General features: G+C 72.9%; 45 protein-coding genes and 1 pseudogene. 19 read left to right on the forward strand and 27 right to left on the reverse strand.

The features are described from left to right. Positions 1-450 precede the first annotated feature (450 nt). Both AB0C59_RS30810 and ptsP read left to right on the forward strand, forming a co-directional pair. The gene (locus tag AB0C59_RS30810) at positions 451-900 is read left to right on the forward strand and encodes a PTS glucose transporter subunit IIA (RefSeq protein WP_363010416.1); all 450 of its coding nucleotides are present in this window, start codon (positions 451-453) and stop codon (positions 898-900) included. A gap of 54 nt (positions 901-954) precedes the next feature. Beyond that, the gene (gene ptsP, locus AB0C59_RS30815; protein ID WP_363010417.1) at positions 955-2625 is read left to right on the forward strand and encodes a phosphoenolpyruvate--protein phosphotransferase; all 1671 of its coding nucleotides are present in this window, start codon (positions 955-957) and stop codon (positions 2623-2625) included. 100 nt (positions 2626-2725) lie between these two features. Here ptsP and AB0C59_RS30820 read toward each other — a convergent pair whose 3' ends face one another. Both AB0C59_RS30820 and AB0C59_RS30825 read right to left on the reverse strand, forming a co-directional pair. Beyond that, complete coding sequence (locus tag AB0C59_RS30820) at positions 2726-3619, reverse strand: hypothetical protein (protein ID WP_363010419.1); 894 nt, start codon at positions 3617-3619, stop codon at positions 2726-2728. Positions 3620-3739: 120 nt separating this feature from the next. Beyond that, complete coding sequence (locus AB0C59_RS30825; protein WP_363010421.1) at positions 3740-5707, reverse strand: acetoacetate--CoA ligase; 1968 nt, start codon at positions 5705-5707, stop codon at positions 3740-3742. A gap of 213 nt (positions 5708-5920) precedes the next feature. Here AB0C59_RS30825 and AB0C59_RS30830 point away from each other — a divergent pair, with 213 nt between their 5' ends. Beyond that, positions 5921-8287 carry a TIM-barrel domain-containing protein gene (locus AB0C59_RS30830; RefSeq protein WP_363010423.1) on the forward strand — a complete coding sequence of 789 codons (2367 nt, stop codon included), beginning with the start codon at positions 5921-5923 and terminating at the stop codon, positions 8285-8287. A 56-nt stretch (positions 8288-8343) separates the two neighbouring features. Here the strand turns inward: AB0C59_RS30830 and AB0C59_RS30835 are convergent, their stop codons facing one another. After that, positions 8344-8880 carry an NUDIX domain-containing protein gene (locus AB0C59_RS30835; RefSeq protein WP_363010425.1) on the reverse strand — a complete coding sequence of 179 codons (537 nt, stop codon included), beginning with the start codon at positions 8878-8880 and terminating at the stop codon, positions 8344-8346. Between the two features lie 125 nt (positions 8881-9005). On the opposite strand from AB0C59_RS30835, the gene AB0C59_RS30840 reads away from it, so the two are divergent. Further along, a complete protein-coding gene (locus AB0C59_RS30840) occupies positions 9006-9452 on the forward strand; it encodes a zinc ribbon domain-containing protein (RefSeq protein ID WP_363010427.1) in 447 nt (148 codons plus the stop codon). Next, entirely contained in the window at positions 9449-10639 is a 1191-nt protein-coding gene (locus AB0C59_RS30845) for a lipid-transfer protein (RefSeq protein WP_363010429.1), read from the forward strand. Before AB0C59_RS30840 ends, AB0C59_RS30845 begins: the two co-directional genes overlap by 4 nt. Before the next feature lie 203 nt (positions 10640-10842). On the opposite strand, the gene AB0C59_RS30850 is transcribed toward AB0C59_RS30845, so the two are convergent. From AB0C59_RS30850 to AB0C59_RS30870, 5 genes are all read right to left on the reverse strand, one after another. Beyond that, positions 10843-11448 (reverse strand): ATP/GTP-binding protein, encoded by a 606-nt coding sequence (locus tag AB0C59_RS30850; RefSeq protein ID WP_363010431.1) that lies wholly within the window; start codon positions 11446-11448, stop codon positions 10843-10845. Continuing rightward, on the reverse strand, positions 11429-15091 hold the full coding sequence (locus AB0C59_RS30855; RefSeq protein WP_363010433.1) for a hydantoinase B/oxoprolinase family protein: 3663 nt from the start codon (positions 15089-15091) through the stop codon (positions 11429-11431). Before AB0C59_RS30855 ends, AB0C59_RS30850 begins: the two co-directional genes overlap by 20 nt. 198 nt (positions 15092-15289) lie before the next feature. Further along, entirely contained in the window at positions 15290-15685 is a 396-nt protein-coding gene (locus AB0C59_RS30860; protein ID WP_363010435.1) for a DUF742 domain-containing protein, read from the reverse strand. Between the two features lie 9 nt (positions 15686-15694). After that, positions 15695-16135 (reverse strand): roadblock/LC7 domain-containing protein, encoded by a 441-nt coding sequence (locus AB0C59_RS30865; RefSeq protein ID WP_363010437.1) that lies wholly within the window; start codon positions 16133-16135, stop codon positions 15695-15697. Then, a complete protein-coding gene (locus tag AB0C59_RS30870; RefSeq protein ID WP_363010521.1) occupies positions 16132-18933 on the reverse strand; it encodes a nitrate- and nitrite sensing domain-containing protein in 2802 nt (933 codons plus the stop codon). Before AB0C59_RS30870 ends, AB0C59_RS30865 begins: the two co-directional genes overlap by 4 nt. Before the next feature lie 421 nt (positions 18934-19354). Between AB0C59_RS30870 and AB0C59_RS30875 the strand changes: the two genes are divergently transcribed. Continuing rightward, positions 19355-19804, forward strand: coding sequence for a hypothetical protein (locus AB0C59_RS30875; RefSeq protein WP_363010439.1), 450 nt, complete (start codon positions 19355-19357; stop codon positions 19802-19804). A gap of 44 nt (positions 19805-19848) precedes the next feature. Here the strand turns inward: AB0C59_RS30875 and AB0C59_RS30880 are convergent, their stop codons facing one another. The 4 genes from AB0C59_RS30880 to AB0C59_RS30895 all read right to left on the reverse strand — a co-directional run bounded on the left by AB0C59_RS30880 (position 19849) and on the right by AB0C59_RS30895 (position 28126). Beyond that, complete coding sequence (locus AB0C59_RS30880; protein ID WP_363010441.1) at positions 19849-24495, reverse strand: hypothetical protein; 4647 nt, start codon at positions 24493-24495, stop codon at positions 19849-19851. 71 nt (positions 24496-24566) lie between these two features. After that, the gene (locus AB0C59_RS30885) at positions 24567-25454 is read right to left on the reverse strand and encodes a hypothetical protein (protein ID WP_363010443.1); all 888 of its coding nucleotides are present in this window, start codon (positions 25452-25454) and stop codon (positions 24567-24569) included. Positions 25455-25509: 55 nt separating this feature from the next. Then, positions 25510-27042 (reverse strand): hypothetical protein, encoded by a 1533-nt coding sequence (locus tag AB0C59_RS30890; RefSeq protein WP_363010444.1) that lies wholly within the window; start codon positions 27040-27042, stop codon positions 25510-25512. A gap of 388 nt (positions 27043-27430) precedes the next feature. Further along, positions 27431-28126, reverse strand: a complete 696-nt coding sequence (locus AB0C59_RS30895) for a GntR family transcriptional regulator (RefSeq protein ID WP_363010446.1) — start codon at positions 28124-28126, stop codon at positions 27431-27433. A gap of 174 nt (positions 28127-28300) precedes the next feature. On the opposite strand from AB0C59_RS30895, the gene AB0C59_RS30900 reads away from it, so the two are divergent. The 5 genes and pseudogenes from AB0C59_RS30900 (at position 28301) to AB0C59_RS30920 (ending at position 32086) form a co-directional block, all read left to right on the forward strand. Further along, positions 28301-29623: an MFS transporter gene (locus AB0C59_RS30900; protein WP_363010448.1), complete on the forward strand. Its 1323-nt coding sequence runs from the start codon at positions 28301-28303 to the stop codon at positions 29621-29623. Between the two features lie 14 nt (positions 29624-29637). After that, positions 29638-29778 (forward strand): annotated as a pseudogene (locus AB0C59_RS30905) (DUF1445 domain-containing protein); the annotation flags it as partial. A gap of 42 nt (positions 29779-29820) precedes the next feature. Then, positions 29821-30573 (forward strand): 5-oxoprolinase subunit PxpA, encoded by a 753-nt coding sequence (locus AB0C59_RS30910; protein WP_363010450.1) that lies wholly within the window; start codon positions 29821-29823, stop codon positions 30571-30573. Then, positions 30570-31184 (forward strand): allophanate hydrolase subunit 1, encoded by a 615-nt coding sequence (locus AB0C59_RS30915; RefSeq protein ID WP_363010452.1) that lies wholly within the window; start codon positions 30570-30572, stop codon positions 31182-31184. The genes AB0C59_RS30910 and AB0C59_RS30915 overlap by 4 nt, the downstream gene beginning before the upstream one ends. Beyond that, on the forward strand, positions 31184-32086 hold the full coding sequence (locus AB0C59_RS30920; RefSeq protein WP_363010454.1) for a biotin-dependent carboxyltransferase family protein: 903 nt from the start codon (positions 31184-31186) through the stop codon (positions 32084-32086). Before AB0C59_RS30915 ends, AB0C59_RS30920 begins: the two co-directional genes overlap by 1 nt. A 138-nt stretch (positions 32087-32224) precedes the next feature. Here AB0C59_RS30920 and AB0C59_RS30925 read toward each other — a convergent pair whose 3' ends face one another. From AB0C59_RS30925 to AB0C59_RS30945, 5 genes are all read right to left on the reverse strand, one after another. Then, positions 32225-33064, reverse strand: coding sequence for an SGNH/GDSL hydrolase family protein (locus AB0C59_RS30925; protein WP_363010456.1), 840 nt, complete (start codon positions 33062-33064; stop codon positions 32225-32227). Further along, entirely contained in the window at positions 33061-34254 is a 1194-nt protein-coding gene (locus AB0C59_RS30930) for a glycosyltransferase (RefSeq protein ID WP_363010458.1), read from the reverse strand. Before AB0C59_RS30930 ends, AB0C59_RS30925 begins: the two co-directional genes overlap by 4 nt. Further along, entirely contained in the window at positions 34251-35414 is a 1164-nt protein-coding gene (locus tag AB0C59_RS30935; RefSeq protein WP_363010460.1) for a glycosyltransferase family 1 protein, read from the reverse strand. Before AB0C59_RS30935 ends, AB0C59_RS30930 begins: the two co-directional genes overlap by 4 nt. A gap of 139 nt (positions 35415-35553) precedes the next feature. After that, a complete protein-coding gene (locus AB0C59_RS30940) occupies positions 35554-36972 on the reverse strand; it encodes a HEAT repeat domain-containing protein (protein ID WP_363010462.1) in 1419 nt (472 codons plus the stop codon). A gap of 301 nt (positions 36973-37273) precedes the next feature. Then, entirely contained in the window at positions 37274-37666 is a 393-nt protein-coding gene (locus AB0C59_RS30945) for an ankyrin repeat domain-containing protein (protein WP_363010464.1), read from the reverse strand. A gap of 295 nt (positions 37667-37961) precedes the next feature. Here AB0C59_RS30945 and AB0C59_RS30950 point away from each other — a divergent pair, with 295 nt between their 5' ends. After that, positions 37962-38156 carry a hypothetical protein gene (locus AB0C59_RS30950; protein WP_360975902.1) on the forward strand — a complete coding sequence of 65 codons (195 nt, stop codon included), beginning with the start codon at positions 37962-37964 and terminating at the stop codon, positions 38154-38156. 37 nt (positions 38157-38193) lie between these two features. Further along, positions 38194-39747 carry a hypothetical protein gene (locus AB0C59_RS30955; protein ID WP_363010466.1) on the forward strand — a complete coding sequence of 518 codons (1554 nt, stop codon included), beginning with the start codon at positions 38194-38196 and terminating at the stop codon, positions 39745-39747. A gap of 220 nt (positions 39748-39967) precedes the next feature. Here the strand turns inward: AB0C59_RS30955 and AB0C59_RS30960 are convergent, their stop codons facing one another. After that, positions 39968-41467, reverse strand: coding sequence for a PLP-dependent aminotransferase family protein (locus AB0C59_RS30960; RefSeq protein WP_363010468.1), 1500 nt, complete (start codon positions 41465-41467; stop codon positions 39968-39970). 122 nt (positions 41468-41589) lie between these two features. Here AB0C59_RS30960 and AB0C59_RS30965 point away from each other — a divergent pair, with 122 nt between their 5' ends. From AB0C59_RS30965 to AB0C59_RS30980, 4 genes are all read left to right on the forward strand, one after another. Continuing rightward, the gene (locus AB0C59_RS30965) at positions 41590-42252 is read left to right on the forward strand and encodes a hypothetical protein (RefSeq protein WP_363010523.1); all 663 of its coding nucleotides are present in this window, start codon (positions 41590-41592) and stop codon (positions 42250-42252) included. Beyond that, positions 42249-43016, forward strand: a complete 768-nt coding sequence (locus AB0C59_RS30970) for a glycerophosphodiester phosphodiesterase (protein ID WP_363010470.1) — start codon at positions 42249-42251, stop codon at positions 43014-43016. The genes AB0C59_RS30965 and AB0C59_RS30970 overlap by 4 nt, the downstream gene beginning before the upstream one ends. Positions 43017-43053: 37 nt before the next feature. Beyond that, positions 43054-44409, forward strand: coding sequence for an MFS transporter (locus AB0C59_RS30975; RefSeq protein ID WP_363010472.1), 1356 nt, complete (start codon positions 43054-43056; stop codon positions 44407-44409). A gap of 255 nt (positions 44410-44664) precedes the next feature. Continuing rightward, positions 44665-45039 (forward strand): RNA polymerase-binding protein RbpA, encoded by a 375-nt coding sequence (locus tag AB0C59_RS30980; protein WP_009187548.1) that lies wholly within the window; start codon positions 44665-44667, stop codon positions 45037-45039. A 124-nt stretch (positions 45040-45163) separates the two neighbouring features. On the opposite strand, the gene fxsA is transcribed toward AB0C59_RS30980, so the two are convergent. The 4 genes from fxsA to AB0C59_RS31000 form a co-directional block, all read right to left on the reverse strand. Then, on the reverse strand, positions 45164-45733 hold the full coding sequence (gene fxsA, locus AB0C59_RS30985) for an FxsA family membrane protein (RefSeq protein ID WP_363010474.1): 570 nt from the start codon (positions 45731-45733) through the stop codon (positions 45164-45166). Between the two features lie 127 nt (positions 45734-45860). Next, positions 45861-46655, reverse strand: a complete 795-nt coding sequence (locus AB0C59_RS30990) for a polyprenol monophosphomannose synthase (RefSeq protein WP_363010476.1) — start codon at positions 46653-46655, stop codon at positions 45861-45863. A gap of 535 nt (positions 46656-47190) precedes the next feature. Then, positions 47191-48819, reverse strand: coding sequence for an amidohydrolase (locus AB0C59_RS30995; protein WP_363010477.1), 1629 nt, complete (start codon positions 48817-48819; stop codon positions 47191-47193). A gap of 46 nt (positions 48820-48865) precedes the next feature. Continuing rightward, positions 48866-49306: an Lrp/AsnC family transcriptional regulator gene (locus tag AB0C59_RS31000; protein ID WP_030677853.1), complete on the reverse strand. Its 441-nt coding sequence runs from the start codon at positions 49304-49306 to the stop codon at positions 48866-48868. A gap of 264 nt (positions 49307-49570) precedes the next feature. Between AB0C59_RS31000 and AB0C59_RS31005 the strand changes: the two genes are divergently transcribed. Continuing rightward, the gene (locus AB0C59_RS31005; RefSeq protein WP_363010479.1) at positions 49571-49987 is read left to right on the forward strand and encodes a hypothetical protein; all 417 of its coding nucleotides are present in this window, start codon (positions 49571-49573) and stop codon (positions 49985-49987) included. Positions 49988-50107: 120 nt separating this feature from the next. Beyond that, positions 50108-50326 (forward strand): hypothetical protein, encoded by a 219-nt coding sequence (locus AB0C59_RS31010; RefSeq protein WP_363010481.1) that lies wholly within the window; start codon positions 50108-50110, stop codon positions 50324-50326. On the opposite strand, the gene AB0C59_RS31015 is transcribed toward AB0C59_RS31010, so the two are convergent. The 5 genes from AB0C59_RS31015 to AB0C59_RS31035 form a co-directional block, all read right to left on the reverse strand. Beyond that, positions 50289-51461, reverse strand: coding sequence for an acyl-CoA dehydrogenase family protein (locus AB0C59_RS31015; protein ID WP_363010483.1), 1173 nt, complete (start codon positions 51459-51461; stop codon positions 50289-50291). The genes AB0C59_RS31010 and AB0C59_RS31015 overlap by 38 nt on opposite strands. Positions 51462-51761: 300 nt before the next feature. Continuing rightward, entirely contained in the window at positions 51762-51908 is a 147-nt protein-coding gene (locus AB0C59_RS31020) for an SCO1431 family membrane protein (RefSeq protein ID WP_363010485.1), read from the reverse strand. A gap of 102 nt (positions 51909-52010) precedes the next feature. Then, positions 52011-53369: a peptidase C39 family protein gene (locus AB0C59_RS31025; RefSeq protein WP_363010487.1), complete on the reverse strand. Its 1359-nt coding sequence runs from the start codon at positions 53367-53369 to the stop codon at positions 52011-52013. Between the two features lie 231 nt (positions 53370-53600). Continuing rightward, positions 53601-55145: an amino acid permease gene (locus tag AB0C59_RS31030; RefSeq protein ID WP_363010489.1), complete on the reverse strand. Its 1545-nt coding sequence runs from the start codon at positions 55143-55145 to the stop codon at positions 53601-53603. A 47-nt stretch (positions 55146-55192) separates the two neighbouring features. Next, positions 55193-56152, reverse strand: coding sequence for a hypothetical protein (locus AB0C59_RS31035; protein ID WP_363010491.1), 960 nt, complete (start codon positions 56150-56152; stop codon positions 55193-55195). Positions 56153-56392 lie beyond the last annotated feature (240 nt).

Genomic DNA, 56392 nt, shown 5'->3' on the forward strand with positions numbered 1-56392 from the left:
GACTCTCTCAGGCTTTCCTCCGGGCCTCTTCCCTTCGGTCTTGCGTTTCCGACTCTATCAGATCTTTTTCCGATCCGATTTCCTCGGTGCTTTCCAGTTCGGCGCTTCCGCGCTTTCCCTTTCCGGCGGTCCCAACTTTATCAGAGCATTTCCGTCCCTCTGACCACCGTGCTGCAGACATGCAGAACAGGGCCCCGAGTGAGGATCTGGTCAAGTGTGGATCTGCCGAGGCTCCGACGCGAATCCGCGTCTCTTGCCCCCAGGCAGGAGTAAGACTCTACCCGCAGCGTCGGAGCCGTTGCAAATCGACGGGGCCGTGTGTCCAGGGCTCTCAACTCCTCTGTCTCATGCGGAAGCGGCACTTCATATGACATACGCTGCTGCTCAGAGCGCCGCCCGGGACAGGCAGTGGCGGCCCATCTCTGGATCACCGCCCCTGGGAGGCTTCCCATGACCACCGTGACGTCCCCTCTCGCCGGACGCGCGATCGCGCTGACCGCCGTGCCCGACCCCGTCTTCTCCGGCGCGATGGTGGGCCCCGGAATGGCGATCGACCCTCTGCGTGAACCCCTGGACGCCGTCTCTCCTGTGGACGGCGTCATCGTCTCGCTCCACCCGCACGCGTTCGTCGTCGTGGACGCGGACGGGCACGGGGTGCTGACGCACCTCGGCATCGACACCGTGCAGCTCAACGGCGAGGGTTTCGAACTGCTCGTCAACAAGGGGGACACCGTCGCCCGCGGCCAGGCGATCGTGCGCTGGAACCCGGCTGCCGTCGAGGCGGCCGGCAAGTCGGCGGTGTGCCCGGTGGTCGCGCTCGAAGCCACGGCCGACTCGCTGTCCGGCCTGCGCGAGGACGGCGAAGTGAAGACGGGCGACCAGCTCTTCGCCTGGCAGTGAGCCCGACGCCGTACCGGCCGTGCAGGCACGAACCGAAGAGAAAGCCAGGGTGAGATGGAAGCAACGCTGCGAGGCGTCGGTGTGAGCCACGGGGTGGCGATCGGCGAGGTCCGGCACATGGGGACCGCCGTACTGGAGCCGCCGGCGAGGCAGATGCCGGTGGAGGACGCGCAACGCGAGCAGGGGCGCGCTCGCCAGGCCGTGGACGCGGTGGCGGCCGACCTGACCGCGCGAGGCAACCTGGCCGGAGGCGAGGCCCAGGCGGTGCTGGAGGCCCAGGCGCTCATGGCGCAGGACCCCGAGCTGATGGCGGACGTGGAGCGCCGTGTCGCCGTCGGCAGTACGGCGGAGCGGGCGGTGTACGACGCGTTCGCCGCCTACCGGGAACTGCTCGCCAACGCCGGCGAGTACCTCGCCGGGCGTGTGGCCGACCTCGACGACGTACGGAACCGCATCGTCGCGCGGCTGCTGGGCGTGCCCATGCCGGGCGTCCCGGACAGCGACGAGCCGTATGTCCTGGTCGCTCGTGATCTCGCTCCCGCGGACACGGCGCTGCTCGACCCGGCCCTGGTCCTCGGGTTCGTCACCGAGGAGGGCGGCCCCACCAGTCACAGTGCGATCCTGGCCCGGGCTCTGGGTGTGCCGGCCGTGGTCGCGCTGCCCGGTGCGGGTGACCTCACCGAGGGCACCGTGATCGCCGTGGACGGCAGCACCGGTGAGATCTTCGTGAATCCGGCCGACGAGAAGAAGGAGCAGCTCCAGGCCGCGGCGGCGGAGCGGAAGGCAGCCCTGGCCGCGACGACCGGGCCGGGGGCGACGGCGGACGGTCACAAGGTGCCGCTGCTGGCCAACGTCGGCGGTCCGGCGGACGTACCCGCCGCGGTCGAGGCAGGGGCCGAGGGTGTCGGTCTGTTCCGCACGGAGTTCCTGTTCCTGGACGACAGCAAGAACGCGCCGTCCGAGGAGAGGCAGACCGAGGCCTATCGGCAGGTTCTGGAGGCCTTCCCCGAGGGCCGTGTGGTCGTACGGGTCCTGGACGCGGGCGCGGACAAGCCACTGGAGTTCCTGACTCCGGCGGACGAGCCCAACCCCGCCCTGGGCGTGCGTGGCCTGCGGACCCTGCTCGACCACCCCGAGGTGCTGCGTACGCAGCTGAGCGCGCTCGCCAGGGCTGCCGAGGGCCTGCCGGTCTACCTCGAGGTGATGGCGCCGATGGTCGCCGACCGGTCCGACGCGAGGGCGTTCGCGGATGCCTGCCGCGAGGCCGGGCTGCGGGCGAAGTTCGGCGCCATGGTGGAGATCCCGTCCGCCGCGCTGCGGGCGCGCTCGATTCTGCAGGAGGTCGAGTTCCTCTCGCTGGGGACGAACGACCTCGCGCAGTACACGTTCGCCGCCGACCGTCAGGTCGGTGCGGTGTCCCGGCTGCAGGATCCGTGGCAGCCGGCGCTGCTCGACCTGGTCGCGCTCTCCGCCGAGTCGGCGAAGGCGGAGGGCAAGAGCTGCGGTGTCTGCGGCGAGGCCGCGTCGGACCCGCTGCTGGCCTGTGTGCTGACCGGTCTCGGTGTCACCTCCTTGTCCATGGGCGCGGCCTCGATTCCCTATGTGCGGGCGACGCTGGCGAAGTACACGCTGGCCCAGTGCGAACGGGCCGCGGCGGCGGCACGGGCCTCGGACTCCGCGGACGAGGCGCGCAAGGCGGCCCAGGCGGTGCTGTCGGGCGAGTGATCCGGACACGAAGGTGTCCGCTGTCGTACGGCCGGGGCCTCATCCACGCATCCCGCGGATGAGGCCCCGCGGCTTTCTCTCCCGAGGTCTCGAAGTCCGCTCAACGAGGGTGGCCCGTCGGGTCCTCCTCGTCCCCGAGGTCGGGTGGGGCGCAGTAGTCGACGCCGGGTTCCGGGGAGATCAGGTCTCCCGACTCGGCGTCGGTGCAGTAGGCGTCGAAGACCTCCCCGGCGGTGAGCGGTGCCAGGCCCTCCCGGCGCAGTCGCCATCCGTAGACGCGGTCCGTGCCCTCGGGTGTGGTGGTCCGCATGACGAGGCCGCCGGGGCGGTGGAGGGCGATGCCCAGGGCGAGAACGCTGGTGAACTCGAGTGCTTCCGTCTCGTCCGTGCGGGTCGTGCCGTCCGGTTCGCGGTCGGAGGTGAGTACGGCGACGAGGGGCTGCGGTGTTCCCGTGACGCTGCACACCAGGTGGCGGTGGCCGGGGGCCGCGGTGGCGAGGACGCGAGCGAGGAGCCTGGACGCCTGGGCGAAGGCTGCTCGTCCGATGTCCTCTCCGCAGCAGGCGCACGCGCCGAGACGGGCCAGCAGCATCGTCGCGTACTGCCAGGTGGCCTGGCGGACGGTTTCGCCGAGGAGTTCCGGGACGAGTTCGGCCAGGGTCTGTCCCTCGTAGAGGACGGTCGGTCCGGTCGCCGCCAGTTCCGCTGTGAAGCGGGTGCGGCTGGCCGGGGTGTCCGGCTCCAGACCGCTCTCGGCGCAGAACTCCGCGTATTCCTCCGGGTCGAAGAGCGCGACATTGGTGTGACCGCCCTGGGCCGCGAGCGTCCTGAGCAGGTCTTCCACCTGCTGGAGATAGGCCGTGTGGTCGTCGAAGGCGAAGCTGCGGTAGCGCCGCCGCATCGCCGTGAAGTCGTGTTCGTCGGTCAGCAGGCCGATGGTGCCGGCGATCTCGCGGCGCAGGTCACGTCGCGGGAGCTGGTCGGTGTGCGGCATGTGTCCCCCTGTGTGCGGTCGATCATTCGTCACTCACAGTAGTGGGACCCACTGACAGTCGGGCTCGCCCGCGAGGCCGGGAGGCCGTCGCGGGCGTTCGGCGAAGGCCGCCCGGAGGGGTCAGGCGCGTTTGCGGGCCAGGTCCTCGTAGAAGTGGAGCAGGTCGACGTTGTCGATGGAGCCCGGGTTGACGGCCTTTTCCAGGGAGGTTCCCTGCAGGAGTCGTTTGACGGGCACCTCGATGCGCTTGCCCGTGAGGGTGTGCGGGATGCCCGGGACCTCGATGACCTCGTCGGGAACGTGACGGGGTGACAGGTTCTCGCGGATAATCTGCTTGATCCGGTTCAGCAGGTCCTCGTCCAGAGCCGCGCCGGGTGCCAGCTGGACGAACAGGGGCATCCAGTAGCCGCCGTCGGACTGCTCCACGCCGATGACGAGGGATTCCTTGATCTCGGGGAGCCGCTCGACGGCCTCGTAGATGTCGGCCGAGCCCATGCGGACGCCCTGTCGGTTCAGGGTGGAGTCCGAGCGGCCGTGGATGATCACGGAGCCGCGTGAGGTGAGCGTGATCCAGTCGCCGTGCCGCCACACTCCCGGGTACATGTCGAAGTAGCTGTCGTGGTAGCGGCTGCCGTCGGGGTCGTTCCAGAAGCGGACCGGCATCGAGGGCATCGGGTTGGTGACGACCAGTTCGCCGACCTCGTCGACGAGGGGCCGGCCGCTGGGGTCCCAGGAGCGCAGGTCGGTGCCGAGGCCGGGTGCCTGGAGCTCGCCGATGTACACCGGGAGGGTGGGGACGGCTCCGGCGAAGCAGGAGCACACGTCCGTGCCGCCGCTGACGGAGGCGATCCACAGGTCGTCGCGGACCTCGTCGCGCAGCCAGGTGAAGCCGTCCGGCGGCAGCGGTGACCCCGTGGTGGCCACGCATCGCACGCGGGAGAGGTCGTGGTCACGTGCCGGATGGACGCCTGCCTTCCGGCAGGCCATGACATAGGCGGCGGAGGTGCCGAAAAGTGTGGCGCCGGTGCGTTCGGCCACGCGCCACTGGGCGCCGGTGTCCGGGTAGCCGGGGCTGCCGTCGTACAGGACGATCGTGGTGCCCGCCAGAAGTCCGGAGGTGAGGAAGTTCCACATCATCCAGCCGGTGGAGGTGTACCAGAACAGGCGGTCCTCGGGTCCCAGGTCGTTGTGCAGGCCGAGCTGCTTGAGGTGCTCGATCAGGATGCCGCCCTGGGATTGCACGATGGCCTTGGGCAGGCCGGTCGTGCCCGAGGAGTACAGCACCCACAGCGGGTGGTCGAAGGGGACCTGCTCGAAGACCGGCTCCACGTCCGCCGAGGTCAGGTCCGACCACGCGAGGGCGCCCTCGGGGGCGTCGGTGCCGAGGAGCGGGATGTGGACCACGGCGCGCAGGGTGGGCAGTTCGCGGCGCAGTTCGGCGACGGTGTCGCGCCGGTCGTGCTCCTTGCCTCCGTAGCGGTAGCCGTCGACCGTGAACAGGACGACGGGTTCGACCTGCTGGAAGCGGTCCAGGACGCTGCGGGCCCCGAAGTCGGGTGCGCAGGAGGTCCACACGGCGCCGACGGCGGCCGAGGCGAGCAGGGCGACGACGGCCTGCGGGATGTTGGGCACATAGGCGCTGACGCGGTCGCCCGGCCGTACGCCGAGGGCGCGGAGCTCGGCGGCCAGGGAGCCGACCTGGCGGCGCAGCTGGGACCAGGTGACGGGCTCGGGATCGTGGGTCTCGTCGATGGCCAGGATGGCCGGCTCGTCGCCGCGGGTGGCCGAGGCGCGCAGGGCGTGTTCGGCGTAGTTCAGGGTCGCGCCGGGGAACCACTGCGCGCCCGGCATGGAGCGGTCGCCGAGCACGCGCGTGTACGGGGTGGAGAACCGCACGTCGAACCACTCGGTGACGGCCTTCCAGAAGGTTTCGAGCTCGTCCACCGACCAGCGGTGCAGGGCCGCGTAGCCGCCCTCGGCCGGAGCCCCGTGGTGTTCGGCGGCCCAGGCCTGGAACCTGGTGATCTGCGCACGGGCGACGCGGTCGGCGTCGGGCTGCCAGAGCGGCATGGCGTTCGCTGCGGTCATGGGGCGGCTCCCGGGCTGTGCGCGTCGTGGGCGTGTTCCGCGCATCGGCTGGGGTGTGCGCGTCACGCGGATGACAGGGACGATGCCATGTGATCGACTTCTGCACCAGGGTGCGCCTCGCGCGGTCGCCGTCATGAAGATGTGCTCCGGCCACGGGTGAACGGCAGTTGAACGGCGCTTCTCCTCGGGGATGTCGATGGCAGGGTGAGCGGTATGGACGGTCGTGACCTGGTGCGTTCGGTGAAGGCGGTCGGTTCGGGGGGTGCGACGGGGGGTCTGCGCACCGTGCGGGCCGCGTGGCGCAGGAGGCGCGCCGACGCCGCCGGGTTGCCGCGGCGGGGTGTGGAGCGCGCGCGGGTGCCCGGTCCGGTGCGGGAGGTGGAGCCGGGTCCTGGTGGTGGTGTCGTGCGCTTCGCCAGGGCGGAGTTGCGGATCATGGTCGCCGCGAACGGTGCCGTGTTCTGGGGCTGGGACGGGGTGGGTCCGGAGCCGTCGTACGCACTCGCGGGCTCGTCTCCGGAGCCGGATCCGCGCGCCGTGCTCGAACCGGACAAGGACGGCGGCTGGCGGGTCGTGGCGGAGCGCGTCACGATCGTGGTCTCGCGTCATGGCGCGGTCGAGGTGCGCACTCCCGGAGGGGTGACCCTGCGCCGTGATCTGCCTCCCCGGTGGTGGGAACCGGTGGCCGGTGGTGATGCCCGCTGGACGCAGCGGTCGGAAGTGGCCGCCGACGGGCGGTTCTTCGGGCTGGGCGGCCGGGCGTCGGGGCCTCGGCTGCGTGACGGGACCTACCGGCTGTGGAACACGGATCCCGCACAGCCGTTCGGACCGGGCGACGATCCGCTGTACATCACGATGCCGGTGCAGCTGGTGGTCGCCGACGCGGGTACGCACCTCGTGTTCCACGACACCTCCTGGGACGGCACGGTGTCGTTGCGGGAGGGCGAGGAGGGTGCCGGTTCGGGGCACGACCGGCCCGGTACCTGTGAGCTGCGGATGAGTGGCGGCCCGCTGCGCTGCTGGGTGGTGGTGGGCACGCCCGCGCGCGTGCTCCTGGTGTGGGCGTCGCTGACCGGGGCACCCGCCCTGCCGCCCGCCTGGGCCCTGGGGCACCATCACGCGCGGTGGGGCTTCGGCAGCGAGCGGGAGGTCCGGCGGATCGTCGCGGGCTACCAGGAGCGGGGGCTCCCGCTCGACGCGGTCCATCTGGACATCGACCACTACGACGGCCACCGGGTGTTCACGGTGGACCGGGAGCGCTTCCCGGGGCTGCCCGGGCTGGCGCGGGAGCTTCGGCGGGACGGGATCCGTCTGGTGTCGATCGTCGACCCCGCGGTGAAGGCGGAGCCCGGCGACTTGGTGTTCGACTCCGGGAGCGCCGCCGACGCGTTCGTGCGGGACGCGTCGGGCCGGTTGGTCAAGGGGGTGGTGTGGCCGGGTGAGGCCGTGTACCCCGATTTCACGGACGAGGGTGCCAGGCGGTGGTGGGGCGGCCTGTACGAGGAGCGGCTCGCCGAGGGGTTCGCGGGCTTCTGGCACGACATGAACGAGCCGGTGTCGTTCACGGCCTTCGGGCCGAACACGCTTCCCCTGTCGGCCCGGCACGCGCTGGAGGGCCGCGGCGGTGACCATCGGGAGGCCCACAACGTGTACGCGCTGGGCATGGCGCGGGCCGCGTACGAGGGGCTGCGCGCCCTTGTACCGCGGGAGCGGCCGTTCGTCTTCTCCCGCTCGGGGTGGGCCGGGATGCAGCGCTACGGCGGCACCTGGTCCGGGGACGTGGCCACCGGCTGGCCGGGGCTGCGCGCCTCGCTCTCCCTGGTGATGGGGCTCGGTCTGTGCGGCGTCCCGTACTCGGGGCCGGACGTGGGGGGCTTCGACGGCAGTCCGTCACCGGAGCTGTATCTGCGGTGGTTCCAGCTGGCCTCGTACCTGCCGCTGTTCAGGACGCACACGAGTGTGCGGGCCGGCCGCCGGGAGCCCTGGGAGTTCGGCGACGAGGTGCTGGGGCACGCGCGCGAGGTGCTGGCCGAGCGGCGTCGTCTGCTGCCGTACTTCGTGACGCTGGCGCATCTGGCGCGCCGCACGGGAGCGCCCTATGTGCGGCCCCTTTGGTGGGGCGCCCCCGAGGACCGGGCGCTGCGGAACTGCGAGGACGCCTTCCTGCTGGGCGACGACCTGCTGGTGGCGCCGGTTCTGGACGCCGGGGTGCGCAGGCGTACGGTGCCGCTGCCGCGGGGGCGCTGGTACGACGTGGCGACCGAGGAGGCGTTCCAGGGGCCGGGCCCGGTGGTGGTCGACGCGCCCGTGGGGCGGATCCCGGTGTTCGCGCGTGCGGGTGCGGTCCTTCCGGTGCGCGGCGAGGAGGGCGGTGTCGAGCTGGAGGTGTGGGCGCCCGCGCGGGGCAGGTCCGGTGGTGGGCTGGTGGTCCCGGACGCGGGCGACGGCTGGGACGAGCCGGAGGCCGAGCGGTATGTGACGCGGTGGAAGGGCGGCTCGGTGGTGGTCCGCGTGGACGGGCCGCAGGGCAGGGGCGCCCCCTCGCGTCCGGTGCGGATACGGGGTCTGGGCCAGGCGTGAGGAGTGCGGTGCCCCCGCGCACGTGGCCGGCGCGGGCGTGAACCGACCCTCCTCCCTCAGACGAAGCGCCCCTCGAACCATTCCCGCACCGCCCGTGTGTGCAGCGGGAAGGCGAGTTCGGTGGGGCGGCGCAGGAGGTGCCACCCTTCCGTCTCGTCGGTCCCCGTCGACGGGGGCAGGTCGGCGGCGGAGCGTTCGGGCAGGAGCCCGAACAGCAGGAGGTGTCCGTCGGGTGAGCTCATCGCGTCCACCAGTCGTACCTCGCGGGCGGCGGCCTGGATGCCGGTCTCCTCGTGGAGTTCGCGCACCACGGCGTGCCGCCAGTCCTCACGGTGGTCGATGAACCCTCCCGGAAGGGCGACGCCGCCGCGGGCGGGAGGGATGGTGCGGGTGATGACGACGAGGGCGGTTCCCCTGGTGTCGTAGACGGGTTGCAGGGCGACGGCGACCGGAAGGGGGTTGCGGTAGGCCACCGTGCCGCAGACGCGGCAGGTGCGGGGCGGGCCGGAGGCGGCCTCTTCGTGGGGCGCTCCGCAGCTCGAACAGTGGGAGTCCGGCGCGAAGCCGGTGGATGCGAACGAGGATTCGGACACGGGCGGACTGTATCGGGTCGCCGTGGTGTCGCGGGGTTCTTCGTGACGCCTGCCGAATTCCGGGTGCCCGTGGCAGACTTCTGACAGGTCGTCAGGTATCTGTCGGTCGATTGCCGGGAGGGGCCATGGCACGTGCGCGTACACCCGTGGTGGCCGGGTGGTTCAGCGGCGAGGGAAGCGGGTTCCGCCTGATCGGCACCCGGTGCTCCGCGTGCGGTTCGGTGTTCTTTCCGCGTGAGGACACCTTCTGCCGCAACCCGGGGTGCGAGGGCGGTGGGCTGGTCGAGACCCCGCTCTCCGGACGGGGGCGGATCTGGTCGTACACGGACGCCTGCTACCGGCCTCCGTCACCCTATGTGACGAATCCGGAACTTCCCTGGGAGCCGTACGCGTTGATCGCGGTGGAGCTGGCGGCCGAGCGCATCGTGGTGCTCGGGCAGGCGGCACCGGGAGTGAGGGTCGCCGACCTGGCGGTGGGCATGGAGGCCGAACTCGTCCCCGGTGTGCTGCACGAGGACGACACGACGACCTGGACGACATGGCACTGGCGGCCGACGGGGGTGGCGCGATGACGGACGATGTGGCGGTGCTCGGCGCGGGCATGCACCCCTGGGGCAAATGGGGGCGCGGGTTCGTCGAGTACGGGGTGGCGGCGGCGCGGGCGGCGCTCGCCGACGCGAAGATCGCCTGGCGGGACGTCGGCTCGGTGGTCGGCGCGGACACCGTACGGGGCGGCTACCCCGGGTATGTCGCGGGGGCGACGTTCGCCAGGGCGCTCGGCTGGCAGGGAGCGCGGGTCACCAGCGTGTACGCGGCGTGCGCGTCCGGGGCTCAGGCGATCGGCACGGCGCGGACGCAGATCCTCTCGGGCCTGGCGGACGTGGTGCTCGTGGTGGGGGCCGACGCCGCCCCCAAGGGGTTCTTCCGTCCGGCGGGCGGAGAACGGCCCGAGGACCCCGACTGGCTGCGCTTTCGGATCCTGGGAGCCACGAACCCGATGTACTTCGGGCTCTACGCACGTCGCCGCATGGCCGTGCACGGCGACACGACCGACGACTTCGCGCAGGTCAAGGTCAAGAACGCGGCGCTGGGCGCACTCAACCCGAACGCACGCTACCGCCGGCGGGTGACCGCCGAGGAGGTCGCCGCGTCGCCGCTCGTGGCCGACCCGCTTCGGCTGCTCGACATCTGCGCGACGTCGGACGGCGGCGCCGCGCTGGTGCTGTCGAGCATGGAGTTCGCACAACGGCACGGGCAGGCACGGCCGGTGCGGATCCGGGCCGTGTCCACGGTGACTCCGCGCTATCCCCACACGGTGCTCGACCTGCCCGACATCGCCACGGACTCCGAGGTCGCGGTGGCGGCGTCCGCCGAGACCTTCCGCGCGTCCATCGCGCGTACGGCGTACGAGGAGGCGGGAGTCGGCCCCGGGGAGCTGTCCCTCGCCGAGGTCTACGACCTGTCCACCGCGCTGGAACTGCAGTGGTACGAGGATCTGGGGCTGTGCGGTGCGGGCGAGGCGGTGAAGCTGCTGCGAGAAGGGGCCACCGCGCCGGGTGGGCGCATACCCGTCAACGCGAGCGGGGGGCTGGCCTCTTTCGGGGAAGCGGTTCCGGCACAGGCGATCGCCCAGGTGTGCGAACTGACATGGCAGTTGAGGGGTGAGGCCGGTGACCGGCAGGTGCCGGGCGCACGCGTGGGCATCACCGCCAACCAGGGGCTGTTCGGACACGGGTCGGCCGTGATAGCCGTGCGGTGACCGAGGCCCCGTGGCCGGACCCGCCCCTGCCGTGGCGGCGGTCCGCACGCCCTGTGATCACTTGGGACTGCCGTGTGAACACGTCATGAACTGGGTACCGGGCGGCGCCGGCCGGCGCGGCCCCTCGACCGGGCGGGCCTGGGCGGGCGACCCCGCACGGGGGCGGTGACCGGCGCGCGGCGCCGCGCCCGCCCGTCGCGGGCTCAGGTGGCGACGCTCTCGCTCGGGCCCGCCGCGTACACCATCGCGTGGCGGACGACCTCGATCAGCACGTCCTTGGCCGACTCGCGCTCGCGGGCGTCGCACAGGACGACGGGCACCCCCTCGTCCAGGTCGAGGGCCTGGCGTACGGCCTCGGCGGGATAGCGGGACGTGTCATCGAAACAGTTGACGCCGACGACGAACGGGATGGAGCGGCGCTCGAAGTAGTCGACGGCCGCGAAGCAGTCCTCCAGGCGTCTGGTGTCGGCGAGGACCACGGCACCGAGGGCGCCGGTGGCCAGTTCGTCCCACAGGAACCAGAAGCGGTCCTGGCCCGGCGTCCCGAACAGGTACAGCACCAGGTCCTCGCGCAGGGTGATGCGACCGAAGTCCATGGCGACGGTGGTGGTGTGCTTGCCCTCGACTCCGCTGGTGTCGTCGACCGGGCGTCCCGCTTCGGTGAGCACCTCCTCGGTGCGCAGCGGCCTGATCTCGCTCACCGTGCCGACGAGGGTGGTCTTGCCCACGCCGAAGCCGCCGGCCACGAGGATCTTGAGCGTGACGGGCTCCACCGGAGGCTTGCCGCGCTCACTGCGCCCGAAGATCATCGTTCTCTTCTCCTGCTCGATGGGTGTCGGACGGTGGAGGGCCGTAGCCTCCGCCGCCGGGGGTTTCGACGACCAGTACGTCTCCGGGGCCCACGTCGGCCACGTCGCTGCCCGCCAAGGGCAGCACGGTGCCGTCCGCGCGTTCGACGCGGCCCGCCCCGAGTCGCCCCGGCTCGCCGCCGGCCATGCCGTACGGCGGGACCCTGCGGTGCTGGGAAAGAGTGGAGACGGTCATGGGTTCCAGGAACCGGAGGCGGCGGACAGCGCCGTCCCCGCCACGCCAGTGCCCGGCACCGCCGCTGCCGTACCGTACCGCGAACTCGTCCAGCAGGACCGGCAGTCGCCATTCGAGGATCTCGGGATCGGTCAGGCGCGAGTTGGTCATGTGCGTCTGGACGACGGACGCGCCCGCGTAGCCGTCTCCCGCCCCCGATCCGGAGGCCACGGTCTCGTAGTACTGGTGGCGGTCGTTGCCGAAGGTGACGTTGTTCATGGTGCCGGACCCCTCGGCCTGCACCTTGAGCGCCGCGTACAGGGCGCCGGTGATGGCCTGGGAGGTCTCGACGTTGCCCGCGACGACGGCCGCCGGGGGCTCGGGGGCGAGCAGGGAGCCCGGGGGCACGATGATGCGCAGCGGGCGCAGGCAGCCGTCGTTGAGGGGGATGTCGTCGTCCACCAGGGTGCGGAAGACGTACAGCACGGCGGATCGGACGACCGACAGGGGCGCGTTGAAGTTGGTGTCGAGCTGTGCCGACGTGCCGGTGAAGTCGACGGTCGCCGACCGGTCGGCGCGGTCCACCCGCACCCGGACCCGGATGACGGCGCCGGAGTCGGTCTCGTAGGCGTACTCGCCGTCGTCCAGGGCGTCGATGACCCGGCGCACCGATTCCTCGGCGTTGTCCTGGACGTGCTTCATATAGGCCTGGACGACGTCGAGACCGAAGTTCTCGATCATCCTGCCCACCTCGTCCACGCCCTTCTGGTTGGCGGCGATCTGGGCGCGCAGATCGGCGAGGTTGGTCCGGGGGTCGCGGGAGGGGTGGGGAGCCTCGCTCAGCAGACGGCGCGTCTCCTCCTCGCGGAAGCGGCCGTTCTCGACGAGGAGCCAGGTGTCGAAGAGGACGCCCTCCTCGTCGATGGTGCGGCTGTGCGCGGGCATCGAGCCGGGAGCGGTGCCGCCGATCTCCGCGTGATGGCCGCGCGAGGCGACATGGAACAGGATCCGCCGGCCCTCCGTGTCGAACACCGGGGTGACGACGGTGACGTCGGGCAGATGCGTGCCCCCGTGGTAGGGGTCGTTCACCGCGTAGGTGTCGCCGGGGCGCATCCGGCCCTGCCGGCGCTGGACGACCTCCTTGACGCTGGTCCCCATGGAGCCCAGGTGGACGGGGATGTGGGGGGCGTTGGCGACCAGGTTGCCCTCGGGATCGAAGAGTGCGCAGGAGAAGTCCAGGCGTTCCTTGATGTTGACGGACTGGGCCGTGGACTCCAGCCGTGCGCCCATCTGTTCGGCGATGGACATGAAGAGGCTGTTGAAGACCTCCAGCAGGACCGGGTCGGGCTCGGCGGCGCGGGCGCCTGACTCCGTGCCGGCTTCCCCGTCGGTTTCCGTGTCGGGTTCGGAACTCTCCGTGACCGCCGTGCGTTCCATGACCAGATGACCGTCGGTGGTGGCTGTGGCTCGCCATCCTTCGTCCACGACGGTCGTAGCGCCGTCCTCGGCGATGATCGCGGGGCCGGTGACCTCTTCGCCGGGAGGCAGCCGCTTCCTGAGGTGGAGGGGGACGTCGCGCCGGACGCCGCCCGTGTGGAGGCGTGCGGACCCGGCCGTGGCGCGCCGGCCCCGGTAGGGGGCGAGGGCGGAGAGATCAGGGGGGTCGGTGATTCCGGTGGCTTCCACGGAGAGGGATTCGATGACCACGGGGCGGTCGAGCGTGAAGGAGTACATGACGCGATGACGTTCTTCGAAGTCCCGTCGCATCGCGTCGGGGTCGGCCAGTTCGACGGTCAGCGTGGTGTCGGTGCCGTCGTAGCGCAGGTGCGCCCGGCGGGTGACTTGGACGCGGGCTTCGGGGATCCGCTCGGCACGCAGTTCGGCGCGGGCCGCCCGCTCCAGGTCGTCGGCCGTCCGCAGGACGCCGGGCATCGCGTCGGACGCGAGGGGGGCCTCGACGGACTGCTCGCGCATGGCCGTGGTGTCGGCCAGTCCCATGCCGAGGGCGGACAGCACCCCGGCCATGGGCGGCACGAGGACGGTGCGGATGCCGAGGGAGTCGGCGACCATGCACGCGTGCTGGCCGCCCGCTCCGCCGAAGGTGGTCAGCGCGTAGCGGGTGATGTCGCGGCCTTTCTGCACGGAGATCCGCTTGACCGCGCCCGCGATGTCGGCGACGGCGATCCGCAGGTAGCCCTCGGCGACCTGTTCGGGCGTGCGGTCGTCGCCGGTCCGCTCCGTGATCCGGGCCGCGAGTTCGGTGAAGCGCCGGCGGACGAGCGCGTCGTCCAGGGGCAGATCTCCGCCGGGGCCGAACACGGCGGGGAAGTGTCCGGGCTGGACGCGGCCCAGCATCACATTGGCGTCGGTGATGGTGAGCGGTCCACCGCCCCGGTAGCAGGCGGGCCCGGGGTCGGCTCCCGCCGAGTCCGGGCCCACGCGGTAGCGGGAGCCGTCGAAGTGCAGGACCGAACCGCCTCCGGCGGCCACGGTGCGGATGTCGAGCATGGGCGCGCGCAGCCGGACCCCGGAGATCTCCGTGGTGAGGACGCGTTCGTACTCGCCGGCGAAGTGGGACACATCGGTGGAGGTGCCGCCCATGTCGAAGCCGATGACACGGTCGTGGCCGGCGAGCTGCGACATCCGCGCCATGCCGACGATGCCTCCCGCCGGCCCGGAGAGCACGGCGTCCTTGCCGCGGAACTGCCCGGCCTCGGCCAGTCCGCCGTTGGACTGCATGAACATCAGCCGAACGCCCGCGAGTTCGTCGGCGACGTGCCGCACGTAGCGGCGCAGGACGGGCGAGAGGTAGGCGTCGGCCACGGCGGTGTCGCCGCGCGGGACCAGTCTCATCAGCGGGCTGACCTCGCTGGAGAGCGAGATCTGCGGGAAGCCGACGCGCGCGGCGAGTTCGCCGACGGCCCGCTCGTGGGCGGGGTGCATATGGCTGTGCAGGAGGACGACGGCCACCGCGCGGATGCCGTCGTCGTACGCCTCCTGGAGTGGGCCGGTCAGGGCGTGCGGGTCGGGTGCGCGCAGGACCGTGCCGTCGGCCGTGATGCGTTCGTCGACCTCGATCACCCGCTCGTAGAGCGGTTCGGGCAGACGGATCTCTCGGGCGAAGATGCTCGGGCGGTTCTGGTAGGCGATGCGCAGGGCGTCGCGGAAGCCGCGGGTGATGAGGAGGAGGGTGCGTTCGCCCTTGCGCTCCAGGAGGGCGTTGGTGGCGACGGTGGTGCCCATGCGGACGGACGCGATCGGTTCGTCACCGGCGAGGAGTTCGCGGACTCCCGCGACGGCCGCGTCGGCGTAGCGGTGAGGGTCCTGCGACAACAGCTTGCGGGTGAGCAGCCGGCCGTCCGGGCGGCGCGCCACGATGTCGGTGAAGGTGCCGCCGCGGTCGACCCAGAACTGCCAGCCCGTGGTCACGTGCGTCTCTCCGATCGTGCTGTTCCCCACCCTGTCCGCGGGATGCCGGGCACACCGCGGACGGCCGTCGACGAGCGCTCGGATCATAACGGGCGGGCCGTCACCGTCCCGGACCCCGCACGCGGGGGCCGTGGCGCGCCACCCGTCCCGCGTAGAGGGGTTGCCGCGCGCTCCCCCGGAGCGAGCGGCAACCCCGGCTCACAGGGCCCGCAGACCGTTGATCACATCGCGCAGGATGCTCTCGTCCACGAGTTCCGCGGGCGGGACGGGACGGGTGACGTGCACCAGTTCCTCGTCCACGAGGTCTCCCACCAGGACCCGTACGACACCGACGGGCAGATCGAGTCCCGCGGCCAGCTCGGCGACGGACTGGGGCGTGTCCCGGCACAGTCCGACGATGTCCAGGTGTTCCGGCGACAGCGTCGGGTCGACCCCAGGTCCTTCCTCGGGGGACTCGGCGACGACCACGGCGATCAGGTCGAGCCGGTGCTGTGCCGCGTGGCTGGTGCGCCCCCGCGTCATCGCGTACGGCCGGACCACCGGTCCGGCCTCGTCGTCGAACCAGTGGCTGCTTCCCCGATCGTCTCCGCTCATGCCCTCTCACTACCCGCCCGAGGGCACATCGGTGCGTGGAGCGGAGCCCAGATGTACGCCGACCCGCCGGACCAGCAGCGTCATCTCGTAGGCGACCTGGCCGATGTCGGCCTCGGCGTCGGAGAGGACCGCGAGGCAGCTGCCGTCCCCGGCGGCCGTGACGAACAGATAGGCCTCGTCGAGTTCCACGACGGTCTGGCGAACGCCACCGACCTCGAAGTGCCGGCCCACGCCCTTGGCGAGGCTGTGGAATCCGGAGGCGACGGCGGCCAGGTGCTCGCCGTCCTCCCGGCTCAGATCCTTGGAGACACCTGTGGGCAAGCCGTCGCTGGAGAGCACGATCGCTTTGCGGATACTGGCGACACGCTCCACCAGGTCGTCGAGGAGCCAGTTCAGCTCTCCCGTCGCCTTGCCGGCGGCGCCCGGTCCTGCGGCCTTCGGTGCGGTCATCGACCGTCTCCCTTTGTCGTTCCTCGTGCTGAGCCGTCCCGGGCGTCGTCGCCGGCGGCGTTTTCCTCGCGTCCTCGCTGCCAGCCTCGCTGCAACGAGGCGAAGCGGCTTCGTACGTCATCGGCGTCGCGCTCGGCGGGTTCCGTCCGGTCCGCGGTGCGCGGCCCCTCCCGTTCCGTGCGCCGGTCGGGGCCGTCCCGCAGCTGCGGGGCCAGGCTGGCCTGCCGGACACGGCGGGGCAGTGCGCCCGTGTCCGGTTCCGCCGGACCGTGTGCCGGGTTCTCGTTGGAGGGGGCGTCCTCGGCGGTCGCGGGGGGACGGGTGCGGCGTCGCTGCGGCAGAGCCGGTGTCTCGGCGTTCCCGGCGACCGGGCCCACGCCGAGGTCGGGGGTCTCCCCCGCGCGACCCGGTCGCGCCGCGGCGTCCCGGGGCCCGGTGAGGTGGCGTTCGCGCGCGTCGGGGTCCACTTCGCCTCCTGAGCGCCGCGGTCCCTGCCCGGTCACCGGGCGGCCGTGCGAGCTGACGAGTCTGGGGGTGCCTCCGCGCCGGGGCAGCGGGATCGGGGCACCCGAGTGCCCGGTGTCGCCGGAGCGGGCCGGTTCACGGCCGGTGCCGTGCGCCGACTGGTGTTCTTCGCCCGGGGACGGGGGCTCGGCGAGGAAGCGGCGCGGGCGGAAGAGGCCGCCGCGTTCGCTGTCCTCGCTGTCCAGGGCGCCGGGGAAGTCGTCGATCGCGTCCAGGGCGACGGGGGCCTCCAGCTCGACCGGACCGTCCAGGATCGAGGCGGGCATGCCGGGCAGTTCGCCGAGCGCCTTGGAGCGCGCCGCGACGGGATCCGGCGCCGTGCCCGGTTCGGCCGCGCGCTGCGGGCGGTCGAGGCGGAAGCCGAGGCCGTTGGTGTCGGAGATCTCGTCCGTCAGCAGGGCGTCGGGAATGAGGACGACCGCCGTGGTCCCGCCGTAGGGGGAGGGCTGGAGGGAGACTCGGACGTTCTGGCGCTGCGCGAGCCGGCTGACCACGAACAGCCCGAGCCGGTCGGTGTCCGAGAGTTCGAACTCGGGGGTCTCGGCCAGCCGCAGATTGGCGTCCAGGAGTGCCTCCGCCGCCATGCCGAGGCCGCGGTCGTGGATCTCCAGGGTGAACCCGTTGGCGACGCGTTCGCCGACGACCTGGACGGCGGTGTGCGGAGGCGAGAACACCGTGGCGTTCTCCAGGAGTTCGGCGACCAGGTGGGTGAGGTCGGCGACCGCGGGTCCGGTGACGGCCAGCCGTGGCAGTCGCCGCACCTCGATGCGTTCGTAGTCCTCGACCTCGGCGACGGCGGCGCGCACCACGTCCATGAGCTGGACGGGTTTGCGCCACTGCCGGGAGGGGGCGGCGCCGGAGAGGATGACCAGGCCCTCGGCGTGGCGGCGCATACGCGTGGTGAGGTGGTCGAGCCGGAACAGGTCGGCGAGTTCCTCGGTGTCCTCGGTCCTTCGCTCCATGGTGTCGAGCAGGGTGAGCTGCTTGTGCAGCAGGACCTGGCTGCGCCGGGCGAGGTTGACGAAGACCTCGGAGACGCCCGCGCGCAGTTCGGCCTGTTTGACGGCGGCCTCGACCGCCGCGCGCTGAAGGGTGTTGAGGGCCTGGCCGACCTCGCCGATCTCGGTCTTGTCGAACTCGAGTCGCGGCACCTCGGTCTCGATGTCGACCTGTTCGCCCGTCGACAGCCGCCGCATCACGCTGGGCAGCCGCACCCCGGACGCCTCGTGGGCCTCCCGGCGCAACCGGCGCAGATCGCGGACGAGGTCACGGCCGACGCGCACGGAGATGAAGAGCGAGAAGAGGACGGCGCACAGCCCCAGGACGCCCGCGACGGCGGCCTTGGCGATGACGTTCATGGCGTAGGGGCGGACGCGTTCGTGATACCGCTTCTCCGCCGACGTGCTCATGCTGTCGAGTCGGGTGAGGGCCCCGCCGGCCACCTCGTCCCAGCCCTTGGCGGTCACGCCCTTGGGGGTGCCGGGGGCGGCGGAGACGGCGTTCTGCTCGGCCACGCGCAGCGCGGCGGTGTCGGCGTTGTTCCAGTAGCGCTGGAAGCGGTCGCGCTCCGCGTCCGGGAGCAGCGGCAGACTGACGTCGTACATCACCTCGCGCTGGGCGACGAGGTCGGAGATCTCACGGATCTCCTCCCGGGTGGTCCGGCCGTCGACCAGTGCCGAACCGAGGAGCGCGTCCTCCCGGGAGAGCAGTTCGCGGGCGCGGAAGACGCCCACGAGGGCACGCCCCTGCTCGTCGACGTCCACGTTGTCCAGGACGTGCAGGCCGGTCAGGAGGGGGAAGCAGGGGTCGACCAGGCGATCGTAGAGGTCGAGGGCCTGGGAGCGGTCGACGGTGCCGTCCTCGACGCTGCGGCGCAGGGAGCCGATGCCGTCCAGGGCGTCCAGGGCCGTGGTCAGGCGTTCGGCGGTGTCCGGCCCCATGTCGTCCCGCACGTCCGGGTCCTTGCCGTTGCGGCGGAGTTCGGCCACGACCTTGTCCGTGGCGACGCGGCTGCGGTGGAGGGCGGCGAGGGCGTCCGAGGCGCGGGGGTCCGCGAGGTAGACGAGCGTTTGGCGGCGTTCCTGCTGCAGGACGCGCACGGTGTCCTCGGCGGGGTAGCCGACCTTCTCGACGGTGTGCGAGACGTGGAACAGCGACTGGGCCTCGCGGCCGGTGAGCACCGTGGCGAAGGCCCAGATGGCGGTGAGGGACAGCAGCGGCACGAGAAGCAGCGCCACGATCTTCCGGCGGATCGACTTCCCGCGAAACCGCATGGCCTCCCCCAGCTCGGCCCCCTCCGGACGGGGGGTACACATGTCCGACAACAAACGGCGCGAGCCTACTACCGACTGGTGAATATCTCGAAGGGGTGGTCGGACGTGAGGTCCGTGTACGGCGCCCAGGACATGGGCAGTTGTCCTGCCATTACGGGAGATTGCCTCCCTGCCGGTGAGGGCGCCCGGGTCCCGTCCGGAGCGGTGTCCGGCCACTTGACCGGAAATTCACGTCTGCCGGGAATCTTCACGGACGCCCGCTCGTCTTCTCAGTACGGGAAACGGGGGGCGGAATCGGCCGCAGGAGCCGCGTGCCGCGCTCAGGTGGCGTAATGGGGCGTAAGCCGGGCAGCCACTGAGGAGCCGGGGTCGGGTGACGGCGGGACGAGTAGGTCCGTGGGCGGTGGGGAGTGACGAGTCGATGAGCACGGCAGAGCGGCACGGGGCGGCAGTGGCAGGGCGGGGGGACGAGCGGCGGGCCTATCGGCCCCTGTGGGTGGAGGAGTCCGCGCGTCGTCGTCGGCTGCCGGATCCCGTGCGCACGTCGGCGGTACGAGCGGTGATCATCATCGCGGTCACCCTGATCCAGGCGGTGGTCGCCCTCCTGTGCACGCTCACGGGGTCGTGGCTGGCCTTCCCCATGGTGCTGAGCAGCGTCGCGAGCACGGTGGTGGCCACCTGGGGCGTGCTCGACGTCTGGATCACGCGTCAGGTGTGGTACCAGCGCTACGGGGTGGTGTCGGCCCCGAGCAGCACGGCCCGCACCCTGCGCCGCGAACGCCGGACGGCGCGCCGCCACGCGCGGGCCGCGCAGCGACGCCGGGAGCGGATACGCCGGCAGGGCGGTGCCGGGCGGCTGTCCCACCCCTGACACCCCTGACCTGCCCGGCCGCCGCGGCGGCACCCGGGCATCCGCTACGGGGCGTCCACGTTCGGGCGCCTGAACATCCGGGTCGCGGTGATCTCGCTGTGTCCCGCCTCCTCGGCCTGGGCCTGTTGCGGCAGGCCCGGCCGAAGGTGCTCCTCGACGCGGATGTACTTCAGTCCGGCGCGCAGGTCGGCGTCGTTGCGCAGCCTGATGACCAGCGGGAACTCGGCGAGCGCGGTCGTGTCGAACAGACCGGTCGTGTAGAGCAGCTGCACGCCGAGGGCGTCGGACACGGCCCGCTGGAGTTCCAGGAGGTAGGTGGCGTTCGCCCGGCCGATGGGGTTGTCCAGGAAGAGGGTGCCCGCGTGACGGTGCTTGTCGCGGCCGCGGTCGTTGCTGCGCAGCGCCGCCATCGTGCAGTACAGGGCGATGGCGGCGGTGAGGAGCTGGCCACCGGAGAACACGTCGCCCATCTGGCCGACGGGGACGCGCTCGGCGCGCAGCACGGCGTCCGGTTTGAGGATCTCGACGGCGACGCCCTTGGGTTGGAGGGCCGCGCTCACCCCTCGCAGCAGCAGTGACATGCCGTCGCGCCGGAGGTCGGAGTTCTTCTTGACGGCGGCCCGGGTCGCCTCGTCGATGACCTCGCCCAGGCGTTCGGCGAGAGTGGCCTGGTCGGGTTCCTCGAAGCGGATGCGCAGGAACTCCTGCCCGGACCACTCCCCCAGCCCCTCGGGGAGCCGGGAGAGCCGCTGGGCCGACCGCAGGGTGGCCAGCGACGACTCGACCAGTCCCCGCAGCCGGTCCACGATCGAGTCGCGGTTGCGTTCCAGTTGCGCCAGCTCGTCGGTCAGTACGCGCAGCCGGGGGGCGAACGCCTCCGCCCACTTGTGGGCGTGCTCCGGCAGCGCGGACGCGGGAAGTTCCCGGATCTGCTGGCGGGCGGGGGTGCGGACCTGCTCGTAGCGCGTGGAGTTGGCGTGCCGCACGAGCACGTCGCAGGCCTCGCGGACGGCCGAGTCCGCCCCGGACAGGTCGGAGGCGCAGCCGCGCAGGGACCTGCGGGCCTCGGCGGCGCTCTGCCGGGCCTCTTCGAGGGTGCCCGGGTAGGGCTCGAGGTCCGGGCGCTCCTCGTCGGGGGCGTGCTCGCGCAGCAGGTCGCGGAGCATGGCGGTGATCTCGTCGAAGCCGCCGGCCGCGTCCTCGGCGGCCCGGTGGGAGGCGAGGAGCTCGGAGTGGGCCTCGCCGGCCGCGTCGAGTTCGTCGGTGCGGGCGGCGAGTTCACCGGTCGCCGCGCGCAGCAGGGTCTGCGCGTGCTCGGTGTCCCGGGGCTCCTGCTCCTCGGGGAGTTCCGTGTGGGCCTCGCCGTCGGCGGGGGCGTGCCGCTCGGCCTCGCCGCGCAGTCGGCCCAGGTGCTCGCTGGCCGTGGACATGCGTGTCTCCAGCAGCTGGACCAGTTCCTCCGCGCGCGCGGAGGCGGCCTGCCGGGACGGGCCGTCGGAGCCGTCCGGGGACGCGAGGAGCTGCTCGGCCCGTGTCCGCACCTTGTTGCTCAGCCGTTCCAGCTCGGCGACGGCGGCGGACTCGTCGCTCTCGGCGCGCGCCTGCTCGGCACGCAGGTCGGCGCCGACTCCGACCTTCTCGTAGAGCTGGGAGGCGGCACGGTAGGCCTCGCGCAGGGTGGGGAGGGCCGCTCCGGGCTGCTCGCTCCCGTCGTCCGCGTCGGCCGGCATGTCGTCGGGGGCGCCCGCGATCTCCGCGCGTTCGGCGCGCAGGGCGCGTGCGGTGCGGCGGGCGTCGTCGGCGGCGCGCTGCGTGGCGCGGCGGTCCTCGTCGGCGGCGCGGGCGCGTTCCAGGAAGGACTGGGCGCGGGCTTCCGACTCCAGGGCCTCGTCGGCCAGTTCACGCAGCCTGACCTGCCACCCCGCGCGCTCGCGCAGCCGGAAGGCGAGCCCGGCGAGCGCGTCGGCGACGCGCCTGGCCCGCTGCGCCGTTTCCTGCCGCTCGTCGCGCGCCTGGGCCGCCTGTGCGGCTGCCTCGTCAGCCTCGGCGCGGACGGTGCGGGCCTCGGACAGTTCGCTTTCGCTCTCCTCGGCGAACGCGCGTGCCTCGCGGGCGGTGGCGGCGAGTTCGGTGAGCCGCCCCCGGGGGCAGCCGGTGCGCCAGGAGGCGAGTCGGGCGGCCAGTTCGCGGTCCTTGCCGAGCCGTGCGGCCAGCGCCCGGATCTCCTCGTCCCGTTCGCCGGCGCGGGCGCGCAGGGCCTGCCGCTCCTCGTCGGCGGCGTGCTCGTCGTGCATGGCCGGGTTCGGGGGCACGAGGAACACGTCGCCGGCGCCGTCGGCCTCGAGGGCCGGGGCGAGCAGCGCGGCGGCCGTGCCGACGGCGACTGCGGAGCGCGGCAGCAGCGCGGCGTCGCCGAGTGCTTCACGGGCCCTGACGTGCGCGTTCGGGTCGGTGATGATCACGCCGTCGACCAGTTCGGGGCGGGCGGCCAGCACGCGCGCGTGGTCGGTGGGGTCGACGGCCTGGGCCAGGTAGCGCCAGCCGGGAAGCGCGGGGATGCCGTGCTCCCCAAGGAACTCGACGGTCGCCAGGACGTCCGGGCCGGGCGGGAGCAGTCCGCCGTCGCCGAGGGCGCCGAGGATGCGCGCGTCGTCGGCCGCGGCTGTCCGCAGCTCGAAGAGCTGGCGTTCGGCGAAGGAGACGGAGCCGTCGAGCAGTTCGCGCAGCTCGTCGGCGAAGCCGTCCAGTGCGTCGGCGTCGAGTGCGCTCTCCTCGGGCGCCGGTTCACCGGGCGGGGGCGTGCTGCCGTCGCGGCGGGGGCCGGGCACCCGGCTCCGGGCGCCGCCGTGGGACAGGCTCAGCAGTTCCGCGAGCCGCTCCTCGCCGGCCAGGGTGCGGGCGGCCCCGTGCTCGGCCTCGTGGGCCCGCTCGGCGCCGGTGGCGGCGTCCGCCGCGCGGGCCGCCGTCAGTTCGGCGCGCGACTCGGCGGACGCCGCCTCGCGCGCGTGCTCGAAGGCCCGGCGGGCCGTCTCGCGCGCCATGTCCCAGGCGGCGACGGCCGTCTTCTCGGCGTCGCTCGCGGCGAGCGCGGCCCGCGCGGGGTCGGCGTCCGGCGCGCTGTCGTCCAGCCAGCCCGCGCGCACCGCCTCGGCGGTCTCCTGCTCGACCTCGTCCAGCCGCTGGCGCAGGTGGCCGACCTCGCTGCGGGCCCGCTGCGCCTCGGTGGCGGCGGCGGTCGAGTCGCGGTAGGCGGCCTCGCCGGATTCCTGGAGGGCGGCGGACCGCTCCTCCTCCTCGTTGGCGAGGGTGTCGGCGCGCTCGGCCGCGGCGTGCAGGGCCCGGACGAGGTCGACGGCCGCCTTGGCGCGGGCGGCGAGCGCGGGGGCGGCGTCCCGCTCGGCCTCCCGGATGGCGGCGGACACCCGGACGGAGCGGTCGGCGGCGGCGCGATGGCGCAGCACGGCCTCGGCGGCCTGCCAGGCGGAGTGCAGCTGGCGGGCGTCGGCGAGTTCGCGCTTCTGCGCGGCTGCGGCCTTCTCGGCGCCGGCGAGCGCCAGGGAGGCGTGGCGGTAGGCGAGTTCGGCCGCGACGAGGGAAGCTCGCCGGCGGGCGCCCTCGGCGTGCGTGACCGCGTAGGCGGCGGCCGTGACCCGCCCGGCGAGGTCGGCCGCCCGCACCCGCTCCCGCACCCCGCGCGCGGCGAGCCGGTGTGCGAGGGCGCGGGTGCGCCGCTCGGCTCCCGCGTGGACGTCCCGTGCCCGTGCCCTGGTCCCGGCGGCGTCCACGATGCGCCCGAGCAGGTCCACCGACCCGGCGGTGAAGTCGCGTTCGGCGATCAGCTCGGCGCGTCGTCCCAGCTTGTTGCCGAAGCCGCTGACGAGGTCCGCGAGCCCGTCGGTGTCCCGGGTGTCGGTGACGGCCCGCAGGAGGAGGTCGGTGAAGTCGGAGTCCTTCTTGACCGCGAACAGGCCCGCCGCCTCACCCTCGTCGGCGTTCATCTCCCGCTGGTAGCGGAAGAGTTCGGGGTCCAGGCCGAGTTCCGTCAGGTGCTCGTTCCAGCGGTCGTGGATCTCCTCCCAGTGCACTTCGAGATGCGGGTAGGCCTTGCCCGAATCCGTGAGGGCGTCGCGGAAGCCCTTCATGGTCCGGCGCCGGCCCGCCGCGCCCGAGGCGCCCTCGACGGGCGGTCGTACGGCGGTGGACTCGGCGACCGGCAGACTGTCCAGGCTGAGCCCGGGGCCCGGCCGGAAGGAGTACCAGGCCTCCGCGAACTTGCGGGGATCGCCGGAGACCTGGCGCCCGCGCCACTCGCTCACCTTTCCGACCACGACGCACTCGCCGGTCAGTGTGTGCTGCCACTCCAGGGCGACGTGGCCGCAGTCGTCGGCGAGCAGGAACTTGCGCAGCACGCCGGAGCTGGCGCCGCCGAGGGTGTTGCGGTGCCCCGGCAGCATCACCGAGAAGATCAGCTTGAGCAGGACGGACTTGCCGCCGCCGTTCTCCAGGAACAGCACACCGGCCGGTGCGGGGCGGCGCGGCGGTCCGACGGGCTCCTCCTCGAAGAACTCCGCCTGGGCGGGCGCGGGGTCGGGCACCGGGTCGCCCACCCCCCGCAGGTCCAGAACGGTGTCGGCGTAGCGCGCGCCGGCGGGCCCGATGGAGTAGAGGCGGACCCTGGACAGCTCGTACATGGCGGCGGACTCTCGTCGTGATTCGTGCTGGGTGTTCTGGACGGCGTGGGGAGGTTCTGGGGCCGTGGGCCTCAGGCGCTCCCGGAGTGGAACGGCAGACCGGCGTCGGCCACGAGTTCCAGGTCTTCGGTGTGTTCGGCGGGCAGCAGGGTGGCGGTGCCGTCGGTGACCGGGACGACGCCCAGTTCGAGGAGTTCGGCCATGGCGGCACCGCCCGCCATGTCGCGCACCTGGAGCTGGTAGCGGGCGGTCGTGCGGTAGGTGCCCCCGTTGTCGTCGCCCGTGCGCTGGAGGAAGCCGGAGTCCGTGAGGAACACGACGGCCTTGCTGACGATGCCGGTGGTCGAACCGGCGAGCCGGCGCGCGTCCTTGGTCGCCCCGGTCGCGCTGCGTCGGGCCCAGATCCGCCAGGCGGCCTCCAGGCCCGGCGCGTCGGTCGCCGGGTCGGTGTTCTCGCCGTGGTCCTCCGCACGCTCCTCCAGTCGGCGGCAGGCCTGCCGTACGAAGGCGTCGACACCGTTGACGCTGACCCGCCCGATGTATCCGTCGTCGGCCAGGTCCTCGGGGCGCGGATAGGCGAGGGCGGCGACGGCGAGATGGGCGAGGCCGTGCAGGAAGCGGTCACCGGAGTCGGTCGAGGCGCGGCGCGCGTAGTCGCCCATCCGGACGGCGAACACCGAGTCCTCGGCGGCGGTCACGGCCATGCCCGCGCGCGGGGACACCTCCAGCACGATGAGCCCCAGCCCGGTGGCGACGGCGTCGGCGAGCCGGGCGAAGGGCGGGTCCTCGCGGTAGCGGCGCAGCAGCTCCGCGTACTCCTGGTCGCGGGCGGGCTGCAGCTTCGGCTGGAGTCCGAAGGCGACGAGCCGGGCCGCGTCGGCGGCGTCGGCGGGGGTGACGGCGTGACTCACCGGCGCGGCGGCGGTCTCCGGCTCACTCCACTCGACGTGCTCGGTCACGGTTGGGGCTCCTTGGTACGGGGGGTGCGGGAGGTACAGGGGTGCTGGTGGCCGGTCATGCGGCTTCCGTCCGGTCCGCCGCCATGCCCGCCGCGTCCAGCAGGGCCGTGCCGACGATCAGATCCGCGCCGCCGAACTCGGGGTCGTCCAGTTCGATGCCGTCGTCCACGGCGAACAGCAGCTTCTCCTCGCCCTGCCGGTAGGCCGTGCCGACCGGGGGGCTGGCCGCGTGGACGGCCAGGAGGGCCACCAGGTAGGGCAGTTCGGGGTCCTGGCGGCGCGCCTCGGCGAGAAGTCCGGACAGGCGGCGCGGTGCGTCCGCCGGAAGGTCGAGCAGTCCGGTGGCGGCGGCGAGCTGCTCCTCGCTGAACCGGCTGTCGTCCGGTGTGGCGATCAGGTCGGGCTCGGGCATCTCGGCCCCGAGGTGCTCGCGCTCCACCGGGGGCGTCAGCAGCAGGTCGACCAGGTCGCCGACACGGACCGAATCGGGGGTGCGCAGGCCTGTCCCCTGGGTGAAGAACGCGTCCGTGACCCGGATGGCCTGCTCCAGCGGGAGCGGGAGCAGCGGGGCGAGGAGATGCCCGTACAGGTCCGTGCCCGACGTGGCCTGCGGGGCGGCGAACGCCTGGCGGTCCTGCTCCGCGCGGAACAGGGGTCCCGCCTCCAGGAGCCGGGACTGCAGTTGCGTGTGGCGGCGGATGCAGTCCTTGACGATGTCGACCAGTTCGGCGGCGCGCCGCTTCTGCTCGGGGTCCTCGGACTCGTCACGGGCCTTGCGGATGTTGGTGAGGATCGCGTTCTCGTGCCGGTAGCGGTCGGCGACGTGGTCGAGGGCCTCGGCGATCATGTCGGGCACGGCGCTCAGCCAGTCCACCGCGCGCACGTTGCGCCGGGTCGCCTCCAGGGCCCTGCGCAGCGACTCCGAGTACTGCACGGTCCGGTAGCGCGCCTGCTCGGCGGCGAGTTGGGCGTCGGCGAGGCGGCCGCGGCTGATCAGTACCTCTAGTTTGACCTCGGCCGCGATCTGGGCGCTGGTGACGTCCGTGTCGAGCGCGCCGACGAGGACGTTGACCGCCTCGTCGGTGGTGCGCAGATACACGCCTCCGCCGTAGCCGGGCACCTCCTCGATCAGCTTGAAGTCGTAGTCCCTGCGGACATAGGTGCCGTCCGGGGAGAAGGTGCCGTACACGGCGCGGAAGCCGCGGTCGACGCTGCCGACGTTGATCAGGTTCTCCAGGACCCAGCGGGCCACGCGCTCGTGTTCCTCGGCGGGGCGTGCGGGGGCCTGGGCGGCGATGCGGGGGGTGAGCCTCGCGACTATCTGGTCGTGGTCCGCGCCCGTGTCGAAGTCCATGTTCAGCGTGACCAGGTCGATGGCCGCGAGGGCGACTTCGGACATTCCGTACACCGAGAACTCGCCGGCCAGGTTCGCCTTGCGGGCGTCCAGGTCGTGCAGGGGTGCCGTGCAGGCGAGCGCGCGCAGCCGACGCGCCAGGCCCTCGTCGGCGGCCGGGCCCGGGGCCGGGCGCGCGGCCGGGGCCGGGCTGAGCTGGGGCGGAACGGGGTCCGTCGGGGCGGGCGAAGTCACGGTGCACAGATTAGGTCCTTGGTCCGACATCGACCCAAACGGCGGGGGGCCCTGCGGGGGCGTGGGCGTTTTGCGCAGTTCCCCGCGCCCCTGATGGGGGTGTTCCGGCGCGTTGTCGGCTGCGGGCACGTGGTGGGTTTTGCGCAGTTCCCCGCGCCCCTGGCCGGGCGCTTCTTCCTGTGCGTCGTCGACTGCCGGTGCGTCGTGGTCTTCGCGCAGTTCCCCGCGCCCCTGGTCGGGGTGCTCCGGCGCGTTGTCGGCTGCGGGCACGTGGTGGGTTTTGCGTAGTTCCCCGCGCCCCTGGCCGGGCGCTTCTTCCTGTGCGTCGTCGACTGCGGGTGCGTCGTGGGGTTTGCGCCGTTTCCCGCGCCCCTGGTCGGCCGGTGGCTCAGGGCTCGGGGTTCACTCGGCGGTGGTAGACCTCCACCATGCGGGTCAGGGAGTCGTGGAGGTAGGCCTCCAGGAGGGTTTCGGCCCGGGGGCGGTCGCCGGTGCGCAGGGCCGCCAGGATCTGCTGATTCCGGGTGAGATACGGCTCGTGGAGCGCGCGGGGGTCGTCCACCACGTGGAAGGCCAGGCGCAGCTCGGCGAAGACACTGCGCATCAGCTCGTCGGTGCGTTCGCTGCCCGCCAGCGCCACCAGTTCCCGGTGGAAGTGGATGTTGGCTGTGCCCAGGCCGTTCCAGTCGCCGTCCCGCACCGCGCGGCGGCCCTCCTCGACGGCCTCGGTCATGCGGTCCAGGGCGTAGGGCGGGTCTCCCAGGCCGCGCACCACGGCGCGTTCGACCAGGCCGCGGGTGCGGTAGATGTCCTGGACGTCCTCGACCGTCAGCACCCGGACGAAGACTCCGCGGTTCAGCTCGTGAACCAGGAGCCTCTCGTGGGTGAGCAGGCGGAACGCCTCGCGCAGGGTGTTGCGCGAGACACCGAGCGCCCCGCCGATGCCGTCCTCCGAGAGCCGGGTGCCGGGGGCGAAGTAGCCCTCGGCGATACGACTCCTGAGGATGTCCGAGACCCGTTCCGCGGTGCTGGTGCGTCCCAGCAGGGCGCGGTCCGAGGCCAGTCCCGTCAGCTGCTCCGTCATGCCGGAATTCAAGCGCAAGGACAGGAACGGGACAACACGAGTCCACACGGCTATTGAAGAATCGTTCAACAATCCTCTACGGTGCTCTGCACGGCGCCCACCGTGTTCCGCTCCGGGCGCCGCGACCGACGGCTCGTCCCCCAAGCACCCTCCGTCCCCCCTTGCGAGGTGCCCGTGAGCACGACTCCGCCCCCCTCCCGGTCCCTGACCTCCGACACCCCTCCCGAAGCGGACGAACACATCGCCGACGACGGCCCGTTCGGCTGGCTGCGCGCGCTCGGCCCGCAGGGCCGCCGGGCCTTCGCCGGCGCGTTCGGCGGCTACGCCCTCGACTCGTACGACTACTTCACGCTGCCGCTGAGCATGGTCGCCCTGGCGGCGTACTTCGGTCTCGACAGCGGCCAGACCGGACTGTTCACGACGGTCACCCTGGTGGTCTCGGCGGTCGGCGGCGCCATCGGCGGGGTGCTGGCCGACCGCATCGGACGGGTCAGAGCCCTGATGATCACCGTGGTGACCTACGCCGTGTTCACGGTCGCCTGCGGTTTCGCGCCCACCTACGAGTGGCTGCTCGTCTTCCGCGCCCTCCAGGGCCTCGGTTTCGGCGGGGAGTGGGCGGTCGGCGCGGTCCTGGTCGCCGAGTACGCGAACAGCAGGAACCGGGGCCGTACCCTCGGGGCGGTCCAGAGCTCCTGGGCCGTCGGCTGGGCGCTGGCCGCCGTCGCCTACACCCTGGTTTTCTCCTTCCTCGGCGACGATCTGGCCTGGCGCGTGATGTTCTGGACGGGAGCGCTCCCCGCGCTGCTGGTGATCTGGATGCGCCGCCGGGTGCACGACGCGCCGCAGGCGGCCGCCCGACGCGAACAGAGCGCGCGCAAGGGGTCGTTCGCGGAGATCTTCACGCGGGGCACGGCCGAGACGCCCGGTCTGCTGCGCACCACGGTGTTCGCGAGCCTGCTGTCCACCGGAGTGCAGGGCGGCTACTACACGCTGGCGACCTGGGTGCCGACCTATCTCAAGACCGAGCGCGGCCTGTCCGTCGTCGGCACCGGCGCCTATCTGACGCTCCTCATCTCCGGCGCCTTCCTCGGCTACCTGGCGGGCGGCCACCTCACGGACGCGCTCGGACGCAAGCGGACCATCTGGCTGTTCGCCCTGCTGTCGGCGATCTGCGTCCTGACGTACGCGAACATCCCCAGCGGCGCCGACACCCTTCTCCTGGTGCTCGGATTCCCGCTCGGCTTCTGCATGTCCGCGATCTTCAGCGGCTTCGGGTCCTATCTGAGCGAGCTGTACCCGGCCGCCGTGCGCGCCACGGGGCAGGGGTTCACCTACAACACCGGCCGCGCCGTGGGCGCCGTCTTCCCCACCCTCGTGGGCTTCCTCGCCGACGGCTGGGGCGTGGGCGGCGCGCTGGTGTTCGGTGCCGTCGGGTACGCCCTCGCGGCCCTCGCGCTGCTGGGCCTGCCGGAGACGCGCGGGACGGAGCTGCGGTGAGGGTGGACCGGGCGGACGACATCCCGGTGTTCTGGGCCTGCGGTGTGACCCCGCAGGCCGCGGTGATGGCCTCACGCCCGCCGTTCGCCCGCACCCACGCACCGGGGCAGATGTTCATCACCGACGCGCGCGACGAGCAGTACCGCGTCGCCTGACGTCGTCCATCGCACGCGGCATGTGGCCGCAGGGGAGAGACCATGATCGATCTGAACGCCGACCTGGGCGAGGGCTTCGGCCGGTGGCGGCTCACCGACGACGAGCAGCTGCTGTCCGTCGTCACGAGCGCCAACGTGGCCTGCGGCTTCCACGCCGGGGACCCGGCCACCATGCGCCGCGTGTGCGAGCTGGCGGCCGAACGGGGCGTACGGATCGGCGCCCAGGTCTCCTACCGGGACCTGGCCGGGTTCGGGCGGCGCGCGATGGACGTGCCGTCCGGCGAGCTGGCCGCCGAGGTCGCCTACCAGATCGGGGCGCTGGAGGTCTTCGCCCGTGCGGCGGGCTCCCGTGTGTCGTACGTCAAGCCGCACGGCGCGCTCTACAACCGGGTGGTGGGTGACGCGCGTCAGGCCGAGGCGGTCGTGGACGGTGTGCTGCTCGCGGACGCCGGACTGCCCGTGCTCGGGCTGCCCGGATCACGGTTCCTGGAGGTGGCGGCCAAGGCCGGACTCCCGGTCGTCACCGAGGCGTTCGCGGACCGGGCGTACACCGAGGAGGGCACCCTCGTGCCGCGCGGCCAGGACGGCGCCGTGGTCACCGACCCCGACGCCGTGGTGGAGCGGTCGGTGGACCTCGCCCGCCTCGGGGTCGTCAGCGCGCTCGGCGGGCGCGACATCCCCGTACGCGCGCGATCTCTGTGCCTGCACGGCGACACACCCGGCGCGGTGGATCTGGCCCGCCGGGTGCGCGCCGAGCTGGAGACGTGCGGCGTCCGGGTGGAGCCCTTCGCATGAGGGCGCTGCCGGTCGGGGACGACGCCCTGCTCCTGGAGGTGTCCTCGGGCGAGGAGGCCGAGGCCCTGCACGCCGAACTGCTGCGGCGCAGGGGCGCCGGGGAGCTGGCGGTGCGCGAGATCGTGCCGGCGGCCCGTACCGTGCTGCTCGCCGGGCTGGCCGAGCCGGCACGGTTCGCGGCGCGGCTCACCGGCTGGGAGATCCCGCCGGTCGCGGCGCGCGCCGGGGAGCCGGTCGAGATCCCCGTACGGTACGACGGGCCCGACGTGGCGGAGGTGGCCGCCCTGTGGGACGTCGCGCCGCGGGAGGTCGGGCGGATCCACGCGGCGGTCGAGTTCCGGGTGGCCTTCTGCGGGTTCGCGCCCGGCTTCGGCTATCTGACCGGGCTGCCCGACCGGTATCGGGTGCCCCGCCGGGCGACCCCGCGCACCGCCGTCCCGGCCGGGGCCGTGGGCCTCGCGGGCCCCTACACGGGCGTCTACCCGCGCTCGTCGCCGGGCGGCTGGCAGCTCGTCGGCACCACCGACGCGGTGCTGTGGGACCCCACGCGCGTCCCGGCCGCGCTGCTCGCACCGGGCGCCCGGGTCCGCTTCGTGCCGGTGGAGGTCTGATGGCGGACCGGGCGCTGTGCGTCGTACGGGCGGGGGCGCTGACCACGGTGCAGGACCTCGGGCGGCCCGGCCATGCCCATCTGGGGGTGCCGAGGTCCGGGGCGCTGGACATGCCGGCGGCGGCCCTGGTCAACCGGCTGGTCGGGAACCCGCCCGGGGCGGCCGTCCTGGAGACCACGCTCGACGGGTGTGCCGTGCGGCCCCGCCACGAGGTGACCGTCGTGGTGGGCGGGGCGCCCTGCGCGGTCACGGTCGACGGCCGCCCCGCCGCCTGGGGTGCGCCGGTACGGGTACCGGGCGGCGCGCTCCTCGATGTCGGGCGCGCGCGAGGGGGGGTACGCGGCTACGTCGGCGTGGCGGGCGGGGTGGCCGTCGAACCGGTGCTGGGGAGCCGGTCCACGGATCTGCTGTCCGGGCTGGGGCCGGCGCCGCTGGCGACCGGTGACGTGCTGCCGCTCGGCGAACCGGCGCGGGGTGGCCGGGCGGGTGCGGGCGTGGACGCCGCCGCGTGGGTGGCACCGCCCGCAGAACTGGTGCTGCGGGTGACGCTCGGGCCGCGGCACGACTGGTTCACGGCGGAGTCGGTCCGGACGTTCCTCACGCGCGCGTACCGGGTGTCGTCCGCGAGCAACCGGGTCGGGCTGCGCACCGAGGGGCCGGCCCTGGTGCGGGCCCCGGCGCTGCGGCGGGAACTGCCCAGCGAGGGGATGGTGTCGGGGGCGGTGCAGGTGCCGCCGGACGGCAGGCCGGTGGTGTTCCTCGCCGACCATCCGACCACCGGGGGGTATCCGGTGGTGGGGGTCGTGCGGGGTGCGGATCTCGCGGCGGCCGGGCAGGCCGCCCCGGGGACGGTGGTGCGGTTCGTGGGCGTGCGGCGGCGGGGCGGGTGGGTGACGGTGTGACGGGTACGGCGCGGGAGCGTGGTCGGCTCTCCCGCCCCACGAGGAGTCGGGGGCCGACCGGCCGGAACCCCGCGCCCTCGTCGACCCCTGGTGGGCCCCGCTCCTGTCCGCTCGGGGGTCGGGGCCGCGCTCCAGGGGTCAGGCGGGGTCCGGTCGGTCGGCCGGGGTCAGGGCCGCCAGGGCCGCCGTCACCGCGTGGGACGCCGTCAGGTCCAGGCGGGCGCTCGTGCCGCGGGCCTTGTGGCGCACCTCGGAGGCGGCCAGGGTGAGAAGTTGCGGGAGCAGGTCGGTGCAGCGCCTCGCCACCCAGCCCGTGCCCGCCGTGGCCAGCCACCACAGGCTCGCCGAGCGGGTGGGCGGGGCGAACTCGGGATCCGCCGACGGCGCGGTGCCCGTGGCCAGGCCCTTCCGAGCGAGCAGTTCATGGAAGTGCAGGGCGAGTTGGCGGTGTCCGCGCTCCCCCGGGTGCAGCCGGTCCGCGCTCCACATGGCGCGGTCGGTGACCCAGCCGCCCTCCGCCGCGTGCAGATGCACCGCCCCGTACCGTTCGGACAGCGCGTGCACGACCGTGTTCACCGCCCGCTGGCGCCGGGCCAGCGGGCGTGCCAGGGATCCGGGCAGCCGGAGCATCGAGCCCGGGTCGGGCAGACAGGCCGTCAGCAGGACGGCGCCCTGGGCCCGGAAGGCCGCGTACACCTGGTCCAGTCGGGCGGCGACGGCGTGGATGTCGAAGGTGCAGCGCAGGGTGTCGTTGACGCCGATGACGACGGAGACGAGGTCCGGGGTCAGCTCCAGCGCCGCCGGAGTCTGCCGTTCCAGGACGTCCCGGGTCTGGGCCCCGCTGACGGCCAGGTTGGTGAACCGGGCCGGGAGGCCTTCGGCGAGCAGCGCGGCCCAGCCCCGCCAGGTGTCCCCGACCGGGTCGCCCACGCCTTCCGTCAGGGAGTCGCCGAGCGCCACGAACCGCGGGGGTGTCATGCCACGCCCTCCCGGGCGGTGTGCCGGACGTGGAGCGCGCCGGACGGCTGGGCGTCGTGGGCCGCGAGGAAGGCGTCCACGGCGGTCCGCCAGCCGAAGCACTCGGCACGCGCGCGTGCCGCGGCCCGGCGGTCGGCCTCCGGACGCTCCATGAGCCCTTCGATGGCGTCGGCGAAGGCGCCGCCCGTGTTGACGGCGGTCGCACCGGCCGACCCGATGACCTCGGGCAGCGCGGACAGGGCGCTGGCCACCACGGGGGTGCCGCAAGCCATCGCCTCCAGGGCGGCCAGCCCGAACGTCTCGGCGGGGCCCGGGGCCAGGCAGACGTCCGCGGAGGCCTGGAGGGAGCCGAGCAGGTCGCGGTCGCCCACGTGGCCGAGGAAGGTGACCGGCAGGCCCCGCTCCCGGGCCCGTTGTTCGAGCCTGACGCGCAGCGGGCCGTCCCCGGCGACGACCAGCACCACGCGCCGCCCGCGCCGCCGCAGCGCCTCCAGGGCGTCCAGAGCCGTGCCTGGGCGCTTCTCCACCGACAGCCGCGAGCACATCACCAGCAGCGTCTCGTCGGCGCGCGCGTAGCCCGCGCGCAGGCCGGCGCCCCGCAGTGCGGGGGTGCGCTGCTCCAGGTCGACGCCGAGCGGGGCCCGGACGACGTTGCGGGCCCCGATCCGCACGAACTCGCGCTCGGCGAACTCGGTGGTGCACACCACGCGTGCGTAGGTGTGCGCGGTGCGGGTGTTGAGGGCGTCGGCCGCGCGACGGGAGACGTTCTCCGACAGGCCCCAGGTGCGCAGCACGCCGTCGGCGGTCTCGTGGGAGACCATCACGGCGGGGACGCGGGCGCGCCGCGCCCACTTCCCGGTCCAGCGCAGCGTCGTGCGGTCGGAGACCTCGAGCCGGTCGGGGTCCAGGTCCTCCAGGAGGGCGGCGACGCGCCGCTTGTCCGTGAGGACCCGGTATCCGCCGGTGCCGGGCAGCAGCGGGCCGGGCAGGGTGATGACCCGGCCCTGCTCGGTCTCCTGGTCGGTGTGGCGCTCGCCGGGGATGACGAGGACGGGCTCGTGCCCTGCCTCCTTGAAGCCCTTGCCCAGTTCGCGCAGGGCGGTGCGCAGACCGCCGGAGGCGGGGGCCACGAAGTTGGCGAGCCGGACGATCCGCAGACCGCGGCCGACGCGTTCGGTCGCGAAGCTCATGCGGCCACCGCCGTCCGGCGCTCGGCGAGCACGTCCGTGTAGTGGTCGATGAGCTGGTCGCCCACGGCGGACCAGGTGCGGCCCTCGACCGTGGTGCGCGCGGTGATCCCGTACATGATCCGCCGGTCGGGGTCGGCCGCCAGCGAGGCGACCGCGTCCCGTACCGCGTCGGCGTCGCCCGGCGGCACGAGCAGTCCGGTGCGGCCGTGGTCCACCAGGTCAAGGGGGCCGCCCGCCGCGGGTGCCACGACCGCCACCCCGCTCGCCATGGCCTCCTGCACGGTCTGGCAGAACGTCTCGAACGGGCCGGTGTGGGCGAAGACGTCCAGCGAGGCGAAGATCCGGGCGAGTTCGTCGCCGGTGCGGCGGCCCAGGAAGACGGCGCCGGGCAGGGCGGCCCTCAGCGCCGGCTTGCTCGGCCCGTCGCCGACCACGACGACGCGCACGCCGTCCAGGCCGCAGACGCCGGCGAGCAGTTCGACGTGCTTCTCGGGGGCGAGGCGGCCCACGTAGCCGACGATCAGTTCACCGTTCGGGGCGAGTTCGCGGCGCATCGCCTCGTCGCGCAGGTCGGGGCGGAAGCGGACCGTGTCGACGCCGCGCCGCCACAGCCGGACCCGGGGCACACCGTGTGCCTCCAGGTCCCGCTGGGCCGCGCTGGAGGGCGCGAGGGTGCGGTCGGCGGCGGCGTGCACGGAGCGGATGCGCCGCCAGGCGGCGGCCTCGCCGGCGCCCATGTAGGTGCGGGCGTATCCCGCGAGGTCGGTCTGGTAGATGGCGACGGCCGGGATGCCCAGTCGGGAGGCGGCGGCCATGCCGCGGACGCCGAGGACGAAGGGGCTGGCCAGGTGCACGATGTCCGCGCGGTGTTCGGTGATGGCGGCGGCGACGCGTCGGCTGGGGAGGGCGACGCGGACCTGGGGGTAGCCGGGGAGCGGGAGGGAGGGGACGTGGACGACGGGGCACGTGGCCAGGGCTTCGGGCCCGCCGGTCATGGCGCCGGCTGCCCGCTCGGGCGAGGCCTGGGACCGGGGAGTGGCCGGGGCGACGACGAGGGGAGCGTGACCGCGTTCGACGAGGTGCCGGGCGGTCTGAAGCGCGCAGTGGGCCACGCCGTTCACATCGGGGGGAAAGGATTCGGTCACGATGACGACACGCATACCCGTGTTCTCGCCGTGCCGGACGTGGCCGCGTCAACTTCGATCTTTCCGGCCGGGGAACGTCCCATGAGCGTTGGGCTGCACGGCCCGGCAGGTCAGCCCGTGTCCATACCCGCCCGCCCTCCGGGCCACCGAACGTTCACGCCGTCGCCGCGTCCGGCCCGATCCGGCTGCGGACGGCGGTCTGCACCTCGTCCTCCTCGGCCGGATCCATCGCGAGGCGGCGCAGCCGCTCCACGACGCGCGCGTCCCCGGTCTCGGCGTGCCGTGCCGCGACCTCGCGGGTGGACTCCTCGCAGTCCCAGAGGCACTCGACGGCGAATCCGGTGGGGAAGGAGGGGTCGGTCGAGGCCAGGGCGCGGGCGGCGCGGCCGCGCAGATGGGACGAGGCGGTCTCCCGGTAGATGTGGCGCAGTACCGGCGCGGCACAGGCGATGCCGAGGCGTCCGGTGCCGTCGACCAGGGTCCACAGGGTGGGGGCGTCGGGTCCCTCGCCGCGCACGGCTTCGCGCAGCGCCGCGAGCACCAGGTCGCGGTCCTGCGCGCCGCCCCGGCAGGCGAGGACCCGTCCGGCCGCGGCGCCCAGGGCGTCGGGCCGGTGCGCCCAGCCGCGGGCGCGGTCGACGGCGGCGACGGAGCGCATGCGTTCGAAGGCGTCCACGGCCGCGTCGACGGCGAGCGCGGACCCGTCGGCCAGGGTCGCCTCGATGAGGTCGAGGGCCTGCGGGTCGTCGGTGTCGGCGAGATAGCGCAGCGCCGTGCAGCGGGCGCCGTCGCCACCCGAGCGGGCGGCCTCGACGATCTCCGGCCGGTCCTCGGGGCCTGCCACCGCGACGAGGCAGCGGGCGGCGGGGACATGCAGCATGGCGCCGCGGTCGAGGCCCTGCTGGGCCCAGTCGAAGACGGACTTGACGCTCCAGCCCGGGCGGGGGCCCGGCGGGCGCAGTTGCCGCTGCCACCGGTCGAAGGAGCCGGCCTCCCGGGCGGCACGCACGCGCCCGGCGATGGACTCGCGCGGGTCCTCGGCCCACAGCCGCCACGGGCGCGGCTCGAAGGCGTCCCGCACGGCGGCGGCCAGCTCGGCCTCTCCCTCGGCGTCGGCCGGGAAGCGGGCGAGCACGGGGGCGGCGAGCGCGCGCAGCCCCGCGTCGTCGTCCCGCAGCGCCAGCTCGTCCAGGGCCCAGGCCCAGTTGCTGCCCGAGGCGGCGTACCTGCGCAGCAGGTCGAGGGCATCGCGCCTGCCATAGGAGGCGAGATGGCCGAGGACGGCGAGGGCGAGGCCCGTGCGGCAGTCCTCGGTGTCGAGGATGTCCTCGGCGCTGAAGAGGTGCGCCTCGATGGCGTCGAGTCCGCCGTCCAGGTCGAGGTAAAGACGGGCGTAGTAGAGCGAGCGGTTCTCGACCTGCCAGTCGCGGCGGGGGTCGCCGAGGACGCAGTGGTCGAGAGCCGCGAGCGCCTCGGCGCGCGGTGCGGTGAGCGCGTGCAGCGTGCCGTCGCCGCGCCCCCGCTGGAGGAGGCCCAGCAGGGTGCCGCTGGGCGCTATGACCGGTTCGAACATGGGAAAATGCCTCACATCAAGCGTCGACGCGACCGGGAACCACCCACTACCTGGCCGTGTGACAACACGTCGGAGCGCCCGCCGTCTCGTGCTTGCTGTAGACCATCTTCCTCTGCCTCTCGTCGGTGGCCCATGCGGACCGCGTCACGGCCCGCGTGGCGCGGCAACACCTGCCCAGCCATCGCGTCCGTGAATCACGACGTCATGATGACTCGGGCTCTCGCGCTGCCGCGACCATATTTCGGGCGGCCCCGTACCGCCTCCCCCGTTTTCGTTGTTCGTACTGGTCAGAACATGTGGATCACTGCACGCCGAACAGTTCGAGCAGATCCTTCCTATCGAACATCCGTGCGGTGTCGACGGCCGAGGGGGTGCCCGCGGAGGGGTCGGCCCCGCCGTCGAGGAGCACCCGGATGACCTCGGTCTCCCCCTTGAAGGCAGCCCCCGCGAGCGGGGTCTGGCCTCGGTCGTTGATCCGGTCGGCGTCACCGCCGCGCTCCAGCAGGGCCCGCACCGTGCCCGCGTGCCCGTGATAGGCGGCGAGCATCACCAGGGAGTCGCCCCGGTCGTTGGTGAGGTTGGCCGGAACACCCGCGTCCACGTAGGCCACGAGCGCCTCGGTCTCGCCGCGGCGCGCAAGATCGAAGATCTTGGTCGCCAGCTCCACGACCTCGGGGTCGGGGGCTTCGCTCATCGGCCGGACCGCCTCTCACTACTCCTGCTGGGGACGCACCCCGGTGGCGAGCGGTGCCGCCGTACGGGTGAATCGCCAGCGTACTGGCTTCGACACCCCCCGAAGCGAACCACACCGGGCAAAGATCGCCACAGGACCAGTTCGACGCCCCGGGCCCGCTCACGGAAGCAGGACCACTCGACCGGATGGGCGAAATCTCAACAATTTCACCCAGTTGCACCTTTTATCGTATGGATACATTCTGTGAATCTGGAAGAACTCATGGTGACCGCCCCCACGAACCAGGAGAGAGCCCATGATTCTGAACATTTCGAGCGTCGTCCTGCTCGGCACCTGCGTCTTCCTGTTCTGCCGCAAGGACGGGCTCAAGGGCCACCATGCCACCGTCTGCGGCCTCTTCGGGTTCTACCTTTCGAGCACGGCCATCGCCCCCAGCATCAAGGCGGGTGGCCAGAGTCTCGCGGGGCTCCTCAGCGGGCTCAACTTCTGACCCCGCTCCCGACCGCACGCACACCCTGGAGATCGACGTGGCCCGGCGCCCACTCCCCCGCATCCTGAGCACCGGCGGCGCGCAGATCGCCCGCAGCCGGGATCTGGCCCGGACGGCGGCCGGCGGCGCCACCGACATCCTCCACCCGCTGATCGCCCTCACACGGGGACTGCGCCGGCTGGCGGGGGCGGGGCGGCGTAAATGGGCGGACACACCGAAGGACCGGCGGGGTCCGCTGTTCTTCCTGGTCGCCTCGGTGATCCTGGTCGTGGCACTGGTGCCGTACGGGCCGCTGCTCGCCGCCGTCGCGCTGATGGCGGCGGCGGCCTGGCACGGGCGCGAGCACACCGCGGCGGCACCCAAGGGCCCCAGCGACGAGCAGACTAAGCGGCTGCAGTCGCTGTACGAGGCCCTGGTGCCGTACTTCTCGGCCACCGAGGATCCGGCCCCGCTGTACGCGCACGGCGGGGACTGGGGCGAGGCGTTCCCCTCGTACGACTTCGACGACTCGGGCCGCGTCTCGCGCCTGCGGATCCGCTACCCCGCGTACTTCAGGGACGGCGAGGCCGAGTCCCGCTCGCGGATCGAACGGCTCCTGCACGCCAAGTCCGGCCGGGGCCGCGAGTACCACTTCCGGTGGGACGAGGAGGGCAACGAGCTGGCGGTGACGGTGCTGCCGCCGCTGCCCACCGACATCGCGGCGCAGCGCTTCGTGACCGCGCCGGGCGAGACCGTGCTCGGCTTCACCGACCCGACCGGTGTCCAGCGCACCCTTCCCCTCACCGACGGGGAGGAGCAGCGCGACGTCCCTCCGGTGGTCTGGCGGACGGGCGCCCGCTCCACCGAACCGCATCTGCTGATCGTCGGTGGCCCCGGCAGCGGGACGACGACGCTGGTGCGGTCGATCGCACTGCAGGCGCTGCGGCAGGGGGACGTCCTGATCGTCGAGGGCGGCGGCACAGGCGAGTACGCCTGCCTGACCGGGCGGCACGGGGTGCTGGCCGTGGAGTCGGGGCTCGCCGGGGCCGTGGCCAGCCTGGAGTGGGCGACCAACGAGACGGAGCGGCGGCTGATCGCGGCGAACCGTGCGCGGCAGGCCGGCCAGTCGGCGCCGGACGACATCAGGCGCCCCCTGTGGATCCTGCTGGACCGGCCGACCGCGCTCGGCCATCTCGCGGTGACCGCCGGGCGGGTGGATCCGCAGACGCTGCTCGAGGTGCCCCTGCGGCACGGGCGGGCGGCGAACGTCACGGTCGTCGTCGCCGAGCAGTTCGACGGGCTTGACGGCGTGTCGGAGGCGGTACGCCGGTACACGCGCGCCCGTGTCGCGCTCGGGCCCGCGTCCGCGGAGGAGCTGGAAGCCGTGCTCGGGGTGCCGCCGCACACGACGCCGACCAGCGAGGTGCCGCCGGGGCGCGGGTACGCGCGGCTGGGGTCGGGGCCCGTGCACCGGCTCCAGGTGCCGGCCACGCCGGATCCCTACGACGACTCGACGAGTGAGCCGCATCGGCGGGCGGTGCTGGGGTTGCTGCCGCGGGGCAGCGGGGTGGGTGGGGGGGTGGCTGTGGAGCAGATGGTGGCGGAGGGGTGAGGGGTGGCGCCGCCGGTGGTGGGGGTTTGCGCAGTTCCCCGCGCCCCTGGATGGGCGGCGACGGTGCGTTGTCGGGTGCGGGTCGGGGATGGGTTTTGCGCAGTTCCCCGCGCCCCTGGGTGACGCGACGGTGCGTTGTCGGGTGCGGGTCCGTGGCCCCGATTCGCGCGGTTCCCCGCGCCCCTGGTGGGGGGCGGGGACCCGTGCTCCTGGGTGGGGGTCAGGCTACGAAGGTGCGGGGGGACTCCGTTGAGGCGGTGGCGCCTGTGGTCACCAGGTGGGCTGCCGCGGCGAGGCGGGTCGCCGCCTCGTCCGCGACCGCTCCGCCGACCGTGAACGGCAGCCGGACGTACCCCTCGAACGCGCCGTCCACCCCGAACCTCGGCCCTGACGGCACCCGGACCCCGACGCGCTCCCCCGCCTCGGCCAGCCGGGAACCGGACAGTCCGCCCGCGCGCACCCACAGGGTGAGGCCGCCGCGCGGCACCGTGAACTCCCAGGTGGGCAGCTCCCGGCGCACCGCGGCGACCAGGGCGTCCCGGTTCTCGCGGGCCTGCTCGCGCCGCAGCTCCACCGCCTGCTCCCAGCCGCCGGTGCTCAGCAGCCAGTTCACGGCCAGCTGCTCCACCACGGGCGTACCCAGGTCGGCGTAGGCGCGGGCCGCGACCAGGCTGCGGATCACGTCGGGCGCGGCCCGGACCCAGCCGATCCGCATGCCCGCCCAGAACGCCTTGCTCGCCGACCCCACGGTGATCACGGTCGAGCCCGCCGGGTCGAATCCGCACACCGGCCGCGGCATGTCCAGGCCGTCCTCCAGGTGCAGCTCGCTCATGGTCTCGTCGACCACCAGGACGGTCCCGGCGGAGCGGGCGGCCTCCACCAGGCGGCGCCGCTGGTCCTCGTCGGCCAGCGCGCCCGTCGGGTTGTGGAAGTCGGCCACCACATAGGCGAGCCGCGGCGCGGCGTCCCGCAGGACCTGGCGCCAGCGCTCCATGTCCCAGCCGCCGAGCCCCTCGGACATGGCCACCGGGACCAGCCGCGCTCCCGCCTCCCGCATCAGCTGGAGGATGTTGGCGTAGGACGGCGACTCCACGGCGATGCGTTCGCCGCGCGGGGCGAAGAGATGACAGATCGCGTCGATGGCACCCATGGCACCGGTGGTCACCATGATCTGCTCGGGCATGGTCGGGATGCCGCGGGCCGTGTAGCGGTCGGCGAGGGTGGCGCGCAGCGCGGGCAGTCCGGCCGGGTAGTCGCCGTGCGTGTGGGCGTACGGCGGCAGCTCCTCCAGGGCGCCCTGCACCGCGCGGGTGAGCCAGGGCTCGGGGGCGGGAAGCGCCGCGCACCCCAGGTCGATCACCGAGCCCAGCGCCTCGGGCGGAAGGGGTTCGAGCCCGCGCGCCGGCAGCGGGTTCCCGGCCGGGACGGCGGTCCAGCTGCCCGCTCCCCGCCGGGACTCCAGGAAGCCCTCGGCACGCAGCGCCTCGTACGCCGCGGCGACCGTCGTCCGGCTCACGGACAGGGCGAGCGCCAGCTCCCGCTCCGCGGGCAGCCGGGCCGCGACCGGCACCCGGCCCTCGAGGACGAGCAGCCGGACGCCGTCGGCGAGCGCGCGGTAGGCGGCCGGGCGGCGCGCGCCGGGGCCGGCGGGCCGGTCCTGCTGGGAGGTGAGCAGACGGGCGAGCTGCGCCGCCCCTACCGCCGAGGTCCACTGCGCCATGGATTCCAGTCCACCTTCCCCGAATTGGCCATGGATGGCTTCTCTTTCCCCGCCACAGAGTGTCATGCAGCAGTCCACTTCCACCACTGGGGGGTCACTTCATGTCTGCCGGCTTGTCCATCTTGTCCCCGCGAGGCCGTCCGAGCCGTCTGGGGCGGCGACTGTTCCAGCTCTACGCCGGCCTCGCGCTGTACGGGGCCAGTTCCGCGCTCCTGGTCCAGGCCGGGCTCGGGCTCGACCCCTGGAACGTCCTGCACCAGGGCCTGTCGAAGGTCACCGGCCTCAACATGGGGCTGGTGCTGACGCTCGTCGGCGCCGCCGTCCTGCTGCTGTGGGTGCCGCTGCGCCAGCGCCCCGGACTCGGGACCGTCTCGAACGTGCTGGTGATCGGGTTCGCCATGGACGCGGTCCTCACCCTGCTGCCCGATGTGCGGGCCCTGGCGGTGCGCGTCCCGCTGCTCCTGCTGGGCGTCGTGCTCAACGGCGCGGCCACCGGTCTCTACATCGCCGCCGACCTCGGTCCCGGGCCGCGCGACGGCCTGATGACCGGACTCCACCGGCGCACGGGCCGCTCGATCCGGGTGATGCGTACGGCGGTGGAGGTCACCGTCATGGCCACCGGCCTCCTGCTCGGGGGCACGGTCGGAGTCGGCACCGTGCTGTACGCGCTGTCCATCGGGCCGCTCGCCCAGTTCTTCCTGCGGGTGTTCGCCGTGCCGTCGGCATCGCCCCGCAGCACGATCGTTGCCGCGGGGCAACCGGAAGAGGCGATACTGCCCGGGTGACCCACGCGATACGCCATCCCTACCTCGACCACCCCGGCCCGATCGCCTTCGCCCACCGCGGCGGGGACGCGGACGGACTGGAGAACACCCTGGCCCAGTTCCGGCGCGCCGCCGCCGCGGGCTACCGCTACATCGAGACGGACGTCCACACCACGGCCGACGGCAGGCTGGTGGCGTTCCACGACTCCACCCTGGACCGGGTCTCGGACGGGGCCGGGCGCATCCGGGACCTGCCGTGGTCGGTCGTGCGGCAGGCGCGCGTGGCGGGCAGCGAGCCCGTGCCGCTGTTCGAGGAGCTGCTCGACGAGCTGCCCGAGGTCCGCTGGAACGTGGACGCCAAGGCCGAGCCGGCGCTGCTCCCCCTACTGGAGATCATCGAGCGCAGGAACGCCTGGGACCGGGTCTGCGTCGGATCCTTCTCGGAGGCCCGCCTCGCGCGTGCCCAGCGCATGGCCGGGCCGCGCCTGGCGACGTCGTACGGCACCGGCGGCGTCCTGGGGCTGCGGCTGCGCTCCTGGGGCGTCCCGGTGGCGCTGCGCCGCTCGGCCGTCGCCGCGCAGGTCCCCGAGTCCCAGTCGGGTGTCCCGGTGGTCGACCGGCGCTTCGTGCGCACCGCGCACGCCCTTGGCCTGCAGGTACACGTGTGGACGGTCAACGAAGTTGACCGTATGCACAGGCTCCTGGACCTGGGCGTGGATGGCATCATGACCGACCACATCGACACATTGCGCAAGGTCCTCGAGGAACGAGGCACCTGGGTCTGAACGCCCCGCGCACGACTCCGGGGAAGTGAGGGCACGGGTGCCCATAGACACCATGCCGTCGACGGCGGACGAGGACTCGGCCGCCGAGCGCAGACGCGAACAGCACGGGTGGTACTTCTACGACTGGGCGTGCGCCGTCTACTCGACGAGCGTCCTGACCGTGTTCCTCGGGCCGTATCTGACCGCGGTGGCCCGGTCCGCGGCGGACGCCCACGGCTATGTGCACCCGTTCGGTGTCGCCGTGCGGGCGGGTTCGTTCTTCGCCTACTGCGTCTCCGCGTCCGTCGTGCTCGCGATCGTGCTCATGCCGCTCGTGGGCGCGGCGGCCGACCGCGGGGGCCGCAAGAAGGGCCTGCTCGCCCTGTGCGCGTACACGGGGGCCGCGGCCACCGCGGGAATGTTCTTCCTGGACGGGACCCGCTATCTGCTCGGCGGCTTCCTGCTGATCGTCGCGAACGCGGCGATGGCCGTCTCGATGGTGGTCTACAACTCCTATCTGCCGCAGATCGCGACTCCCGAGGAACGCGACGCCGTCTCCTCGCGCGGCTGGGCCTTCGGCTACGGGGCCGGGGCCCTGATGCTGATCGCGGATCTGGTGCTGTACACGCAGCACGACTCGTTCAGCCTCTCGGAGGCCGCCGCCGTCCGCATCTGCCTGGCCGCCGCCGGCGTCTGGTGGGGCGCGTTCACCCTGATCCCGCTCCGGCGGCTGCGCGACCGCCGCACGGCGCACGCGGCGCAGGGGCCGGCGGTGCACGGATGGCGCCAGCTGGCCGCCACGGTCCGCCACATGCGGCGCACTCCGCTGACCCTCGCCTTCCTGGTGGCGTACCTCATCTACAACGACGGCATCCAGACGGTGATCTCCCAGGCGTCGATCTACGGCTCAGAGGAGCTGGGCATGAGCCAGTCCACGCTGATCCTGGCCGTGCTGCTGGTGCAGGTGCTGGCGGTGGGCGGGGCGCTGGGCATGGGGCGGCTGGCCCGACGGTACGGCGCCAAGCGCACCATCCTGGGCTCGCTCGTCACCTGGACCGTGATCCTGGCCGGCGGCTACTTCCTGCCGGCGCACGCGCCGGTCTGGTTCTTCGTCCTGGCGGCCTGCATCGGAACGGTCCTGGGCGGCAGCCAGGCGCTGTCGCGCTCCCTGTTCTCCCATCTCGTGCCGGCGGGCAAGGAGGCCGAGTACTTCTCGGCGTACGAGCTGAGCGACCGCGGGATGAGCTGGCTGGGGCCTCTTCTGTTCGGGCTGGCCTTCCAGCTGACCGGAAGCTACCGGGTCTCGATCATCTCACTGGTGATCTTCTTCGTGATCGGGTTCGTGCTGCTGGCCCGGGTCCCGGTGCGGCAGGCGGTGCGCGACGCGGGCAATCCCGTCCCTGAGATGATTTAGCACTGGACGGCAAAGGGCTGTAGTGTACGCGTTTGGCCTGCCAGGCGTACCGTTACTGCGCGTCAAAGGAGACGAAACGCTGGGTGACATCTGCTAGCAGATGTGACAAACCGGGCGTTGGTGGGTACAACAAGGGGCGGCTACGACGGCGACGCATGACCCGGAACGGGAATCTTTACCGCCGACCGGACGTTGACCGGATGACGACGACAGCGACACCTGTCCTGTGGGCGACAAGCCCGGGAGGCACGATTCATGAGTGAGCGAGCTCTTCGCGGCACGCGCCTCGTGGTGACCAGCTACGAGACGGACCGCGGCATCGACCTGGCACCGCGCCAGGCCGTGGAGTACGCATGCGAGAAGGGGCACCGCTTCGAGATGCCCTTCTCCGTCGAGGCGGAGATTCCGCCGGAGTGGGAGTGCAAGGTCTGCGGGGCCCCAGCACTTCTCGTGGACGGCGACGGTCCTGAGGAGAAGAAGGCCAAGCCCGCACGTACGCACTGGGACATGCTGATGGAACGGCGTACCCGCGAGGAGCTCGAAGAGGTCCTCGAGGAGCGTCTGGCCGTCCTCCGTTCCGGTGCGATGAACATCGCGGTCCACCCGAGGGACAGCCGCAAGTCCGCGTAGCCCCTCGGGGATGCGCGAGAGGCCGAGTCGGCCCGGCGGTTCGCCGTGGGCCCGTGATCGGTGAGAAGCGGGCGCCGTACGTCATCCGTGACGTACGGCGCCCGCTTTTTCGCGAGGCCTCCGGTCAGTGGGTCAGGGGAGGACGCGGGGGCGGCGGGGCGTCCGCCGGGGTGTCCCTGACGACCTCGCCCTGCACGACCTTTCCGTCGGGGCGGTGCATCCGCGCCTGCTGGAAGGCGTCGCCCAGGCTTCCGGGGGCCGCCGCGCCCAGCCTGCGGTCGATGGTCCGCTCCGTGAGGCGGCGCACCGCCTTCTGGATCGGCGGCACGAGGAGCACGAGGCCCGCCGCGTCCGAGATCAGTCCCGGAATGACGAGCAGCAGGCCGGCGAGCATCGTGAGCCCGTTGCCGCTCCCGCCCGACTTCTGTGTCCGCTGCCCGGGGGAACGGGTGCCCAGCGTCTGGCTCAGGTTGCTCAGGGCCCGTCGCCCGGCTCGTTTGACGACCAGGGAACCCAGGACGACACCGGCGACCAGCAGCAGGAACACCACGAACCCGGAGGTCGCTTCGGCCACCAGGACGAGCAGCCAGATCTCCAGCACCAGCCACAGGGCGACGCCCAGCGGAGCGAAGGTGCGCCGCCGGGAGCGCCGGGGTCGGGTGGGAGGGGTCGAAGGGGGTGCGCCAGTGGTCATGGTCCCAGTGTGCACACCACCCGCTCAGCGCGGGATAAGAGGGCGACCGCCCCGGGCCTGCGACAACGCGGGCCGCTCCCCGTACACCCGCACGAGCGGGCGTGGGAGGCGGCCCGTGGCGCGCGTGCTAGGCGGACGCGCGGCCGCCCTTGAGCTTGGCGACGCGGTCCCCGACGCCCCACGCCGTGACCCGCCACAGGGCCTCGACGAGGATGTCCTTGCTCATCTTGGAGTCGCCCAGCTCGCGCTCCACGAAGGTGATGGGCACCTCGACCACGTGGTAGCCGGCCTTGACGGCGCGACGGGCCAGGTCGACCTGGAAGCAGTACCCCTGCGAGGCGACCTCGGTGAGACCGAGCCCTTCGAGGGTCTCCCGACGGAAGGCCCGGTAGCCGCCGGTGATGTCGCGCAGCGGCAGGTTCAGGGCGATCCGCGAGTAGAGGCTTCCGCCCCGGGAGATGAACTCGCGCGACTTGGGCCAGTTGACCACACGGCCGCCCGGCACCCAGCGCGAGCCCAGAACGAGGTCGGCGCTGTCCAGCGCGGTCAGCAGACGCGGCAGCTCCTCCGGCTGGTGCGACCCGTCGGCGTCCATCTCGACCAGGACGCCGTAGCCGTGCTCCAGGCCCCAGCGGAAGCCGGCGAGGTAGGCGGCGCCCAGGCCCTCCTTGCCCTTGCGGTGCAGCACCTGGACGTGGTCGTCGTCGACCGCCAGTTCGTCCGCGATCTTTCCCGTGCCGTCGGGGCTGTTGTCGTCGGCCACGAGGATGTGCGCCTCGGGCACGGCCGAGCGCACCCGGCCGACGATCGTCTTGATGTTCTCGGCCTCGTTGTAGGTCGGAATGATCACCAAGGCGGTGCCGAGCGGGCCGAACTGCCTCACCTTGGATCCAGCCGTGAGGTCCTCGTCGCCGTCGTTCACTACTGCCCCTTCATGTCCGTTCGCAGAGGTCCACCCTAGTGGCCCCTCATCGCGCGGTTGCCTGCGCACGGTCGAACCGGGGTGTCGATTCCACAAGAGTTGGGTAAGACCGCGTGCCTTCGTCCTACCAGACTACGGATCGGGGCCCGGTGCCCTTCGGTCCGACCTGGGACCCGCTGGCTGCGGGCCGGCCAAAAGCCGTTGTCTACTGAGCGTCCGGGCCCCATCCGGGTCGCACCCTCCCAACCGGCCGGAACGTTGCCCTCGCCAAGGCGCCGGCGCTGAGCCTGGCTCCCAGCGGTGGCGCACCGGACGGCGCACCACCCCTGACCCAGCGGCGCCTGGGCGACTGCGCGGAGGTTCTCCGGTCGGACGTCCGGTGGTGGACCCGGCCGAACCTACCCGCCTCCTGCCGCCGCCTGTCAACAGCCTCCCGGCCTGCGCTTATTCGACGGGAGTCCAGGTCGGGCCCGAGGATTCCCAGGTCGTGCGACGGCCCCGAGGGGGCATGTCGCACGCGCGCCACCCCGGGAGATCACTCGCCCGGACGCATGAACACCGTCCGGCCGCCCACCACGGTGCGCAGGCAGACCGGAAGGGCACCGCCCGGCGTCAGATCGGGCAGCCCTGGGGTGCCGGAACGCGGATCCGTGGACCAGCGCGCCACCCGGTCGTCGGGCGCCTGGACGACCAGCGCGTCGGTGCGCCACACCGCGTAGTCCGCGGGCGCGCCCGGCACGAGGACGCCCGCGTCGTCCCGTCCGGTGGCGCGCCAGCCGCCGCGCGTGTGCGCGGTGAAGGCGGCGCGCACCGAGATCCGGTGCTCGGGGGTGCGGTGGAAGGCCGCGGCGCGCACCGTGCCCCACGGGTCCAGCGGGGTGACCGGGCTGTCGGATCCGAAGGCGAGCGGGACGCCCGCACGCAGCAGGGCCGCGAAGGGGTTGAGGGTGCGGGCCCGCTCGGCTCCGAGGCGCTCGGCGTACATGCCGTCGGCGCCGCCCCACAGGGCGTCGAACGCGGGCTGCACGGACGCGGTCAGGCCGAGTTCCGCGAAGCCCGCGATGGTCCCCGGGTCGAGCATCTCCGCGTGCTCGATCCGGTGCCGGGCCGCACGGACGCGGGCGAGCCCGATCTTCTCCGCCGCGGCGCGCACGCCCTCGGTCACGGTGGCGACGGCCGCGTCGCCGATCGCGTGGAAGCCCGCCTGGAGCCCGGCCTCGGTGCAGGCGACGACATGCCGGGCGACGGCGTCCGCGTCCAGGTATCCGGCGCCGGTGTGGGCGGCGTCGGCGTACGGATGGTGCAGGCAGGCGGTGTGGGAGCCGATGGAGCCGTCCACGAACAGATCGCCGGCGGCGCCCACGGCACCGAGCTCACGCGCGCGGGTGACGCCCTCGTGTCCGTGCTGCGCCCAGTAGCCGGTCACCCGGGGCCCGCTCTCCTCGGCGGCCAGCCGCAGCAGCCCGGTGAAGTCGTCCTCGGAGGAGATCTCCGGGCCCGCGCACTCGTGGACCGAGCCGATGCCGAGCGAGGCGACGTGGGCCAGGGCGGCCCGCTGGGCCTCGGTGCGCTGGGCGGAGGTGACGGCGGCGAACGCCGCGGCGCGCACCGCGTGGTGGGCGTCGCGGGTGAGGGGCTCCCCGTCCGTGAACCCCGCCCGGTCGCGCACGCCGGGCGTGAGGTCCAGCAGGGCCGTGCTGACGGCGGCCGAGTGCACGTCGATCCGGCTGAGGTAGAGGGGACGGCCGCCGGCCGCCTCGTCCAGCTCGTCCCGCCGGGGGGCGCGGCGTTCGGGCCAGCGGGCCGAGTCCCAGCCGTGGCCGAGCAGAACCCGGTCGTGGGGGCGGGCGGCGGCGAAGTCGCGGACGAGCACGAGGGCGGCGGCCAGGGAGGGCGCGTCGGACAGGTCGAGGCCCGTGAGCGCGAGGCCCGTGGCGGTGGTGTGCACATGCGCGTCGGTGAACGCCGGGGTGACGAGCGCGCCGTCCAGGTCCACGATCTCGTCCACGCCGTCCGCGAAGGCGTCCGCGGCGCCCTCGGAGCCGACCCAGGCGACCTGCCCCCGTTCGACCACCATGGCCGTCGCGAAGGGGTCGGCGGGGCTGTGGACTTCTCCTCGGCGCAGCAGGACGGTCCGCTGCGGCTGGGCGGTGCGCTCGTTCATGGGGACAGTCTCGCGCCTGGCCGGCCCCGACCGGCACTCAGGTGCGTCAGATACGGGGTGGGCGTGCCTCGTAGGGAGTGGACAGGACGACCGTCGTGCGGGTCGAGACGCCCGCGAGCGACCGCAGGCGGGCCAGCAGTTCCTCGAGTTCGTGGGGGGTGGCGACACGGACCTTGAGGATGTAGTTCTCGTCGCCCGCCACGCTGTGGCACGCCTCGATCTCGGGAACCCCGGCGAGGCGTTCGGCGATGTCGTCCGGGGCGCTCGGGTCGAACGGCTTCACCGAGATGAAGGCGGTCATCGGCAGTCCGACCGCCTCCGGGTCCACGACCGCGGCGTACCCGCGGATCACGCCGCGCTGCTCCAGCCGGCGCACCCGTTGGTGCACGGCCGACGTGGACAGGCCCGTGGCCTTGCCCAGGTCGGTGTAGCTCATCCGCCCGTCCTTGACGAGCAGCTGCACGATCTGTCGGTCCAGCTCCTCCATGGCGCAAGAACCTACAGTGCGTCCACGGCCCGCGGATACCCGAGCGGCGCAGGTCATACCCGGTTTGTGATCTTGAGGCAAGAGGTCTGTGAGCCGTCCGCGCACCCGGGCCGCCCGCCGGCGTCCGCGCGTTCGTGTGATGAACGACACAGGTGTGTGCCGGCCTTCGTGATGTCCTCGTGGTTACCGCCGCGAGCGGACGGGAAGTGCTTGCTGTGGTCGAGGCCACAGCACCTGGCCGGCCCAGCCCGAGGGGGAGAATCCATGCACAGTCCCAAGCGCCCTGGCCGTATCGCGCCCAAGCGGCAGCAGGCCCTGGAGCCCGAGCCGGAGGGCGTCGAACCCGGCGAGGACGAGTACGACGACGACGCGTACGACACGTTCGAGATGTACCGGGTGATCTGCCCCGGCTGCGCGCAGCCGATCGCGCTCCTCCCGGACGAGGACGTGCTGCCCGAGCACGCGCTGTGCGCCACGCCGTGGAATCCGTTCGGGCTGACGGTGTGCTCCGGTACGGGGCAGTCGGCCGCCGACGCGATACCCGCGGACGCGTCGACGTCGGGGGTCGCGGAGCGGGACGCGGCGCTGCTGCTGACGTTGCCGTCGGGCCTCGACTGGCGGACGCAGCCGTTCTCCCACGCCGGGGGCGCCGGGGGGCGTCCGGTGCGGCTGGTCGCCTGACGGTGCCCGGCCGGGGTGGGGGCGTGCGGCTGACCGCTCGCCCCCACCCCGGCCGGGCGGGTACTCACTCTCGTAGCGGGGTGAGGGTGACCACCGGGCGGGTGGGGGCGTTGGGTGGGTATGACTTCTCTGTATGGCGAACCGCTCAGGCGGTTGTTCGTGCCGGCGCCGACAGGAACACCCCCGCCGCGGGTCCCGGACCCGCCCATCTACCGCGCTCTCATGCGGACCTGGGCCGATGGCGGGCGCACCCTGCCGGGACGGCACGATCCCGAGTGGGCACGCCTGGCCGCGCCCCCGATCAGCGTGTCTCGGGGCCCGCTAGATGGCGGGCGATGACCATCCGCTGGATCTGGTTGGTCCCCTCGACGATCTGCAGCACCTTGGCCTCGCGCATATAGCGTTCGACGGCGAAGTCCGCGGTGTAGCCGTACCCGCCGAGCACCTGGACGGCGTCCGTGGTGACCTTCATCGCCGTGTCGGTGCAGTGCAGCTTGGCCATGGCCGCCAGCTTGGCGAACGGCCGGCCGGCGTCCCGCAGGCGTGCCGCGGCGAGGTACAGCGCCCGGCCCGCCTCGATCTGCGTCGCCATGTCGGCGAGCATGAAGCGCAGTCCCTGGAAGTCCGCGATGGGCCGGCCGAACTGCCGCCGCTGCGCGGCGTAGCCGAGGGCCTCGTCGAGGGCGGCCTGGGCCACGCCGATGGCGCAGGCGGCGATGCCGAGCCGGCCCGAGTCGAGCGCGGACAGGGCGATCGCGAAGCCCTGGCCCTCCTCACCGAGCCGCCGGGAGTCGGCGACCCGGACGCCGTCGAAGTGGACCTGCGCGGTGGGCGAGCCCTTCATGCCCATCTTCTTCTCGGGTGCCGCCCCGCTGACCCCCTCGGCGTCGCCCGGGACCAGGAAGGCGGTGATCCCGCGCGCTCCGTCCTCGCCGGTTCGCGCCATCACCGTGTAGAAGTCGGCGATGCCTCCGTGGGTGATCCACGCCTTGGTCCCGCTGACGAGCCAGTCGTCGCCCTCGCGTACGGCCCTGGTGCGCAGGGAGGCCGCGTCGGATCCGGAGGACGGCTCGGACAGGCAGTAGGCGCCCAGCAGACCGCCGCCGAGCATCGCGGGCAGGTGCTCCACCTGCTGCTCCTTGGTGCCGTAGTGCGCGAGGGCGTGGCAGGACAGGGTGTGGACGCTGACACCGAGGCCCACGGTCAGACGGGCCGCGGCCAGCTCCTCCAGCACCTGGAGGTAGACCTCGTAGGGCTGGTCCCCGCCCCCGTACTCGGCGTCGTAGGGCAGGCCGAGCAGCCCGGATTCCGAGAGCAGGCGGAAGACGTCACGCGGGAAGCGTGCCGCGTCCTCCTCCTCGGCCGCTTTCGGGACGATCTCGTTCTGCGCGATGTCGCGCACGAGCGAGATCAGTTCCCGGGCCTCGTCCGTGGGCAGTTGACGGTCCACCGGCTGCGCGGCGCGGTCGGGCATGGCGACGCTCTCCTCCCTGTCGGGCAATCGGCGTACGCCTCCGGGGTGGGGTGGCGGCGCCGGGTCTCACTGGGCCTTCGCCGAGTTCGCCGTACCGGGTCTCGGAAGCGGCTGACCAGCGAATGCGGCGCTTGGAGTATGCCCGATCGGGGGCACCGCGTCACCAGTTAACGACCGCTTACTTCAGGAAACCCGCGATCTTGGTTCCTTGGTCCGCACCATTGCCCGGCGTCGGCCCGCCCCACGGGCGTACCGCGCGGCTGACCGGCGCTCAGGGACGGGCGTGGGCGGCGGTTCGGTTCACACCAGGCCCAGCTGGGTGACGAGCATCGCGAGGACCACCACGAGAGTCCAGCCGGCGATGTGCTCGGACAGCGGGTTCCTGTCGTCCTTCGGTCCGCCGGTGCGGGCGGACAGGCGGGGGGCGGTGGCGGAGGTGGCGGTCATGGCGTCTCGCTGCTCTCGGTCTGTTCGGTGGACTCCCCCCGCCGTTGTGTCCACCTTGCCACCGGAATGCGCCGGGACGGCCGAGAGCTTGGTCACAGGCGGTCAGCGCACGCCCACCGCCGCCAGCGCCACGCGTTGGCGCGCGGTGGGCCGGGCCGGGAAGTACAGGTAGCAGATGCCGCCGGTGCCGGAGACGATCTTGCCTGCGGCGTTGCGGCGCTTGGTCCGCAGCCAGATGTTCTCGAACTCGCGCCGCCGGTAGACGCGGCGCACCGAGCGGTCGTCGGGCGCCGCCGGGTCGCCCGCGACCACGTCCCCGGCGGCGGTGAACCCGGTCACGGTCATCAGATGGCCGGCGGTGCCGTAGCCGGCGCCCGTCAGTTCCTCCTTGAGGAAGGACTGCGAGGTCATGGCGGGGATGCCCGCCGCGATCAGCGTCTCCAGGTCGGTGAGCGAGGACAGCCGGGTGACCACGCCCTGCAGGTCCTTGTACGTCGCCGCGTAGGCGGCGTTGAAGGGCCAGTTGCCGCAGCCCTCGTACTGGTGGTCGTACGTGCCGCGGGCCGCGACGGCGACCTGCGGGTCGGCGTAGGACGGGTCCACCCAGGCCAGGTCGTGCGCCGTGGGCCTGCGGCCCCAGTACTCGATGACCATCTGCGAGGAGGTGGGGCTGCACCAGGCCTCGCCCCCGTTGTCGTACTGCGGGTACTGGCCCTTGTGGATCTCCTGCGAGTAGCGCGGGACGCTCAGCTCATGGGCGAGGGAGGGTGTGGAGGCGGGGACCTCGAACCGGTCGGGCACGGCCGAGCCCATCGCACCCAGCCGCCAGACGCCCGGGGTGAGCCGGGTGCCCGGCTTGCGGTACAGCGTCAGCCGCAGCTGGTAGGCGGCGAGGCGCGGACCGGCGGAGGGGTCGGTGAGGGTGAAGGTGTCGGTCGAGATGGCGCTCCTGCCGTCGGTCTGGCCGTCGACGGAGGTCCGTCTGATGTCCTGGTCTCCCGAGGCCCAGCGGCCCATGACGTACCAGGGGGTGTCGGTGCCGTCCGTGTAGGTGCCCCTGAGCTCGACCTGGATCCAGGTCCCGGCCGGGGTCGCGGCGTTCCAGGAGGCGACGGCCTCGGTGGCGGGGACGGGCAGCACGTGGACCGGCGAGGTCCACGTGGCGTACTCCCAGGTGGCGGCCTTGCCGGTGTGCGGATCCGTGTAGGTGCGGCGGCCCGCCGGGGCGGCGATGACCACCTCGGGGCGCGTGCCGGCGACGGCGGCGGCGCCCTGGGCGCTGCCGCCGCGCCAGTCGGAGTACGAGGTCCAGGCGTGGTAGTCCACGGGTGTCGAGGGGGCTTTCGTCTGCCGGGCGGCCGGTGGCGCCGCGACGGCGGGCCCCGCGGAGCCTGCCGTCGCGGCGGCGACCGCCGCCGTGAGAAGGACGGTTCTGCGGGACGGCTGTGAGGTTCTGGTCATCGGCGGGTGACCCCCAGGATGTCCTGTGGCGGCGGCTGTGACGCACGGTGTGCGCCCACTATCGCCGCGACCCGGGTGCCACTGCCAGCATGCCGACCGCCGCGCCGCCCCTGGCTACGGGGCTCGATCACCGCCGTGACCTGCGGCGCCCCGGCCGTCGGGAGCCCCCGCACCGCGCGGCGCGGCCCGGCGCCCGACCGGGTGACGCGGACGCCCGAAGGGGTGGGCGCGTCAGACGAGGTCCATCGCCGCGACCTCGTCGGGGCCGCCGTAGCTGACCGGCCCGCGGAAGCGGCGCCGCGCGGTGGCGAACCACCACACGGTGGCGACGACCAGCACGACGGCCAAGGCGATCGGCGCGTAGTTGAACGACTCGACCGTGATCGGTGACGCCTGCGGCAGCATGAACAGCACGCTGCTGAGTAGAACCCACACCACCGCGATCACCCCGACGGGCCTGCTCCACCGTCCCAGGTTCCAGGGGCCGGGCTGGAACTCCGAACCGAGCCGGAGCCTGAGGAAGATCGGCACCGCGTAGGCGAGGAAGAGCCCCACGACGTTCACGCTGACGATCGCCGTGAAGGCGGTGTGGGACCACCAGGCGGGCACCACCAGGGCGAGCGAGCAGCCGACGGCGAGCCAGACGGCCTTGACCGGGGTGCGGGTGCGCGGGGAGACCGAGTGCCACCAGTGGGAGCCGGGCATCGCGCCGTCGCGCGAGAAGGCGAAGATCTGCCGGGTGTTGCTGGTCAGGTTGGCCAGACCGCAGAAGAGCATGGCGCCGATGACGATCAGCAGCAGCGCTTTCGCCGCGCCCGTGCCGACGCCGTCGATGAGGATCCGCACCGGGGGCGCCGAGGAGCCGGCCACCTGCGCGTAGTCGCCGATGCTGTAGACGAGCGCGAGCATCAGGACGAGACCGGTGATAGCCGAGTAACCGATGGATCGCATGATGCCCCGGGGGGCGTTGAGGGTCGCGCGCACGGTCTCCTCCGACATGTGGAAACTGCCGTCGAAGCCGGTGAAGGTCCAACTGGTGACGAGCAGCCCGAGCATGCCCCCGTACAGTCCGCTGGTGAAGCCGGTGTTGTTCACGAAATGCGTGACGAACGAGGCGGGCCGGTGCTGGTGGGGCATGATCACCAGCGCGCTGACGATCACGACGAGTCCTATCAGCAGCCACCACACGGAGATCCGGTTGAGGACGGCGACGAGCCGCACCGTGTAGGTGTTGGCCAGACCCTGCGCCACGATGATCAGCGCGGTGATCAGCACGGTCTGGTGGGTGGTCGGCCGGTAGGAGGCCCACTGCAGCGCGCAGAACGCCTGGACGAAGGTGGCCGCCGCGTATCCGGTGGCCGCGGTCCCGCCGATCTGCCCCACGAAGTTGAGCCAGCCGGTGTACCAGGACCAGGCACCCCGATGGCGTTTGGCGAGTTTGCCCGCGGAGAAGTAGAGGGCCCCGCTCGTCGGATAGGCGGAAGCCACCTCCGCCATCGCGGCGCCGATGAACAGCACCATGACGCAGACGCCGATCCAGCCGAGGACGAGAACGCGCGGACCGCCCGCGTTCATTCCGAATCCGAACGAGGAGAAGATTCCGGAGAGGATATTGATGATGGTGAAGGAGATGGCGAAATTGTCGAATGCCTGGAATCTTCGGGTGAGTTTGCGCGGATATCCCATGGCGTGAAGCGTCGCGTCGTCGTCGATGGTGACGCTTTCCGGAACCACCGCCCGCGCTCTCGTACGGGGCGCGGATGTCCGTTCTTCCACAGCGGGGCCTTTCTCTGGCGAAGGTGACCGAGGAGCGGGTGACCGGGTCAGGCGGCGCCGCCCGGTACGGGAAGTCCGCACAGGCGGCGGGCGCGGGAGAGCCGTTCGACGGGATCGCCGAAGGCGCTCCAGGGCATGCGCGAGGCGTAGGGCCCCATGGCCATGAGCACGGCACGCGCCTCGAACTCCCGCTCGGCCATGACCAGCGCGTGCGCGAGATACGCGAGGTCCAGCACGGGCGTGAACCGGTAGCCGGCGGCCTCGGGCAGCCAGGAGCGGTAGACGGCGAGCGCGGTGGCGCGCCACTGGGGCTGGTCCCAGACGCGGTCGGCGAGCGGTTGCGAGGGGTCGTGGCTCTCGACGAGCGCGACCAGGGGAAGCAGTCGCAGGGGGGAGGTGGCGGGCGCCCGCTGGCCGAGGAAGGCAGCGACGTCCCAGGCGGCGTTCACCGAGCCGCCGTTGCGCGTGAAAAAGTAGGCCAGAAAACGATGGTGGCCCTCGCGGTGGGTGGGGTCGAGCCGCAGGATGTGCGAGAAGAGCTGCCAGGGGCCGGGCGGCGCGGTGAGCAGTCCCCGGGGGGCGGGCTCGCGGATCTCGTGCAGCCGCGTCAGGGCGAGTCTGGCCACCCACGGGGTGGGGTCGTAGGGCGCCAGGTCGGTGGCGCGACGGCAGGCGGCGAGCGCGATGCGTTCGAGGGCGGGGGCCCGTGGGTCCTGGCCGTCGGCCGCGCGCAGCGCCCGCAGGACGGCCACCCGCGCCCACAGGAGGGCGGACTCGCGGCCGGGCTCCTCGGCGAGCCAGCGTTCGGCCAGATCGGAGTCGGCGGCCTCGGAGGCGAGGACGAGCGAGCGATGGGCGCGCAGCCCGGGGTCCTCACGTGTTTCGGCGAGGAGCCCGTGCGCCCCCAGATAGCGCCCCGCGCGCACCTCCACGCACACGCTCGCCAGTTCGCGGTCGTCGGCCGCCGGATGCCATACGTACTGCCCCTGGAATAACCCCGCCGTCATGCTCCCCCGTCCCTACAGATGCCCGACAGTCGCGCACCCGGCACCCTACTCATCAACGGGCTTAACCGGAACGGCGATACTCATGTTCCGGCGATCTTCGTGCGCGGAAATGCGCGCGCATCCGAGGGGGTGCGCGTCGCTGATTGACGAATGAACAGTTCAAGGGAACACGGATTCACCGCACCCACCCATCCTGTCCGCGATGCCCCCACCCTTTCGGGCGGAGGCGCCTCGAGTACG

The organism is Streptomyces sp. NPDC048664 (genome assembly GCF_040650555.1).
Classification (GTDB): domain Bacteria; phylum Actinomycetota; class Actinomycetes; order Streptomycetales; family Streptomycetaceae; genus Streptomyces.

What these genes read in the sequence shown, in the direction of transcription:
- AB0C59_RS30930 (WP_363010458.1), bottom strand. Translation starts at nt 34,254, where the DNA reads ATGAGCTTCGCGACCGAACGCGTCGGCCGCGGTCTGCGGATCGTCCGG.
- AB0C59_RS30825 (WP_363010421.1), bottom strand. Translation starts at nt 5,707, where the DNA reads ATGACCGCAGCGAACGCCATGCCGCTCTGGCAGCCCGACGCCGACCGC.
- AB0C59_RS30980 (WP_009187548.1), top strand. Translation starts at nt 44,665, where the DNA reads ATGAGTGAGCGAGCTCTTCGCGGCACGCGCCTCGTGGTGACCAGCTAC.
- AB0C59_RS30920 (WP_363010454.1), top strand. Translation starts at nt 31,184, where the DNA reads ATGGCGGACCGGGCGCTGTGCGTCGTACGGGCGGGGGCGCTGACCACG.
- AB0C59_RS31000 (WP_030677853.1), bottom strand. Translation starts at nt 49,306, where the DNA reads ATGGAGGAGCTGGACCGACAGATCGTGCAGCTGCTCGTCAAGGACGGG.
- AB0C59_RS30860 (WP_363010435.1), bottom strand. Translation starts at nt 15,685, where the DNA reads ATGAGCGGAGACGATCGGGGAAGCAGCCACTGGTTCGACGACGAGGCC.
- AB0C59_RS30910 (WP_363010450.1), top strand. Translation starts at nt 29,821, where the DNA reads ATGATCGATCTGAACGCCGACCTGGGCGAGGGCTTCGGCCGGTGGCGG.
- AB0C59_RS30895 (WP_363010446.1), bottom strand. Translation starts at nt 28,126, where the DNA reads ATGACGGAGCAGCTGACGGGACTGGCCTCGGACCGCGCCCTGCTGGGA.
- AB0C59_RS30810 (WP_363010416.1), top strand. Translation starts at nt 451, where the DNA reads ATGACCACCGTGACGTCCCCTCTCGCCGGACGCGCGATCGCGCTGACC.
- AB0C59_RS30840 (WP_363010427.1), top strand. Translation starts at nt 9,006, where the DNA reads ATGGCACGTGCGCGTACACCCGTGGTGGCCGGGTGGTTCAGCGGCGAG.
- AB0C59_RS30925 (WP_363010456.1), bottom strand. Translation starts at nt 33,064, where the DNA reads ATGACACCCCCGCGGTTCGTGGCGCTCGGCGACTCCCTGACGGAAGGC.
- AB0C59_RS30995 (WP_363010477.1), bottom strand. Translation starts at nt 48,819, where the DNA reads ATGAACGAGCGCACCGCCCAGCCGCAGCGGACCGTCCTGCTGCGCCGA.
- AB0C59_RS30945 (WP_363010464.1), bottom strand. Translation starts at nt 37,666, where the DNA reads ATGAGCGAAGCCCCCGACCCCGAGGTCGTGGAGCTGGCGACCAAGATC.
- fxsA (WP_363010474.1), bottom strand. Translation starts at nt 45,733, where the DNA reads ATGACCACTGGCGCACCCCCTTCGACCCCTCCCACCCGACCCCGGCGC.
- ptsP (WP_363010417.1), top strand. Translation starts at nt 955, where the DNA reads ATGGAAGCAACGCTGCGAGGCGTCGGTGTGAGCCACGGGGTGGCGATC.
- AB0C59_RS30880 (WP_363010441.1), bottom strand. Translation starts at nt 24,495, where the DNA reads ATGTACGAGCTGTCCAGGGTCCGCCTCTACTCCATCGGGCCCGCCGGC.
- AB0C59_RS31005 (WP_363010479.1), top strand. Translation starts at nt 49,571, where the DNA reads ATGCACAGTCCCAAGCGCCCTGGCCGTATCGCGCCCAAGCGGCAGCAG.
- AB0C59_RS31025 (WP_363010487.1), bottom strand. Translation starts at nt 53,369, where the DNA reads ATGACCAGAACCTCACAGCCGTCCCGCAGAACCGTCCTTCTCACGGCG.
- AB0C59_RS30940 (WP_363010462.1), bottom strand. Translation starts at nt 36,972, where the DNA reads ATGTTCGAACCGGTCATAGCGCCCAGCGGCACCCTGCTGGGCCTCCTC.
- AB0C59_RS30850 (WP_363010431.1), bottom strand. Translation starts at nt 11,448, where the DNA reads ATGATCTTCGGGCGCAGTGAGCGCGGCAAGCCTCCGGTGGAGCCCGTC.
- AB0C59_RS30950 (WP_360975902.1), top strand. Translation starts at nt 37,962, where the DNA reads ATGATTCTGAACATTTCGAGCGTCGTCCTGCTCGGCACCTGCGTCTTC.
- AB0C59_RS30935 (WP_363010460.1), bottom strand. Translation starts at nt 35,414, where the DNA reads ATGCGTGTCGTCATCGTGACCGAATCCTTTCCCCCCGATGTGAACGGC.
- AB0C59_RS30865 (WP_363010437.1), bottom strand. Translation starts at nt 16,135, where the DNA reads ATGACCGCACCGAAGGCCGCAGGACCGGGCGCCGCCGGCAAGGCGACG.
- AB0C59_RS31010 (WP_363010481.1), top strand. Translation starts at nt 50,108, where the DNA reads ATGACTTCTCTGTATGGCGAACCGCTCAGGCGGTTGTTCGTGCCGGCG.
- AB0C59_RS31015 (WP_363010483.1), bottom strand. Translation starts at nt 51,461, where the DNA reads ATGCCCGACCGCGCCGCGCAGCCGGTGGACCGTCAACTGCCCACGGAC.
- AB0C59_RS31020 (WP_363010485.1), bottom strand. Translation starts at nt 51,908, where the DNA reads ATGACCGCCACCTCCGCCACCGCCCCCCGCCTGTCCGCCCGCACCGGC.
- AB0C59_RS31035 (WP_363010491.1), bottom strand. Translation starts at nt 56,152, where the DNA reads ATGACGGCGGGGTTATTCCAGGGGCAGTACGTATGGCATCCGGCGGCC.
- AB0C59_RS30875 (WP_363010439.1), top strand. Translation starts at nt 19,355, where the DNA reads ATGAGCACGGCAGAGCGGCACGGGGCGGCAGTGGCAGGGCGGGGGGAC.
- AB0C59_RS30830 (WP_363010423.1), top strand. Translation starts at nt 5,921, where the DNA reads ATGGACGGTCGTGACCTGGTGCGTTCGGTGAAGGCGGTCGGTTCGGGG.
- AB0C59_RS30915 (WP_363010452.1), top strand. Translation starts at nt 30,570, where the DNA reads ATGAGGGCGCTGCCGGTCGGGGACGACGCCCTGCTCCTGGAGGTGTCC.
- AB0C59_RS30870 (WP_363010521.1), bottom strand. Translation starts at nt 18,933, where the DNA reads ATGCGGTTTCGCGGGAAGTCGATCCGCCGGAAGATCGTGGCGCTGCTT.
- AB0C59_RS30845 (WP_363010429.1), top strand. Translation starts at nt 9,449, where the DNA reads ATGACGGACGATGTGGCGGTGCTCGGCGCGGGCATGCACCCCTGGGGC.
- AB0C59_RS30820 (WP_363010419.1), bottom strand. Translation starts at nt 3,619, where the DNA reads ATGCCGCACACCGACCAGCTCCCGCGACGTGACCTGCGCCGCGAGATC.
- AB0C59_RS30960 (WP_363010468.1), bottom strand. Translation starts at nt 41,467, where the DNA reads ATGGCGCAGTGGACCTCGGCGGTAGGGGCGGCGCAGCTCGCCCGTCTG.